55 protein-coding genes and 3 pseudogenes are annotated in these 48,472 nt (G+C 55.5%); 11 read left to right on the top strand and 47 right to left on the bottom strand.

Features of this window, described 5'->3' with window-relative positions; genetic code table 11:
• Positions 1 to 42 precede the first annotated feature (42 nt).
• Together BLT55_RS34295 and BLT55_RS34290 are read right to left on the bottom strand one after the other, a co-directional pair.
• Positions 43 to 2,112 carry an LPD7 domain-containing protein gene (locus BLT55_RS34295; protein ID WP_341845504.1) on the bottom strand — a complete coding sequence of 690 codons (2,070 nt, stop codon included), beginning with the start codon at positions 2,110 to 2,112 and terminating at the stop codon, positions 43 to 45.
• Between the two features lie 287 nt (positions 2,113 to 2,399).
• Positions 2,400 to 2,819 (bottom strand): hypothetical protein, encoded by a 420-nt coding sequence (locus BLT55_RS34290; RefSeq protein WP_054097448.1) that lies wholly within the window; start codon positions 2,817 to 2,819, stop codon positions 2,400 to 2,402.
• A 322-nt stretch (positions 2,820 to 3,141) separates the two neighbouring features.
• On the opposite strand from BLT55_RS34290, the gene BLT55_RS35075 reads away from it, so the two are divergent.
• Positions 3,142 to 3,414 (top strand): hypothetical protein, encoded by a 273-nt coding sequence (locus BLT55_RS35075; protein ID WP_375233740.1) that lies wholly within the window; start codon positions 3,142 to 3,144, stop codon positions 3,412 to 3,414.
• A 24-nt stretch (positions 3,415 to 3,438) separates the two neighbouring features.
• Entirely contained in the window at positions 3,439 to 3,714 is a 276-nt protein-coding gene (locus BLT55_RS35070; RefSeq protein ID WP_425262115.1) for a hypothetical protein, read from the top strand.
• A 91-nt stretch (positions 3,715 to 3,805) separates the two neighbouring features.
• Here the strand turns inward: BLT55_RS35070 and BLT55_RS29760 are convergent, their stop codons facing one another.
• On the bottom strand, positions 3,806 to 4,531 hold the full coding sequence (locus tag BLT55_RS29760) for a plasmid mobilization protein (protein WP_057433107.1): 726 nt from the start codon (positions 4,529 to 4,531) through the stop codon (positions 3,806 to 3,808).
• Between the two features lie 341 nt (positions 4,532 to 4,872).
• On the opposite strand from BLT55_RS29760, the gene BLT55_RS29755 reads away from it, so the two are divergent.
• Positions 4,873 to 5,292, top strand: coding sequence for a hypothetical protein (locus tag BLT55_RS29755; protein WP_046835441.1), 420 nt, complete (start codon positions 4,873 to 4,875; stop codon positions 5,290 to 5,292).
• 18 nt (positions 5,293 to 5,310) lie between these two features.
• On the opposite strand, the gene BLT55_RS29750 is transcribed toward BLT55_RS29755, so the two are convergent.
• The 27 genes and pseudogenes from BLT55_RS29750 to BLT55_RS29615 form a co-directional block, all read right to left on the bottom strand.
• Positions 5,311 to 5,883 carry a hypothetical protein gene (locus tag BLT55_RS29750; protein ID WP_054999777.1) on the bottom strand — a complete coding sequence of 191 codons (573 nt, stop codon included), beginning with the start codon at positions 5,881 to 5,883 and terminating at the stop codon, positions 5,311 to 5,313.
• Positions 5,880 to 6,599, bottom strand: coding sequence for a StbB family protein (gene stbB / locus BLT55_RS29745; RefSeq protein ID WP_046835439.1), 720 nt, complete (start codon positions 6,597 to 6,599; stop codon positions 5,880 to 5,882). The genes BLT55_RS29750 and stbB overlap by 4 nt, the downstream gene beginning before the upstream one ends.
• A 309-nt stretch (positions 6,600 to 6,908) precedes the next feature.
• The gene (locus BLT55_RS29740; RefSeq protein ID WP_054999776.1) at positions 6,909 to 7,502 is read right to left on the bottom strand and encodes a single-stranded DNA-binding protein; all 594 of its coding nucleotides are present in this window, start codon (positions 7,500 to 7,502) and stop codon (positions 6,909 to 6,911) included.
• A gap of 27 nt (positions 7,503 to 7,529) precedes the next feature.
• On the bottom strand, positions 7,530 to 7,814 hold the full coding sequence (locus tag BLT55_RS29735) for a hypothetical protein (protein ID WP_054999775.1): 285 nt from the start codon (positions 7,812 to 7,814) through the stop codon (positions 7,530 to 7,532).
• Between the two features lie 26 nt (positions 7,815 to 7,840).
• Positions 7,841 to 10,006 (bottom strand): type IA DNA topoisomerase, encoded by a 2,166-nt coding sequence (locus BLT55_RS29730; protein ID WP_054999774.1) that lies wholly within the window; start codon positions 10,004 to 10,006, stop codon positions 7,841 to 7,843.
• A gap of 27 nt (positions 10,007 to 10,033) precedes the next feature.
• Entirely contained in the window at positions 10,034 to 10,396 is a 363-nt protein-coding gene (locus tag BLT55_RS29725) for a TrbM/KikA/MpfK family conjugal transfer protein (protein ID WP_054999773.1), read from the bottom strand.
• 40 nt (positions 10,397 to 10,436) lie between these two features.
• Complete coding sequence (locus BLT55_RS29720) at positions 10,437 to 12,089, bottom strand: type IV secretory system conjugative DNA transfer family protein (protein ID WP_074801922.1); 1,653 nt, start codon at positions 12,087 to 12,089, stop codon at positions 10,437 to 10,439.
• Positions 12,089 to 12,322, bottom strand: a complete 234-nt coding sequence (locus tag BLT55_RS29715) for a hypothetical protein (protein ID WP_054998688.1) — start codon at positions 12,320 to 12,322, stop codon at positions 12,089 to 12,091. The genes BLT55_RS29720 and BLT55_RS29715 overlap by 1 nt, the downstream gene beginning before the upstream one ends.
• A 17-nt stretch (positions 12,323 to 12,339) precedes the next feature.
• A pseudogene (locus BLT55_RS29710) lies at positions 12,340 to 12,537 on the bottom strand (type IV secretory system conjugative DNA transfer family protein); the annotation flags it as partial.
• Positions 12,537 to 12,770, bottom strand: a complete 234-nt coding sequence (locus BLT55_RS29705) for a hypothetical protein (RefSeq protein ID WP_054998686.1) — start codon at positions 12,768 to 12,770, stop codon at positions 12,537 to 12,539. The gene BLT55_RS29705 and the pseudogene BLT55_RS29710, both read right to left, overlap by 1 nt.
• 115 nt (positions 12,771 to 12,885) lie before the next feature.
• Positions 12,886 to 15,303, bottom strand: a complete 2,418-nt coding sequence (locus BLT55_RS29700) for an ATP-binding protein (protein WP_074801919.1) — start codon at positions 15,301 to 15,303, stop codon at positions 12,886 to 12,888.
• A 339-nt stretch (positions 15,304 to 15,642) separates the two neighbouring features.
• Positions 15,643 to 16,266 carry a glycoside hydrolase family 25 protein gene (locus tag BLT55_RS29695; protein WP_004667068.1) on the bottom strand — a complete coding sequence of 208 codons (624 nt, stop codon included), beginning with the start codon at positions 16,264 to 16,266 and terminating at the stop codon, positions 15,643 to 15,645.
• Positions 16,267 to 16,541: 275 nt separating this feature from the next.
• On the bottom strand, positions 16,542 to 16,898 hold the full coding sequence (locus tag BLT55_RS29690) for a hypothetical protein (RefSeq protein ID WP_031598170.1): 357 nt from the start codon (positions 16,896 to 16,898) through the stop codon (positions 16,542 to 16,544).
• Positions 16,883 to 17,269 carry a hypothetical protein gene (locus BLT55_RS29685; RefSeq protein WP_019740295.1) on the bottom strand — a complete coding sequence of 129 codons (387 nt, stop codon included), beginning with the start codon at positions 17,267 to 17,269 and terminating at the stop codon, positions 16,883 to 16,885. The genes BLT55_RS29690 and BLT55_RS29685 overlap by 16 nt, the downstream gene beginning before the upstream one ends.
• Before the next feature lie 9 nt (positions 17,270 to 17,278).
• A complete protein-coding gene (virB11, locus tag BLT55_RS29680) occupies positions 17,279 to 18,337 on the bottom strand; it encodes a P-type DNA transfer ATPase VirB11 (RefSeq protein WP_054092990.1) in 1,059 nt (352 codons plus the stop codon).
• 9 nt (positions 18,338 to 18,346) lie between these two features.
• On the bottom strand, positions 18,347 to 19,708 hold the full coding sequence (locus tag BLT55_RS29675; RefSeq protein ID WP_054999753.1) for a TrbI/VirB10 family protein: 1,362 nt from the start codon (positions 19,706 to 19,708) through the stop codon (positions 18,347 to 18,349).
• Entirely contained in the window at positions 19,695 to 20,504 is an 810-nt protein-coding gene (locus BLT55_RS29670; RefSeq protein WP_054999754.1) for a TrbG/VirB9 family P-type conjugative transfer protein, read from the bottom strand. Before BLT55_RS29670 ends, BLT55_RS29675 begins: the two co-directional genes overlap by 14 nt.
• A complete protein-coding gene (locus BLT55_RS29665; protein ID WP_074801916.1) occupies positions 20,494 to 21,282 on the bottom strand; it encodes a VirB8 family type IV secretion system protein in 789 nt (262 codons plus the stop codon). Before BLT55_RS29665 ends, BLT55_RS29670 begins: the two co-directional genes overlap by 11 nt.
• Before the next feature lie 425 nt (positions 21,283 to 21,707).
• A complete protein-coding gene (locus tag BLT55_RS29655; RefSeq protein ID WP_055002154.1) occupies positions 21,708 to 22,640 on the bottom strand; it encodes a TrbL/VirB6 family protein in 933 nt (310 codons plus the stop codon).
• Positions 22,641 to 22,650: 10 nt separating this feature from the next.
• Entirely contained in the window at positions 22,651 to 23,004 is a 354-nt protein-coding gene (locus tag BLT55_RS29650) for a hypothetical protein (RefSeq protein WP_053486259.1), read from the bottom strand.
• Between the two features lie 32 nt (positions 23,005 to 23,036).
• Complete coding sequence (gene virB5, locus BLT55_RS29645; protein WP_074801910.1) at positions 23,037 to 23,723, bottom strand: P-type DNA transfer protein VirB5; 687 nt, start codon at positions 23,721 to 23,723, stop codon at positions 23,037 to 23,039.
• Positions 23,720 to 26,218, bottom strand: coding sequence for a VirB4 family type IV secretion system protein (locus BLT55_RS29640; RefSeq protein ID WP_223862802.1), 2,499 nt, complete (start codon positions 26,216 to 26,218; stop codon positions 23,720 to 23,722). Before BLT55_RS29640 ends, virB5 begins: the two co-directional genes overlap by 4 nt.
• Entirely contained in the window at positions 26,121 to 26,609 is a 489-nt protein-coding gene (locus tag BLT55_RS29635; RefSeq protein WP_004667055.1) for a VirB3 family type IV secretion system protein, read from the bottom strand. The genes BLT55_RS29640 and BLT55_RS29635 overlap by 98 nt, the downstream gene beginning before the upstream one ends.
• Before the next feature lie 12 nt (positions 26,610 to 26,621).
• On the bottom strand, positions 26,622 to 26,957 hold the full coding sequence (locus BLT55_RS29630; RefSeq protein WP_074801931.1) for a conjugal transfer protein: 336 nt from the start codon (positions 26,955 to 26,957) through the stop codon (positions 26,622 to 26,624).
• The gene (locus BLT55_RS29625) at positions 26,957 to 27,664 is read right to left on the bottom strand and encodes a lytic transglycosylase domain-containing protein (RefSeq protein ID WP_055000370.1); all 708 of its coding nucleotides are present in this window, start codon (positions 27,662 to 27,664) and stop codon (positions 26,957 to 26,959) included. Before BLT55_RS29625 ends, BLT55_RS29630 begins: the two co-directional genes overlap by 1 nt.
• Before the next feature lie 12 nt (positions 27,665 to 27,676).
• The gene (locus BLT55_RS29620; RefSeq protein ID WP_055000371.1) at positions 27,677 to 27,919 is read right to left on the bottom strand and encodes a hypothetical protein; all 243 of its coding nucleotides are present in this window, start codon (positions 27,917 to 27,919) and stop codon (positions 27,677 to 27,679) included.
• An 88-nt stretch (positions 27,920 to 28,007) separates the two neighbouring features.
• The gene (locus BLT55_RS29615) at positions 28,008 to 28,520 is read right to left on the bottom strand and encodes a transcription termination/antitermination NusG family protein (RefSeq protein ID WP_055000372.1); all 513 of its coding nucleotides are present in this window, start codon (positions 28,518 to 28,520) and stop codon (positions 28,008 to 28,010) included.
• 245 nt (positions 28,521 to 28,765) lie between these two features.
• Here BLT55_RS29615 and BLT55_RS29610 point away from each other — a divergent pair, with 245 nt between their 5' ends.
• Positions 28,766 to 29,122, top strand: coding sequence for a helix-turn-helix domain-containing protein (locus tag BLT55_RS29610; protein WP_005769798.1), 357 nt, complete (start codon positions 28,766 to 28,768; stop codon positions 29,120 to 29,122).
• A gap of 18 nt (positions 29,123 to 29,140) precedes the next feature.
• Here the strand turns inward: BLT55_RS29610 and BLT55_RS33665 are convergent, their stop codons facing one another.
• Complete coding sequence (locus tag BLT55_RS33665; RefSeq protein ID WP_167359991.1) at positions 29,141 to 29,317, bottom strand: hypothetical protein; 177 nt, start codon at positions 29,315 to 29,317, stop codon at positions 29,141 to 29,143.
• 210 nt (positions 29,318 to 29,527) lie between these two features.
• On the bottom strand, positions 29,528 to 30,859 hold the full coding sequence (locus BLT55_RS29605; RefSeq protein ID WP_031598409.1) for an MFS transporter: 1,332 nt from the start codon (positions 30,857 to 30,859) through the stop codon (positions 29,528 to 29,530).
• Positions 30,860 to 31,149: 290 nt separating this feature from the next.
• Here BLT55_RS29605 and BLT55_RS29600 point away from each other — a divergent pair, with 290 nt between their 5' ends.
• Positions 31,150 to 32,031, top strand: coding sequence for a LysR family transcriptional regulator (locus BLT55_RS29600; protein ID WP_055000373.1), 882 nt, complete (start codon positions 31,150 to 31,152; stop codon positions 32,029 to 32,031).
• 325 nt (positions 32,032 to 32,356) lie between these two features.
• Here BLT55_RS29600 and BLT55_RS29595 read toward each other — a convergent pair whose 3' ends face one another.
• Both BLT55_RS29595 and BLT55_RS29590 read right to left on the bottom strand, forming a co-directional pair.
• Positions 32,357 to 32,974, bottom strand: coding sequence for a hypothetical protein (locus BLT55_RS29595; RefSeq protein ID WP_055000374.1), 618 nt, complete (start codon positions 32,972 to 32,974; stop codon positions 32,357 to 32,359).
• On the bottom strand, positions 32,971 to 33,237 hold the full coding sequence (locus BLT55_RS29590) for a hypothetical protein (protein WP_019740157.1): 267 nt from the start codon (positions 33,235 to 33,237) through the stop codon (positions 32,971 to 32,973). Before BLT55_RS29590 ends, BLT55_RS29595 begins: the two co-directional genes overlap by 4 nt.
• A gap of 317 nt (positions 33,238 to 33,554) precedes the next feature.
• Here BLT55_RS29590 and BLT55_RS29585 point away from each other — a divergent pair, with 317 nt between their 5' ends.
• On the top strand, positions 33,555 to 34,124 hold the full coding sequence (locus BLT55_RS29585) for a hypothetical protein (RefSeq protein WP_055000375.1): 570 nt from the start codon (positions 33,555 to 33,557) through the stop codon (positions 34,122 to 34,124).
• Positions 34,125 to 34,340: 216 nt separating this feature from the next.
• On the opposite strand, the pseudogene BLT55_RS29580 reads toward BLT55_RS29585, so the two are convergent.
• The 3 genes and pseudogenes from BLT55_RS29580 to BLT55_RS29570 form a co-directional block, all read right to left on the bottom strand.
• Positions 34,341 to 34,635: pseudogene (locus tag BLT55_RS29580) on the bottom strand (DUF4113 domain-containing protein); the annotation flags it as partial.
• An 833-nt stretch (positions 34,636 to 35,468) separates the two neighbouring features.
• Entirely contained in the window at positions 35,469 to 36,611 is a 1,143-nt protein-coding gene (locus tag BLT55_RS29575) for an IQ calmodulin-binding motif-containing protein (RefSeq protein WP_104442846.1), read from the bottom strand.
• Positions 36,612 to 36,965: 354 nt separating this feature from the next.
• Positions 36,966 to 37,109: pseudogene (locus BLT55_RS29570) on the bottom strand (transposase); the annotation flags it as partial.
• 207 nt (positions 37,110 to 37,316) lie between these two features.
• Between BLT55_RS29570 and xopAH the strand changes: the two are divergent.
• From xopAH to BLT55_RS29545, 5 genes are all read left to right on the top strand, one after another.
• A complete protein-coding gene (gene xopAH, locus BLT55_RS29565; RefSeq protein WP_074801898.1) occupies positions 37,317 to 38,288 on the top strand; it encodes a XopAH/AvrB family type III secretion system effector in 972 nt (323 codons plus the stop codon).
• Positions 38,289 to 38,460: 172 nt separating this feature from the next.
• Complete coding sequence (locus BLT55_RS29560) at positions 38,461 to 39,687, top strand: IS91-like element ISPsy3 family transposase (RefSeq protein WP_074801928.1); 1,227 nt, start codon at positions 38,461 to 38,463, stop codon at positions 39,685 to 39,687.
• 274 nt (positions 39,688 to 39,961) lie between these two features.
• Complete coding sequence (locus tag BLT55_RS33170; RefSeq protein ID WP_057424767.1) at positions 39,962 to 40,243, top strand: hypothetical protein; 282 nt, start codon at positions 39,962 to 39,964, stop codon at positions 40,241 to 40,243.
• A complete protein-coding gene (locus BLT55_RS29550) occupies positions 40,224 to 41,453 on the top strand; it encodes an IS91 family transposase (RefSeq protein WP_074801624.1) in 1,230 nt (409 codons plus the stop codon). The genes BLT55_RS33170 and BLT55_RS29550 overlap by 20 nt, the downstream gene beginning before the upstream one ends.
• Before the next feature lie 273 nt (positions 41,454 to 41,726).
• Complete coding sequence (locus BLT55_RS29545; protein WP_057414130.1) at positions 41,727 to 42,008, top strand: hypothetical protein; 282 nt, start codon at positions 41,727 to 41,729, stop codon at positions 42,006 to 42,008.
• 300 nt (positions 42,009 to 42,308) lie between these two features.
• Here the strand turns inward: BLT55_RS29545 and BLT55_RS29540 are convergent, their stop codons facing one another.
• The 10 genes from BLT55_RS29540 to BLT55_RS29495 form a co-directional block, all read right to left on the bottom strand.
• Positions 42,309 to 42,836 (bottom strand): hypothetical protein, encoded by a 528-nt coding sequence (locus BLT55_RS29540; protein WP_074801895.1) that lies wholly within the window; start codon positions 42,834 to 42,836, stop codon positions 42,309 to 42,311.
• A gap of 115 nt (positions 42,837 to 42,951) precedes the next feature.
• The gene (locus BLT55_RS29535) at positions 42,952 to 43,245 is read right to left on the bottom strand and encodes a type II toxin-antitoxin system RelE/ParE family toxin (protein ID WP_005730619.1); all 294 of its coding nucleotides are present in this window, start codon (positions 43,243 to 43,245) and stop codon (positions 42,952 to 42,954) included.
• A complete protein-coding gene (gene relB / locus BLT55_RS34280; RefSeq protein WP_003348562.1) occupies positions 43,245 to 43,430 on the bottom strand; it encodes a type II toxin-antitoxin system RelB family antitoxin in 186 nt (61 codons plus the stop codon). Before relB ends, BLT55_RS29535 begins: the two co-directional genes overlap by 1 nt.
• Positions 43,431 to 43,516: 86 nt before the next feature.
• Positions 43,517 to 43,810: an HU family DNA-binding protein gene (locus BLT55_RS29525; RefSeq protein ID WP_055000310.1), complete on the bottom strand. Its 294-nt coding sequence runs from the start codon at positions 43,808 to 43,810 to the stop codon at positions 43,517 to 43,519.
• Between the two features lie 195 nt (positions 43,811 to 44,005).
• Complete coding sequence (locus BLT55_RS29520) at positions 44,006 to 45,307, bottom strand: replication initiation protein (RefSeq protein ID WP_074801892.1); 1,302 nt, start codon at positions 45,305 to 45,307, stop codon at positions 44,006 to 44,008.
• A gap of 397 nt (positions 45,308 to 45,704) precedes the next feature.
• On the bottom strand, positions 45,705 to 45,932 hold the full coding sequence (locus BLT55_RS29515; RefSeq protein ID WP_055000813.1) for a hypothetical protein: 228 nt from the start codon (positions 45,930 to 45,932) through the stop codon (positions 45,705 to 45,707).
• 16 nt (positions 45,933 to 45,948) lie between these two features.
• The gene (locus BLT55_RS29510) at positions 45,949 to 46,851 is read right to left on the bottom strand and encodes a hypothetical protein (RefSeq protein ID WP_055000812.1); all 903 of its coding nucleotides are present in this window, start codon (positions 46,849 to 46,851) and stop codon (positions 45,949 to 45,951) included.
• A 353-nt stretch (positions 46,852 to 47,204) separates the two neighbouring features.
• The gene (locus tag BLT55_RS29500) at positions 47,205 to 47,633 is read right to left on the bottom strand and encodes a GntR family transcriptional regulator (RefSeq protein WP_074801886.1); all 429 of its coding nucleotides are present in this window, start codon (positions 47,631 to 47,633) and stop codon (positions 47,205 to 47,207) included.
• Between the two features lie 363 nt (positions 47,634 to 47,996).
• The gene (locus BLT55_RS33660; protein ID WP_015060871.1) at positions 47,997 to 48,134 is read right to left on the bottom strand and encodes a hypothetical protein; all 138 of its coding nucleotides are present in this window, start codon (positions 48,132 to 48,134) and stop codon (positions 47,997 to 47,999) included.
• Between the two features lie 76 nt (positions 48,135 to 48,210).
• A partial coding sequence (locus tag BLT55_RS29495; protein WP_074801883.1) for a hypothetical protein occupies positions 48,211 to 48,472 on the bottom strand: 262 nt, incomplete at its 5' end.

Below are 48,472 nucleotides of genomic sequence, written 5' to 3'. Positions count from 1 at the left end.
TGGGAACCACCTCCAGACCAGGAGGTGGTTTATCCAAACGGCTCAGTCCATGCTCATGCCGTCTTCTTCATCCGGGGATGACAGCTCCGGTGTGCCTGCTGCGGCGGCCTGCCCCTTGAGCGTGGTCTCAGCCACTTCCCGCTCAGGCGCGGTCGGCTGCGCAGACCATTCGCGGCGGTTGACCGTTTTGTCCGTCACAGTGCCATCCTCTTCGATGACCTGCACCACGACAGGCCGTGTGCCCAAGTCTTCTAAACGCACCTGGTCGCCTTGCTTCAGATTTGAATCGTTCATGGCGTCTTCCAGCCCTACGCCCCACACCGTGCGAGGTTTACCCCCATCGGGCTTGAGCGTCACAAAGTAGCTCAACTGATTGGTGTCCTTGTGCTGATACGGCGCTTCCCCGTGCTCGATCAGCGCGCCCTCGATGACCTTGCTGCTGGAAGGGGTGGCCTGCCCGGATGCTGCTTGAGGTGCCGAGTACAAACGCGCTTCCACCTGCTGGACTATTTTTACGGCCATCTCCGTGATTTGGTCCAGGTCCTGGACCGCCTGAGGCCAGTTCTCCACTTGCCTGTAAGCGGTTTCAAGGCCGCTTTTGAACGCTTCACGATAGCTGTCGTTTTCCATGTAGGCCGTCAGCATGGCAGCGGCTTCTGGGGTCTTGTCATCCGTCGCAATAATCCAGATGGCGTGGTCCTCACCTCGCAAGCCCATGACCGTATCTGACGCTCTGACATCCGCTTCGGACATCGGGAAATCCCGACGCCATTGCGCTTCACGCCTGACCAGCTCGCTGGGGCTCTGCTGGTCAGGGTCGTTGGCCTGCGCAGGCTTCGCGGCTTCTGGACTCGCCGACGCAGTGCTGGTGGCCACTGTCGGGCTAACGGGCTCGGGCGCAGCGTCTGAAGGCGTTGGCACGTTGGCCTGCGCTTCAGACGTTGACGTTGCTGCGGAATCCGCAGCCGGTTGCGCACGCTGCGCCTGCCACTGTGCAAACGCCTGGTCGCCCTTGGGCTCGCCACGTTCTGGAATGCCCAGGGTGATCGCCACCAGCTCGACGAACGCTATGCGCTCCGGCTCGGGCACAGTGTCGAGCTGGGTGGCCAGCGCCTGGCTAACCTGCTCAGCGGTTTTGCCCTCTCCATAAAGCGCTTCGAGCGGCACCGTAACGCCCAGGCGATCCGCCTGGTCCCTGACGTCCCTTGTGGCGTCGTCCACGTGCCGGGGCAGGTCAGTGGCAGGGCCTATGCTCTGGCCACCGCGCTCGATGTCCAGCTCTGCACGGCGATCCGCCAGGCTTTGGTTCATGGCCTTGTCGGTGAAATGCACGTCCAGGCCATTCTTGGCCACGGCCTCGATCACCAGCTTTTTGAAGTCGGCGGTGCCGGTGATGGTGAGTGTGCTGCCAAACCTTTCCCGGGCCAGCTGAAGGGCCACGGACACACCGGACTCGGTAATCCCCGTGCGACGCATGGAGATTGTTTTGCCCGTGTCCACAAACAGGGTCTTGTCGGTCTGTTTGTCCAGGTAATGCACGTTCTGACTGAACTTGGCCTTGCGCGTGTACAGATCCTTGGCGCTGAGGTCACGCGCGCGCTGACTGGCGGCGGCGGGATCAACCTGTTTGGCAAAGCGATCCATGACCCGCTTCACACGGTCACGCACGCCTTCAGGGCCAGGCCCTCTGGCACCGCTGATGCTGAAGCCTGGGTCTTCCTTTTCGTCTTCTAAAAGATTGCGTATGGCTGCACTGCCCATGAGATTTACCTCGATGTTGGGTTTAGGGTTATGGAACTGTTCACGTGCTTTGAGCCGTTCGAAGGTCAGCACGGAAACCAGCTGCGCCTTGTCCTGGCGGGTTAAGCGTTGATCGGAGAACACGGCGCGCCTGAGCGCGTAATACTGCTGATCGATCCGGCGTATGGCCCGGCGATGAGCCGGGGCAATCTGGTTGTGCTGCGCTTCCCGCGTGAAATACGCGGCCACCGTCGAGGCCTGCCTGTTAACGGTCAGGGCCTTGATCGAGGCGCGCTTGAACACCAGCGCCTTGTCTGCGGGCCGCTTGAGCGGATCGAACAGCATCCGGGCGCGCTGCTCGATGTCAGCCACCGTGGCGACCCGGTGGGGGTTCTTGGCGTAGGGCGGGACGACAGAGCCAGGCCGCCATTGGCGGGGAGGGCGAGGCTTGCCTGGAGCCCTGGGCCTACGCCCGGCAGTGGATCGTCCAGGCGTTGCTGTCGCAGTCGCTGCCTTGGGCATCGACGTGACGGAAGGTGCTCTGTAGAACACCAGCGCGTTGTCAGAAGGCTTCTTGAGCGGATCAAAAAGGCGTCGGCCTCGCTCCTCGATGTCAGCGATGGTGGCGACACGGTGAGGGTTCTTGGCATACGGCGGGATTATTCGTCCAGCTCGTACTCGGGCGTTTCGGGGCTTTCCAGCTCCGGCCCGGCGTCGGCCTGTAGCGCCTGCTGGCGTTGCTGTTCCCGTTGCTTCCTGAGAAACGGCGGCAGGCCCGCTTCCTCCTCTTCCTCGCTCAGCTGTGGACCCGTTCCGTCTTCCTCGTCCTCCTCCTGGTACAGGTGGTCGCAATCCAGAATCTCCTCCTGGTTGCGACTGTCCCAGGTGAACGTGTGCATCACTGGGCAGTAACAGCGCACCGTCACGGCTTCGGGCCGATCCGGCTTGCCGGTGATCTGCCACATCGCTGACGGACAGGTCTTGCAGGCCATCGGCAGGTGCGGCAGTGCGTCGCCCCGCAGTTTCAGCAGGACTTCGCTGGTGATCTCTCTGTCGTTGCCCGGTGTGTACTGAGTCATGGGATTCTCCATAAGTTTGATAGAACCTGGCTTCGCGTTCGGCCAGTAGCCGAACACGATCTTCAGGGGAGGCTTCGGAATAGGCTTTGCGAAACTTGGGGGTGGCCTTGTTGACGTACTTGATTTCCCTCGCGCGCTGCGGCCAGGCGAGCAAGCGCTCCTGAATCACACTGGCTTCAAGCGGTGGTTTCTTCAGTTCACGCCTGACAATGAAGTCATCCTGAAAGATGGTGTCTTTCAGATTCGTGCCCTTTGCGTCACCCGGCAACTTGACCGAAATGTATTCAGTGTCCTTACCTTCATTACGGATGCGTGTTTCACCGTGTTCAGCCACCAGGGCATAAAAATCGGCGCGCGAAGTCACGCCACGTTCAATAACCTGCTTGACCAGCTCCTGTTTGAACTGACGGTTCTTGCCGTAAAAGTCATCGCCTTTATAGCGAGACAGGACACTGGCCGCGTCGGCGATGTCCGCACGGACATTCTCACGCGGCGAAGACAGGCCATACTTCTGGTTTATGTGTTCCTGAAAAGCTTCAAAGTACTTTTCATGATTCTTGTACACATCAACCGGATTGGCCTCATTGCCGCTTAGCAGGTTGATGCGCGGGATAATGATGTGGATGTGTGGCTTGCGGTCAATGACCTCACCGGTTTTCCTGTCAGTCACCGTTTTCATTTTGGGCAAATGCGCTTCGGCATACAGATTGAACTCTTCTGGCTTATACGCATGCATGAAAAAGTTTTTGAAGTCGGTCGTGATAGATTTAAGCAACTCAGGCGAAACGGTGTCTTCTTTGAAACTGAGTGTAAAAGTAAGATAACGGTCCTGACCGTAATCTGGGATACTTTCGTAGATGGCCCTGGTCAGACTGAGCTGCCCCTCAATGATTAAGCGATGGTCCAGTTCATCACGGGTGAACTCCCGACCTGACTTATTGCCTTTCTCTAAGTACTCCTGCGCCCCGGTGTTATAGCCACTGACTCTAATCAGCATATTCTATACCTGCTAATAAAATCGTTTCGATGACCACAAGCGATTCATACCATTTGTCTCTCACACTGTCGGCAATAAGGCCCCTATCACTGGCTGATTTAGCGATATAAGCCAACTGAGAAATGTTGTTACCGGCTTTGTTGACGATGAATACTATTCTTTTCCTAAACCCGGTAAACTCTCTGAACACCGGTTTTTGATTTAAAATCAGCTCTCTAAAAAAGGCTGATGCAGAACAGCCCGCCCGTTTGATCATGTCATTAAACTGGGCCATTTCGTCTTGGGTGAGTCGAAACCGGATGATATGAACTTTTTTGCCAGATACGTTAGGTGAGCCACGGTTGCCGTTATGGACTGGCCTCGCCGGTTTTGGCGGGTCAGTCTCGGGCAATACCGTGAGCAATAGTTGTTGAATAGCGTTCAGCTTATTAAGCCAGTGGAGATACTGCTTTTGATAAAGCGTGCCGTTGTAAGGTGCCGAGTTTGCGGAGTAGGCAACTCGGTTTAGAGCATGTCCGGACTTTTCGAATACCTGCTGCATCCGCTTCTTGTCGATTGCGGACTGCTCGAAGGTAGGCGAACGGCTCATCACCAGGTCATGAAAGAAGCGGGCTGGCTTGAGGCCGGATTGCGCGATGGGCTCGGCAAACCGGGCGAACTGTTCATCCGTGAAACGGCATGACACGGGGCATGATTTGGTCACTTTTTTGGCCACAAAATCACCTCCTGAGGGCACCTGGATGACGACAACCAACAACGACAAAGACAACGCTTTCCCGCTCTGCGGGGTTCCAAAGGGGTATCCCCTTTGGCACGTCGATTGGCTACGAAAAAGGCGAAGCTCTTTTTTGTAGACAATCGGTAACGTGCCTGTTTAGCGAATTCGAGATAGGGGGTCAGCAGGGTGAATCTGCGGGTTACATCAGATTTACATCTGAAATGCTCTGGATTACATCAGGATTGCTTTGAATTGCGTTTTTTTACATCAGTGGTACGCTTCTTTACGACAGATTTACATCACTTTTACATCACTTTTCAGATGACAAGGGGCAAATCATGGTTCAAGAAACCCACGACAGGCTTGAAGCCCTGACAGAACTGGCCCAGGACAACGGAGTCAGGTCGTACACTGCGCAAATCCGCGACCTGTATGACGTAATCGAAAACGCCCTGGATTCAGGAGTAAGCAGAACGATGATTCACCAGAAACTCGTGGATACCGGACTGACGATCAGCCTTCGTCACTTCGATCAGGCGTTGTACAGAATCCGTAAAAGCCAGAAACGAGCTGGACAGGTTAAACACCCCCTGCCTGAGAAAAGCGACAGCGTAGCCGTCAGTAAAAACGCCTTACTGAATGGCGAGAAAATCACGCCACAAGCCAACTTCAGGCAAAGCATGAAGCAGATCAGGGAGGAGGTGGAAAACACGGATTGGGCCAAAGTTATAAATGATGCGAATAGGGCCAGGAAGTAAAGACCCTAATAGCTTTCTTCACTGTACAAAACGTTTTTTCAAGGCGGGTGGTAGCGTATCAATGAGAGCCCGCTGATTCTTGTATTCGTTATAAAACCACTTATTGGTTTCGTTAACATCTTGAGAGGTTATCGCAATCCAACCCATTGCACACATCATCACAATGGTCACGAACACAAACCCCGCGAGAACTATGTAGTTGAAACGTGTCGCCTGGGTATCTCGAATGTTTCCGGATAGATGCGTGATTCGCTTTTCTAGATCATCGATCTTTATCGCTGCGCGATGCAAAGCAGGTTCGAATACTCGCTCTAGGCTCTGGTGAATAGCTGTGGACATTTCCAGCGCCACGTCCACACCCGCTTTCGCGGCAGTGGCCTGAATAACTTCCTTTGTACTGTCTTGCAAAAGCAATGCAGTTTCTTCAGCATCTTCTACCGCGTCTGCCACGATATCCAGCGAATCCCTCATGGATATTTCAAGCAGCTTCGGAATTCTTTTGACGTCATCGTGCAAGCGGCCTACATCGCTCAGAAGCTCAATAATCAGAGCGTCACGCGCCGTAGAAGGAAGATTTTCATGCTCGCTCATTTAATCACCTCAATATCAAAAAGTTCTGCGAAAACACTATCAAGCTTGCGGTTAACGCCTTTGCACAGCAGTTTCAAGCCATACATATCAGACCAGCGATTACGATCTTGCACACTGGCGTTTTTGTCTTTGAGAAGCGTTTTATAATCCGTTTCATCTTCCATCAAGCTTTTCATTGAAAGACGATTGATCGACAAGGCGTCAAACAATTCAGACTCAAATATTGCACACTGGTAATTAATCCTGAATGCGCTGGCACGTTCGTGGTATGCAGTAATAATAGGAAACTCTGCTTGCACGTCACGTTTGACGCGATTGAATACCACGCGAATTTTATCGGAGGGAACACCCATCGAAGCCAGACTGCCAATCATGCTGACTGTTTCCTTTTGCTCCTTGGTGCCGGAGGTTACTGGCACAATGTAATAATCGATTTCTTCATGGGCTTCCTCAAACCCTTCGAGATTGGACATGAAGTCCTCAACATTGGAAGCACCTACGTCGATGATGGCGTTGTCTTCAAGCATGAGTCGTTTGAACAGCTCACGAAACTTGTTACCGCGCAGCTTTTCCACGTCCAGGCCTAGATTTTCTGCGGTCTCGTTGATCGACTCGATAGCGTAGATCGGGGCACCGTCCATGCGTGGCGATAGCAGGTTGGCGGCAATGGTGGTTTTGCCGACAGTGCCGGTGTAATTGATGATGACGACTTTCATAATGAATGATCCTGAGTGATTTAAGGTTGATCGAAGTCGCGGTGCCAATAACTGGGCACCGTCTTGAAATGTGGTTGGCTGGGCCGTTTGAACACCAAGGGCGCTGCCCTTGTCATCCCGCAACGGCCGCGTTGACCTCGGGAGCGCGGGGTGGTGAAGCTACCCCACACTCCCAAGGTGAGCCTTTTCTGAACGGGGTTGCGTCAAGTGTTCGCTGCGCCCGTGCTTCCGTTCGCCGCGACGATAAGGCGCGTCACGACGAGCCGGGAGCGCGGCACCTGACGTGGGCAAGATCGATGTGTGGGTGGGTCAGACCAGCATCCAGCTGAACCGGTAGGGGTCCATGAACGGGATATCGTCATCAAAACTGTCGAAATCCGCAGCGGGCTGCGGTGCTTGCTGTTGCGGCGCAGGGCGCGAGTCGGGTTGCTGCGGCTGGTTGTGGTTTTGCTGAGGTGCGGATTGCTGCGGCGCTGACTGTTGTGGCCGCGACTGCTGCGGACGAGGGGCAGACTGGTTGTAGTTGCCGCCACCCTGGCCCTGTTGAGCGTCGCCCTGTGGACGGCCACCAATCAGTTGCATGGTGCCCTGCATGTCCACGACGATTTCCGTGGTGTAGCGCTTGACCCCGTCCTTTTCCCATTCGCGGGTTTGCAGCTTGCCCTCGATGTAGACCTGCGAACCCTTGCGCAGATATTCGCCGGCAATTTCGGCCACCTTGCCAAACAGCGACACGCGGTGCCATTCGGTCTTTTCGACCTTCTGCCCGCTCTGCTTGTCAGTCCACTGCTCGCTGGTGGCCAGGCTCAGGTTGGTTACCGCCGTTCCGTTGGGCAGGTAACGACAGTCAGGGTCTTGTCCGCAGGTGCCTACCAGGATTGCTTTATTGATTCCACGCGCGATGATTGCGCTCCTTCTTCAATGAGTTCGTTAAGGGGTGTCTTCGTTCGGGTCAAACACGAATATCGTGCCCAGAAGCGCTCGGCCACGGGCTGTGGACTGCTCGGCAGGGGCCAAAATCAATGCTGTTGAGCCGTCTGCCGACAACTCGAACTCCGCAAAACAGTTGTCGCAATCCACCGGACGCCAGGGCATGTCCCACTCTCTGACGTTGACGATATCGACGGTCGCAGGGGTTTCGCAGTTGGGGCAGTGCGCCGTCATCGTGTCACCGGCTGGCCACTGCGCCGCCTTGGGCTGTTGTTCCTCTGGCATAGCTAAAGCCTCCTTTGTAGAGGGGGTCATGCGCGCTTTGGTTTGCGGCTGAACACGAACTCCAGCTTCGCTTCGTTGTTGAGCTTCAGGGCTGCTTCAAAGGACTTGCCGGTTTTCTTGCTGTGAAACCCCTTCAGTACGCCGGTCTTGCCATTCGTCAGCAGCGCCTCGATCTGGCCGGGGGACAGCATCTTCCCGCTGACTTCCGGGTAAAACTTGAAGTCGCAGGCGCGACACCCAATCACTCGTGGGGTGACGGCCAGGTCACTGCCGCACATGGGGCACTGAGCGTTCAGGCTGTCCAGTACCGGCTTACCGTCACCCTGTACATTGCCCAGATCGACGTTGTGCACCTGGTGGGCAATGAAGTCCTCAAGTTCGTCTAGGAACGCCTCCACGGTCAGTTCACCGGCCTCAATCATCTGTTGCTGTTCATGCCAGAGCGCGGTCATGTCCGGCGTGGTCGCAATCGCTGGCAACGCGGCGATGAACTCCAGCCCCAACTGGGTGGGGATCAGTTTTTTCTTTTCTACCGCATAGAAACCACGCTCCTGCAACTTGGCCAGCACCGCGCCACGGGTCGCCGGGGTGCCGATGCCGCCGTTCTCGCCTTTCTTGCCCTGGTCGCGGTCGATCAGCAGCTGCTTGATGCGCGGGTCTTTCACATACTTGGCGACCCGCCGTAGGTCCTTTAGCAGCTCGGCTTCGGTGTAGAGCGGCAGGGGCTTGGTTTTTTCCTTGGCCACCGTGATGCCGTCGCATACCCCGGCGTCACCGACCTTCAGATCCGCCAGCGCATCGAAGGGGCTCGCGACCTCGGCGGCGTCCGACCCGTCTTCGTCTTGCTCGTTTTCTTCAGTGACCTGCGCCGTCCAGCCTGGCTGCGTCACTTTGGTGGAGCGCGCTACGAAGGTGTGGCCGTTCACGCCAAAACTCACTTCGGCACTGAGGTAGCGTTTTTCGGGCAAGAACAGCGCGACGTAGCGTTTGACGATGGCCAGGTACACAACGCGTTCATCGGCGCTCAGCTGGGTGATGTCGATCTTCACCGCCGTTGGGATGATCGCGGTGTGGGCAGACACCTTGCTGTCGTCGAAAGCCCGGCTTTTGCGTTCCGAATTCACCTCGGTGAACATCCCGGCGAGGTCCGGCAGAGCTTCGCTCAGCAGGCTTAAGGTCTGCGGAGCCTCGGCAAATTGTTCGTCGGACAGGTAACTGCAATCAGAACGGTTGTAGGTGGTGGCCTTGTACTTTTCGCGCAGCGCCTGGGTCAGGGCCAGGGTTTTCTCGGCATCGATGCTGTGGGTCTTGCTCATGTACACCTGCAGGTCGAGCAACGCGAACGGCAGGGGTGCTGGGGTTTGCTTTTCCTCCACTCGGGCATCGGTCACGTCTGCGGGCTTCATTCGGCACGCGTCAGCCACCTGAATAGCGTATGCCACGTCGATGATCCGGTTCTTGTCATCGAGCGGGGCATCAGCGGCAACGACGAGGCGGGCCTGCGCACGACTGCTACCAAAGGCCAGGCTTGCCGCAACCGTGTAGTAAAACGCGCTGGCATGACTCTTGTTGGCCAGGTAGCGGTTCACGATCAGTCCCAAGATCGGGGTTTGTACGCGGCCTACTGACAACACGCTTTTAACGCCCTTGGCCCTACCGGCCAGGGTGCAGGCGCGGGTCATGTTGAACCCGTAGATCTGGTCGCCGATACTTCGAGCCAGGGCCTTTTGGTACAGGCCGTAAAACTCGCTGTTGTCGCGCAGGCCGTCCAGTGCCTTACGAGCGGCATTGGCGTTCATGTCGTTGATCAGGATGCGTTTGACCGGCGCGGTGTTGCCGAAATGCACCAGGACCTCGTCGACCAGCAACTGGCCTTCGTCGTCCGGGTCACCGGCGTGGACGATTTCCGAGGCGCGACCGATCAGCTGCTGGACCACTTTGAGCTGGTCGCGAGTACGGGCAATGGGTTGGTACTTGGCCGGGCGCAACCTCAGGGGCAAATCGGCCTGAACCCAGTTTTTATAGGCAGGGTTGTGAACTTCGGGTGGGGCCAGTTCGAGTAGGTGGCCGATGCACCAGGTGACGATATTGTTGCTGCCACATTCGAAATAGCCGTCCTTGCGTATGACGGTGCCCAAAGCCTCGGCAATAACCTTGCCCAGGTCAGGCTTTTCCGCAATAAATACTCGCATGGTGTTCTCCTTCTTGTGACGTGGGGCTTAGCCCTGGACCTTGCCGAACTTGTCGTTGATTTTTTGGGTGTATCCGCGATCAGCACCGGGGCAGCTGTTGAGGTAGTCCTGGCGCGCCGTGGCGGTCTGGCTCCATCTGATGTTCCCGTGCTTCTTGACCAGAATGCTGAAGTAGTCCTGTTCGGCGCTGCGGCATTCGCTGCCACCGCTGTTGCCGGTGAACCTGCCGTAGAGGCACAGCACGGACTTGCACGGGTCACCGGCGAAGGCTGAGCCACTGCCCAACAGGCACACCGCAAACAGTGCGCAGACCCGCGTTTTGCCGCGACCAGGCACGGCGTTGCCAGCGACATGACCCTGGCGGTCAGCCGTTTTGCTGAAGGTATTCATGTTTTGCTCCTGCTGACGCCGGATGGCGCCGGTGGGGGGACTACATCGGTTCGGAGGTGTCGTCAGCCTGCACAGGCTCTGGATCAGGCTCGACCTCAACTGGCTGTGCCTTGTCCGCTTCGGCCTGAGCCACTTCGGACGCTTTGTCTTTGGGATTCCAGCGCTGCCGTTGTTCGGCCTGCATGGGCTTGGTGTCGGCCACAGCCACCTTGGCTTCGACGGTGCGCACCGGCACGGTGAGCGCATCGATTTTGGTGGCGTCTCCGACCGGCAAAGGCGGAGGCGTCATATTCTTTCGCGCTTTAAACACTTCCTCTTCGAAGTAAATGATCTTGCGCGCCAGGATTTTCATGGGCTCTGTCTGCCGGTTGCCTTGGACAAAAATCAATTGCTTGTCAAAAGGTAACTCGTTCACCTCTTGGGGGAGCATCAAGGGCCGGGGCTGCTCGCTATAACTATCGGTTTGACCCCGAGCACCAATCTCGTGCTTCTGCCTGTTCAATGACTGGTTATGGACACGCACAGTCGTGTTGCCCAAGCGCCTGCTGTATTCCTCGGCCAGCTTGATGTCACCGGGGGCGAACACAATTTCGTTGTGGATTGCCTTCATGATGCCGTTGGCCGCTTCCTCGCCATAAATAGCGCGGATCTGATCCTTGCCCTGGAAGATGAGGAAAAACCTCAGTCCAGCACCTCGGGTCAGTGCAGGCGCGGTTTCCATGATTTCCATGCGGCCCATGATGGCGAATTCGTCCATCATCAGGGCCAGTTGGTATTTGTACCGAAGCGTCCCGTCCGCACAGTGCCCCCCTTGCTCGGGAATGACCTTGGAATTGAGCCGTATGGCCTGAGTGAAGAACAGGTTCATCAGCGGGCCGTACTTCTTCAGGTTTCCTTCCGTCACGCTAAAGTAAACGGTGGTCTTCTCCTCACGCATTTTGGCAAAGTCGATGTCATCCCCTGACACGGCCCAGGCCACCGTCTTTTCGGCATACACCGACAACACGTCACGCACGATATCCACGGTGGTGGACCAACCGCTGCTCTTGTTTTTCGAGGCCTCGAACACACCGTTCAATTCGCGCAGGGTTTCAACGGTCAATGCATTAGGGCCGGTGCTGCGCAGCTCGATGATCTGCTGAGCCCATGCCCCCATCCCGGTACCCAATGAGCCAATTTCGTAGGCCTGGGGCAACGTACAAGGCATGGCCGGGGTTTCCATCAGGTACAGCAGGATGGATGAGAAGACGTTACCGGCCTTGTTGTACCACTCCTGGTTTTTCGGGTTGTCGGAGACAAACAGCACGCGGGCCAGGGTACGAATATCGCCTAGCCGGTACAGCGGGTCGCGGCTAATGGCACTGACCGGGTTCCAGCGGTGCGTTTCCAGGCGCTCCGGCGAAAAGCGGTAGACCTTGTGGCCAGCTGAGGCGCGAAAGCCCGAAGTAACATCCCAGTTTTCGAATTTCGGATCGTTGACCACCATTGAATCGGGGTAGCTCAACAGGTTGGGGATCACCGCACTGACGCCTTTCATCGAGCCTGGGGGCGCAGCCAACATCACAAACTGTTGGCCGTAACTGGCCAAAAATACGTCTTTGGTGGGGTGCTTACCCATGAGGAATGCAGGATGCTCCTCGATCCGCTCTTGTGGATTGTCCGGGCTGATGGGTTGTGGTTTGGCTTTGGCCATCAGCGGCTCCTCGCTTGACGCTGAAGCGCCTGTTCGTTGTTGCTTTGCTGCTGAAGATCAGCCTGGCGTTTTTGCAGCTCGATGGACTGCTGCTGGTTGGCCTGTATCTGCTTGAGCGAGGCGCTGATGACTTCGAGCTGGTTCGCCTGTCGATCAAGCTGTGACTGAGTCGCGCAGCCGGTCAGGGACAGCATGAATACAGCGGACAGGGTCAGTGCGGTACGAACGTTCATAGTTTGGAATCCTTGATGGGATCGTGGACGACAACCGAATCGGGATAACGGAGCAAACTGGGAATCACAACCCCTACGGGCTTGCCGGAACCTGGCGGAGCAGCCAGCAGAAACGAATCCTCCGTGGGGTGCTTGCCGAGCAAGAACGCGGGATGCTCTTCAATACGTTCTTGGGGATTGTCCGGGCTGATGGGTTGCGATTTAGCTCTGGCCATCAGCGGCTCCCGGCTTGACGCTGAAGCGCCTGTTCGTTGTTGCTTTGCTGCTGAAGATCAGCCTGGAGTTTTTGCAGATCGATGGACTGCTGCTGGTTGGCCTGAATCTGCTTGAGCGAGGCGTTGATGACTTCGAGCAGATGGGTCTGTTCATCAACCTGTGACTGGGTGGCACAGCCGGTCAGGGACAGCATGAATACAGCGGACAAGGTCAGTGCGGTACGTACATTCATGATCATATTTCCTTTGAGTAGGCACAGCCAAACGCCAGGCGGCTGGTAGATGACTGTGTGGCGTTGCATGGGGATGGTCTGAAAATGCGGGTGTATCAGGGGGCGATGTGGCTATTTATTTGCGCAGTCCCCGCAATAATCCGAGTAGCAATTGATCGGCATGTCGCCACTTCAAGTAGTCCTCGACACGCCAGAAACCGGCAGCGGCAGCATTGCGTTCAAGCACCCACCAGGTTTCGCCAGGCTCGACCATGCCGTGGTATTCCTTAGCTAACTTACAGCGTGGATCATCTGCCTGGTCCGCAGCCAGCTGCTCCAGATTGGCCTGGTCTTCGCTGCGCATCTCCTGCGCGTCGCCGCCGGTTGTCAGCAAATACTCCAGAGCTGCGGCTGGAATATCTTCAGGCTCTGCGAACTGGCATTCCCATTCACTGCGTATCTCCTGTTCATCGCTTCCAGTGGCCAGCAAATGACCGAGGTAGTCCAGGGCACCGGCTGGAATGTCCGCTAACGGCATGTCCAGAATCCGGGCGACTTCGGGCTTCGCTTTCTCTGTGGCCTCATCAAGCGCCTGACTGATCCGCTCATATTCAGCCTCATCGGCTTCCCGTTTAGCGCGCAACCGCTCGCTGTTCGCCACCTGATCGGCCTTGGCCTGCTCGATGACCCTGTTCCAGTCGGGCGGCGGTGGGCAGACGCCCTTATCAATTAACCCGGCATTGATCCTGCTGAGCAAGGCCATGTCCTGCTCCGGCACCGGCGTGCTAACGATCGGATCCGCCGAATCGTCATCGATGGCGTCCGACAAGCCGCGCTTCATACGGCCAGTGCCCACACGCCTCACCAGGTGAAGCTCTCCCCAAGCGCTGCCGGTCGCTTTCTTGCCTTCCATTTCCATGCTCGTGGTGTATTTCATCAACCACTTGTGCATGAACCGCTGACGCTCGGGTGCCATGCGCAGGGAAATGTCATGGAAACGCTGATAGAACGCTTCGTCATGCCCGCACGCCAGGCTGTCGCCCTGGTGCGCCACCTCGTGCTCGACCAGCCCGAAGATATAGGCCGCCGTTTTCATGGGCTCAGATTTAAGGCGTTGGACGATAGTGCGGTTGATGGCCAGGTATGTTTTACCATCCGTCCACGCTTCACTGGTGTTCGATTCACCAAGCAACACCGCCAGGAGGTCTTTGCTATGCCGAACGGTGCCATCTCTCCAGCGTTCAGCCCCAACACAGGCACCGGCGTAGTGTTGCAGGCACCAGCGCAACGCGATCCAGGCCCGGCGCGTTTCTTTGTCCAGCGCTTTTTTCTCATCGACAATCGATGTTCGCTCGACATAAGCCTTCTTGACCGTCGCAAACGCGGCGCACTGGGGCACCGTCAGGTCTCGGTACCAGTGACTGACGGCAGGTCTGGCATTGGCAATCACCCGTTCCAGCACATCTTCAAAATCTTCAACGCTATGGCAACCGAAGCGGTCGAGCGTTTGCGGATGCAGTACCTGGATGATGCGCTGCCCGGCAATGCCTTCGCCCTTGGGTATGTCACTGCCCTTTAAAACAACGGTGTAGGTGCCTTTGTGTTCACGAAACGCCTTGCCAATAAAATCCATCAGGGTGATATGCCGTTTACCTGGCAGCACCGTAATGACTTCTTCATGGCAGAATATTTTGGCCACATCAGCTGCACCGCCGAGCAACGACAGTGCTGATCGCGCTCGACGTGCTTCTGTCTTGCGTCGTCCACCCAACTCTCCCGAGACCTTATCGGCCAACGGGCCGAACACCTTGGCGATGGCTTTCCAGACCGGGCAGGTCTTGCGCAGTATCTCGCTACGGGAGACGTTGAGGGCAATCGCCCGCTTGGTCACGATCAGGCCTCCAGCTCCCCAGAGGTGCGAGGAATCGTGACGGACCAGCACGCCTTGGTTGTAGATCGAAACCGCGCCTTCTTCCTTGGCCCGGTAATAGGCGTATTCATCCTCGAAGTCCCATTTTTCCGTTGCAGGATCGCGCGTAATGACACGGCCATTGAGTTCAACGCTGATGCGGGTGTAGCGCACCAGGTCACGAATCTCCTGAACGGCAGACATCAACTCCAAATCGTTGAGCGGTTCGTACCAGATGCCCTCGATGGAGCAACCCGGTGCGCCGTGTTCAAGATCGTCCAGCTCGTAGTTGTAGCCCATCGAGCGGGTATCAACGGTCATCTGCCAATCGTTGGAAGCCCAACGTGTTTTGGCGTGCGCCATGATCTGACCCCGGCCCAAGCGAAACCGGCCATAGGTGGCATCGCCTTCCTGGTGCGGTGTCCCAAAGCGTCCGAAGTAGCGCAGTACGTCTTCACGGCTGGCAAAGCCGCGACCGTCATCAGCGCAGTGAAAACCCTCTTTGGTCATGGTCAGGCGCAATGCGGTGGCATCGGCGTCTACAGAGTTCATCACCAGCTCGATGATGGCCTTGCCGATGGATCCGGCCTGACTATGGATGATGTGTTGAATGATTTCAGGGTCCAGCTCAAAAGGTAGCAGCACGGTACACCTCATATAGGTAAGGTAAGGTCAGGCACAGCTCGACGCCAGGCGGCTTCAGCCGTCTGCGTAGCGGTGCATTGGGATGGTTTGAAAGTGCGGGGGTATCAGGAGGTGATACGCGCGTAATGACTACTTGTAACGGGTCGCAATCAGCGCGCTTTTTGGCTCAGATTATCTACGACTGAAGGATCCCTCTGGCTCGTATTAAGGAGCCGCTGATTTATTCTGAAACCCAGCTATTGCACCCGGATAAATCAAGGCATCCAGAGCGTTGCCGGGACGAAAAATCGAATGAATCAGCGACTCCTTAGCGCTTAGTTCAATTGCAAAATCATTGGATCAAATACGGACCCAATCAAGATCTACATCAGCCTCAATGCCATCGATGCGACCTTTGTTACTGTGCTGCCAAATCGACCAGCTTTTACCTGCTACTTTCCATGTAGATGGAACTTCAGGTTCGCTAACATCCCAATTAGCGATCCACAGAGGGTATTCACTAAAAGCATATTTACCTCCTGAAATATTATTCATCCAGAAATTGTTATTGCAATATATAAATGGTTTTTTCCCCTGTAGAATTTTTTCGCTTTCCAATAAAGTCAGCAGCTTATTAAGGTTATCAGCCATTTCGTCCGGGGTAGCTTTTTCGTTGCCCGCTAGTTCCAAATCGATGGCAAAAATCTCAGTACACGCATCGAAGCCGACAGCAGTAAGTGTACTAACGATGTTATCTCGCTGTGCTTCCGGCGTGCTACTGAGCGCTCGAAAGTAATGATATGCCCCCGTTTTTATTCCGACAGCTCTAGCGTCAGTACGATACGTGGTATATTTTGCATCCTGTACGGTAGCGCCTTCTGTTGCTTTGATAAAGGCATACTCAATGCCAGCCTCAGAAACTTTTTTAAAATCGACATTACCTTGAAAATGCGACAGGTCAATACCTTTGCTATTTGTACTCACGAATCTCTCCTGTTTTTCGTATCGGGAAACTTTATAACTAGTATCAGCAGTTCTTTAAAGACACTGCCAACGTTATAAGTGGCCCCTTTCTACTCTTGGTTCCACTCATCTACTGCGCATCGGGATTTTCGGCACGACAAAGGTTGCCCAAGCATCCTTCTGATATTTCCATTGAGAATCTCCTGCAAGGTGCTTCCGGGCATAGCCGACTGCGTGGCGGTACATGGAAAGGTTTGAAAATGCGGACGTATCAGGGGGCGATGCGAGTGCAAGGCCTACTTGCTGGTGTTCTTGTACTCGCCCTGGTACTCGAACTGGCGCAGCTCGCGGTCGTTGGCAAAGCGGGCATCACCGTGCAGCGAGGTCTTGGGCTTCAGGCGCACGAAAACGGCCATCAACGTAACGCCGACCGGCAGGAAGGTGAGGGCTGCCGTCACACACCATGACCAGGGCACGTACAGCATCCGCCGGTCGTTCCAGGGCAGCTTGCGGGCCTCCCACAGCGTGTCCCAGGACAAGCCCGCGAAGTGCCCTTGGGTCAGCTGCAGAAACATCGCACCCCCTGCGTACAGGCCTGCCACGAAGAACACCAGCATCAATGCGATGACCAGTAATGTCAGTCTCCACCACATAAACTTCTCCTGTCACCCTGCCGGGCGAGCGTGTGCTCGGCCTCCTGAACATGAGCACGTGCCGCCTCGAATGCTGCAAACGTCCTCGGATAAGGCTGCATCGCTTCGATCATCGTGAACACTTGCCCCAATGCATCACGGTTGTGCCGCTCGCGTTCTACAAGGGCTTTCTCCAGGCCGCGTGCAGGGTTGCGCGTAATGCTGTTGTGCAGCGTGACGTAATCCATCTGGATGGCTTCGGCCACTGCGTAGAACTGTGAGTAATTGAGCAGCAGAACGTATGGCTGCGTGGGTGGCTTGGGCCTTTCTGCTACGCGCTTACCGCTACCGCGTGTTGCAAACTTCCGAGTAAAAATCCGTTTCAACCACATGACCCACTCCTATTTAGCTCGTTGACGCTGACCATTGAGCAAGGCCAGCTTGTATTCGGGTTCGTAATGCACTTCCAGGATGTCCTGCTTTTCCATGTACACCACCACGTCGAACGAGGTCCGTACCAGACGCTCGATGTAAGCGTAGTCCAAGCCCTTGCCGACTTCCGACTGCTTCACCAGACCGCACACACGGGCATAGCCCGCTTCACTGTCGTTGGCGTGCGCGGTAGTCACCGTGCCCTTGGTGCCGGTGTTCAGAATCTCGATGAAGTGCCACACCTCGTTACCGGTCAGCTCGGCCAGAAACAGGTGGTCAGGCTTCATCCGCAGCGCGCTGGCCACCAGGGCTTTGGGGCCCACCACATGCCCGTAGTGCAGATGCACATGGTTGGGATGAAACGGCAGGGTGTCTTCCAGCATTTCCTGGATCGTGACCATGCGCCGGTGAGCCGGAAACAGGTCGATCAGCGTCTTGCCGTAGGTGGTTTTTCCCGAGCCAGGCCCGCCGAACACGATGATGTTCTGGAGATGGGCAACGGCAGTTTCCATGAACGGGTCCCAGTCCCCGGCAGCGTGAGCGTCCTTCATGTCGCACTGCCAGGGCTTGAGGGTCAGCACCGGTGAAGCGATGGCCTGGGCCCGGTCATAGCGGCCGCTGTTGACGTAATCCTTGTGGGTGAAGCGCAGCAAGGAGGGTTTGCGAAACGTCATCGACAGGGTGCCTTCCTCGCACGCCGGTGCCATGACGATCTGCCCCCGCTCCCCGCCAGGCAATTTAACGGTGTGAATCGGTGAATGCGGGGCCAGCACGCGGTAGTTCAGCGCACAGAGCGCATTGGCCAGCCGCCAGCACAGGCTGTAGGTGAGCCAGGGCGCGTCCTCGCGCACCCAGCCGTCTGGACCGTCTACCCAGATTTCAAAGGGCCGGTTAATGGCCACGTCCTGGGTGCCGGGGCGATTCAGGCGCTCGGTGACGCCTGCCTGGGCGAGAAAGTCCAGGACCAGCGTGTCTTCGGTCAGCCCTTGTTCCTCTGGGTCTTGCGAGTGATCTGGTTCTTGCGTCATGAATACTCCTTAGCGGTTCTCGAAAACCGATGAAAAGTCGATGTCGCGGGCCACGATGACGGTGATGACCGTGCCCGGCAGCAGATGCCCGGTGTCCGGGATGTTGATGGTGCTGTCCAACGCCTTGTTGGCCATGCTCTCCACGTTCTGCTCGCTGTTGTTCACCGTGTAGCCCCCGGACCCCGAGCTTTTCTGCGTCGTGTTGGACGCGGCCTGAAGCGCGTCCTGGATGAACGACAACATCACTGCACCGCCAAAGCGCTGCATGTAGTGGCGATTGATCCAGGCTTCGGTCCCGCTGGCTCCCATGGGGCCTGCACCCAAGCTGTCAATCTTGGCCCGTACACCCGATTGGGTTTCGATTTCGGTCCAGGTGGTAAACACGCTGGTTTCGCCTGGCCCAACCTCAACCGTCTGTTCACCGGTGAGCTTGTCACCCGCCGCCGCAATCACCGTGGAGCCATCGGCGGAATACAACGGATCGGTCAGACGACAATCCACCAGCCCTGGGTGGGTGCTGATGATTTCGGTGTACAGCGCGCAGCGCGTGTAGGTGTTGTGGCTGACCAGGTACTTGCGGTTCGGTGCCAGGTACGCCTTGGCCGGGGCAAAGGTGGTGCCGCCCAGATCACTCAGACTGCTGCGTTTTCTGGAGGGCGATTCACCCCCCAAACCGCTGCCCGATCCACCCTGAACGTCAGCCAGTAATGAAGGCGGCAGTGAGGGCTGATCGTTGGTCGGCTGTTGCGGCTGAGTATCCGCAGCGCCGGTGCCCATCGCATCTTCCGAGGTGACGAACATTGCAGCCCCCAGTTTGCGTTGCCGGGGGGTCTCCACGACCGGTGCGTTCTGGCCGGGCGGTGGCGGCACACTGGCGGCATGTCCCTGATAGGTCGATCCGCGATTGGCGTCCCTTTTATCCTTTTCCTCCTTCGCCAGTCGGTCCCTTTCAGCGCGGGCTCTCCTGTCCTCTTCGGCTTTGTCAGCGGCCAGCTTGGCTTCCCGAGCCTTCTTCATGCTGTCGTCGCTGCCCAGATTCACGTCCAGGGTCGCGTCCTTCTTGACGTGGGTTTCATCGACCTCGGAGCCGGTGGTTTTCATCTGGGAAATGGTGAAGTACCAGAGCCCTACGCCAGCCAGCAGCCCCACCAACCCCAGCGCGGCCAGGCTCAGGTAAAGGGTTTTCCTGTTTTGGGTATCGCCTGTGCGTTTGGTCCGCACGTCAAAGGCCCCACGGGCCTGGGTGCTGGCGGGCTCCGAGGCCGGGGCGTGTTCCGGCGCTGCTGCTGTAGACGCTGCGGGTTCGGGTGGCCCTATGCTGTCCGGCCCTGGGGTGCTCTCCGGAGTTTGGTCGTTGTCATTGTTCTGCATGCTTGAGCTCCCGAATCTCGCCGGTGGTGGTCCCGTTGAAGTTGTAACCCGTGTTCACCTGGGCGGTAGGCCGGGCCTCTACAACCAGGCCGTTCAAGCGGAAGCGGAACAACTGGCCAACGCCATGCACTACAACTACGTTCTTTTCGTTGTGCATGTCGGCCACCGTTTCGGTGCCGTCTGGTAGAACCTGGTACAGCGTCGGACGCGGGCCATTGCCGGTGAAGCGGAAGCAGGTCAGCATGCCGTTGTCCCAGCCCTCATAGGGCGCTATGGACCGACTCTCTGCACTGGAGCGCTTTTGATAGGGACCGTTTTGCACCGGGCCGTCGCAGGGGTTGCCGGGGTCACGGCGTACAGCGCTGGACTTTTTGGGCGGCTCGGGGTAGGTGAAGCGCAGCGCATAGGTCATGTCCGCAGCCCGAGTCACCAGTTTCAGTTCCAGCAGGTAGGTGTGCCGGTTGGTATTGATCACCAGGTTCGTATTGGGCTCCTGATCGGTGATGGGTTTAATGGCCACCAGGTTACCGGCCTTGTTCGGGCCGATGGACCAGGCCTTGGGATCGCCGGACACCATCAGGCCTGACGCCTCATTGATCGTCTCGTTGGCCGGAAGCTGTACCAGCGAGGTACGACCCACCGAGGTCTGGATGCGGTACACGTTGTCCGGGCTGTAAACAGCGGTCTGCACGCGCCGGTCGAGTGATGAGCCGGTGCCCATGCTCTCGGCCAAGACCGGCAGGCCGGACGCAAGGAGGAACAGTGCCGTGAGGCTTGAAGCCGTTCTATTTCCCATTGGACACCCCCACTTCCTGGGTCATCGTGTAGGCCCTGACCCCGAAGCCACGGGGGTTAAGCCATTGGTCACCGGCTTTTTTGGCAGGGTTCTTGTAGTCGTAGGTCACCGTCGCCACCCAGGTCACCGGAGCCAACTGGGGATCGGGCGTGCCGTTGCGGTCCAGCACGGTTTTGGTGATCCGCACCTGGGCGGTGCCTTCCCGGTCTTTGCGTTCCAGGAAGTTGATATTGTTGATATCCGTGCGGATTTGCCGGTTGGTCCCCAGCACTTCCAGATAGCCTTTGGAGGACAATTGGAAGTTGCGGTACTCGGTAAACGTCTCGCCGTAGGACATCAGCTCCACCATGCCGAACTCTGCGTCGTGGCTTGAGAAGTTGTAGCTCTCGCGAAACCGTACATAAGTCGAGAGCCAGAACTCGTCATCGATCTGCTCCGGTGGCTTGCCCTTGTCGTCGGCCCACACCACGTCCGTGTAGCCGGAGTTGTTGTCTACCCGTACCAGGCCAAGTTGCACAGTCTTGAGCGGGGTCAGGCCCATCACGGCGGCGATGGACATAAAGGTCAGCACACCGAAGAAGCCCGCCAGGCGACGGGCGTTTTTGGTCTTGGCCTTCTCGTCGGCGGCGATGTTCTTCTCGAAATACCGCGCTGCATGGATGAAGGCCTGTTCAGCCAGGCTGATTTCTTGTGCGGTGGCCGCGTCGATGCTGGTACGGGCGGCCAGTTGCCGCTCCTGCTCGATCACGTCCTGTTTGGATTTTCGAAGCTTTCTCATAAGTCACCTAAACCTGGACAAACACGCGCTGCGCGGATCAGTTCGCGGAGCATTTGGAATCGTTGGGCGGGGCCTCGGCGGGCTTTGCCGGGGAGGCGCTTGCGGCAGTTGCCGGGCGCTTTTGACTGGTGGTCTTGAGCGGCTGGGCCTGGGGCGTGGGGCTTGCAGCTGGCTGTACCCGGCCAGGCACGGGGCGCGGAGCCGTTATCACGGCGGCTGGTACAGGAGCAGGCTTGTGGGTAAAGGGCATGTCTTCCCACTGCCCTTCCGGTTCGGACAGTTTGGGTGCAGAGCCACACCCGGACAGCAAGGCAGCCGAAAGCAGCCCGCTCAAAGCAAGTTTGACATTCATAGTGGAGTACCTGAGAGAAGCGAGGGTGTTGCGAGTAGGGAGAGGATGTAGCCAGTAACGATATATCGGTGTGCTATTTGATGTTGTTGCGTCCCCTCCGCAGTCTTGAAATGCCGGCGGCGGCACCGCTGGTCATGCTTCTTGCTGCTCCAAACCCTGAAATTTTGCTGATCATTCCGCCTCCGGAGGGACCGCCGCCCATGATGGAAGCTGCTTGCTGAGGCAGTTCGATGACCAGCGCTGTGAACGTGCAAAAGACAATCAGGATGGTGAGATTCCCCTCCAGGGTGGTCGTCAACGTTCCGTCTTTAATCATCATGGTGTTGATAAAGCCGATTTCGATGGCCAGCACAACCGATATCAGAACTTGAGCCAACATAAAGCCCGCGATGGCTGATACCCACCCCCAGAAATACTGCCTGGTCTGGTCAAACAGCAGAAAGGCAATGAACAGAGGCCCTACGGCCACAATAGCCGTTGTCGAGACTTTCAGTACAAACAGCGTAGCCACGGCAGCCAGTAAGAACGGGATACCGCCCAGCACGTAAAACACCACCCCCTGAATGCCTAACCAAATATTAGCAAAACTGGTGTCGAATATATTGAACTTCATAGCCCCTATCAGGGCTTTTAAGTTGGAGCCGTAAACAACGATCAAGCTGTCGATCTGGTTGGTTTGCGTGCCCTCCTGGCCGGACAAGAGCCCCCCCATCCAGTTGGGCAAGCCGGTGACGAAGGGCACAATCGTTTGTACGTACCATTGCACACTGAACGCACACGCGGTGATGGCAGCCATTTTCATAATTTCTTTGGCCACATCCTCGAAGGCAACGTTCATCCCCCGGTACAGCCAGTGCATGTTTCGCAGCGTGAAGTGGATCAACCACATCGTCCCGAAGAGCGCTCCTAGCCCCAGCATCACCTTGGCCATCCCGGTGACCAAGGCGCTTTGCAGGGCGGCATCAACGAAATTGAACAACGTCTGGGCTATGTTTTTGATGTCCATGCCGCCTCCGTTATTTTGCTCGGGTGTAGGTGGTGCTGTCGAAATAGATGACATCACCGTCCAAACGCATGGTTACAAGACCGCCACGCATACTCAGTACCGTATCCGACTCCGCCTTGGCTTCGAGCAGCTTCATGCTTTTTTCTCTTTTACCACCCCCCCAAATGTCATCCGTGGTTTCAAGGTTTACGTGAAACATTTCTCCGTCTTTTGAGATATCCATGACAAAGGTTGGTTTACCCATCCTTTCCATGTCTTCTCCAGTCCATCGCCCCACAAATCCATCCCCTTTGCTATCGAAGCAACCCGACAGCGCCAGTGCAAACAGGACCAAGCAAGAAAAAGCCGTCATTCTTTTAAACATGGGTCATCTTCCCTTCTGAATTTATTGGTTAATCACTCGTAACTGGGCCGCACGCTCGTTTTACCGTTCATGTAATCACTGAACGCTTGGGCCCGTTTTTCGTTTTCCATCTTCTCTTGCTGCTGCTGAAGCATCTGCATGTTGGCCAGCCGCATCTGCTGGTTCTGTTGCTCGATCAGCTCCTGCTGGTAACGCAGCTGTAAATCCTCCTTCTGCTGTGGGGTCGTCACCTCGTTTAGCCGTGCCCGTAGGAACTCGGCGTTCTTGACCCGTTCGGTGCTGGCGTTGTAATTGCGCTCCAGCGCATCGGCAACCGACATCATCTGGTCGAATTTCTGCTGCACGCTGGCATTATCCGAGGTTAAGCCGTAGCGGTCACGCAAACTGGCGATGTCCCGTGCCGTGCCGTAGACATCGGCCCAGTCCCCCATGGGCATCACCTTGTTCAAGGCCGGGTCGTTCAGGAACCCACCCAGCATGTCATTGCCGGTGATGATGCTCTTGTAGTGGTTGTACTGCTGCGCGGTCTCGCGGATGGCGTCCTTGGCCGTGGTCAGTGCATCCATGGCCTGCTTGGCCTGGGCCAACGCATTCGCCCTCAGCGTGAGCAGATTAGACGGGTCCAGGACCGGAACGCCTGGTACTGCTGCGTAGGCCGCAGGCAGGGCTGCGGTCAACATGAGCGCACTCAGCGCGTAAGCAATCGCGTGTTTTTTCATGACGCATCCTCCATTTCGTTGTGTTCCTGAAGGGCCTTCCAGGCTTTTTGGAAGGCTGGTAGCCAGCGCTGTGCATCCCGCGTGTTCATGGACTGGCGCAGGTTGTCGGCGTAGTCGAACGCGGGCAGCCATACAGCGGGGTCGTCGGTGTTCAACCATTGGCGCACGGCCTCGGCCACCAGAAACGCATCGATCCACACCTTGGGATCGGTCGTGCCCAGGTGTTGCCGGATGCGCTCGGCCACCGGCAAGTTCTGTTCCGTAGCAGACAGCAGCGGCAACCAGTATTTGAGCGGTTCACCCAACTCCATCTTCAGCTTCACCGTCTGGTGACCTTGCTGCACCACCATTTCCCGGCTCAGCGGCCCCATTGTTCGCACAGCTTCAAACAGCTTGCCCCTGACGCCAAACTTGGCGTAGCTCTCGGCCTGGGCGTTTTTGTTGGGCAGCCAGATGGGCGTAATCACCTGCTGAATGACCGCCGGAGCATACTTCGTCGCCAGCGCTTGCTCGGGGTACTGGGTGTCCATGATCAGGATTTCCCCGCGCATGCGTCCGCTTTGCAGCACCTCCTGGATGGCGTCTGCCGTACTCTTGAAGGACAGCGGTGCCCAGTACTCGGCCACCACGTTGAGCAGCAGGTTGCCGGGGCGGGCCTGGTGCATTTCGCGCTTCATGTAGAACAGCGTGTTCAGAAACGCCTCCATGACCTCGGGGTGTTTCTCGGCATAATTGTTTTTGAGCAGCTGCGTGCAATCGAAGGCGAGACGCCGGTAGGTCTGCGCATCGAACTGGTTGACCGGCGAATCCAGTACCCAGGCGTATTGCCCTACACGGCCCTCACCGGCCAGGCGACACCATTTCAATAGCCGGGTCCGCAAGCAGTTTTCGCCTTGTTCGGGGATGTTTCGCAGCAGCAATGACATGCTGCGATTGCGCACGTTGGTGTGCGCCATGACCGCCTCGATAGAGTCCTTGATCCTTGTCTGGTCAGCGTCGTTGCTCTTGTCAGGGCCACCGGCGCAGCACAGCACCAGGTCAAACAGCATTTGCCGCAACCCCGGACTGTCGTGAAACTGGAACGGGTTGACGCCGGTGAATTGCCCCAGCTGCACGGTGTAATACTCGGCCCCCAATGCACACAGCAGGTGCCTCAGCGACTCGTTGTAGTCGATACCGAAAATCAGCGGATCAAAGCGGCTGAGAAAGGTCAGCAGGATGGCCTCAGCGGTGGTTTTACCGACCCCCGTCTGCCCCGTGAAGACCGCATGCCCTGGCAGCATTTCACCGAGGTTGTTCTGGCCGGGCGGGCTGTCGTGCACGTTGAGGACATACAACGCCTTGTTGGCCGTCAGCACGGGCATGACGCCTGTCCCGTCACCAATGGGGTTGCCCTTGACCTTGCCCGTGGGGGTGGAGTGCAGGGAAAAGCTGCACGCCAGGTTCTCGGTCGATTTCATCATGGGGTACATGGCCTCGGTCACACCGGGGAACTGCGTGTACCAGGTGTCGATGTTGCTCATGGTCGAACGCACAAAGGTCGCGTCACGCACCGTAAACACCGACGCCATTTTCGTGCCGTTCTCGATGGCCTGGTCCGGGGTCTTGCCGAAGACGATCAGGGAGGCGTGATAGCGACCAAACGCCTTGTCGCCCAGGGTGATGGCCTCGATGGCATTTTCAAGCTCCTCGGTCTGCCTGGAATCGCGCTCGACCGAACCCAGATCCGCCACGTGCTTTTTGAATTTGTCCTTGGCCTTGTTACGGTCTTCGAACAGAAACGTTTGCACCAGGGTGAACTCGAATTGCTGCTCGATGGCCTCGTCCCACATGCCAGGGTAAGTCCCGCCACTGGGGTAGTCGCGCAGATCAAAGGTCGTCGCAAAGCGCTGGCCACCCCGATTGGGCCGGTTCTCGACAAAATCGTAGTTTTCGAAGTTGGTGACGCTATCAATGATCGCGTCACCCAGGCGGGTATCACTGACCAGCACGTCTTTTTCATGGCCGTTGATCAGCAGGCTGTAGTAGCGCCCGATCTGCGAGAACAGCGCGCCGTGTTCGTTTTCCTCCAGCCCCATGATGACCGGGTCATATTCGGCCAACAACGTTGAGGACAGCGACAGCAGGTCGCTCATGCGCTCGATCCCTTCATCCACCTCGCGGTATTTGAGGATCAGGGCAATGCTGTACCCGACCTGATAGAAGGTGCCGTTGCGAAATGGTGCGGTGTAAGCGTCCACGAAGTCCTGAAGCGCGGGCAGCGGCAAGGTGTACGGCGTGTCCAGCTCGATGCCCGTCTTGGTGATGTAGGTTTGCAGCATCAGGTGCTTGCCTTCCTTCTTGCCCAGGGCCAGAAAGTAGCGGTTGAGGTTGTGGAACAGGTGGACCAGTTCGTCATCACTGCGGGTCTCGCTGGAAACCCCCTTCAACTGAATCAGACTCACCAGGCGATTGCCGGGCAGGGTCACCATGTGTTCGTGGACCGGATAGCGCATCAATGGCGCTTTCTTTTCCGGGGGCATAACGCTTTTGTGAAAATCGTGCGCCATAGAATTCATTCCATTGCGGGTTAAAGGGGGTCAGCAACAACGGTTTGCCGTACTTGAGGCTCAGCCAGAGACGCCGCCGCGCAAAGCGGATACGTCGCAGGTACTGCGGATCGATCAGGCCCACGACCCTCAAGGCGATGAGGGCAATCAGGAACGGGGAGGCAGCGACCAGGCCCCACACCCAGGACAGCAGGAAGGTCGCGGCTACACCGAAGACCAGGCCGCCCATCAGCAAGCCCACCATCGGCATGATGGGGATGTTCCAGAACATCGCGGGCCGACTCATCGCGTTGTAGCTTTCGAAGGTCAGTTTCTTGAGTACTTCGTTACCGGCCATAAGCGCTCCTGGTCAACCCGGCACGCCGGTGCCGAACACCTGCCAGGCCGCCGTGCCAAGAACCACCGAAGCCCCGACGACCAGAATCACACCGACCTGCTGCAGGTAGTCCATGAAGGTGTGCGAGCGGTCGCCCGTGGAGCGAGCAATCAGCCATTGGGCACCTGACCAGATCAGGCAAACCAGGCCCAGGGTGCCCGCCAGGGTATAGATGCCCAGACGGATATTGCTTCCCCACTGGTTCAGCGTTGTCAGCCAGTCAGCGGAGGCGATACTGGGCAGGCAGGCCAGAGCCACCAGCAGAATGCCCAGCTCGCCTTTGTTGGGCACAAGGGTACGTTTGATCATCATTGATCCTCTTGAGGGAGAGTTGAGGGTTCATCAGGGGGTGAAGCGGGAACAGCGGGTGCAGCGGATGGAGCAGAAACAGCCGGTGTTGCCGGTGGCAGATAGCGCGGGTACTGGCGCAGCACGTCCCAGCTTTCATAGGTCGGTTCAACCGTGGAAGCCGGGGCCTGAGCGCGCTGGAGCTTGTTCGGTTCAGGTGATCCGCCTTCCAGTGCAGGGACCGTCACGGTGGTCGTGCCTGCGTTGGCCAACACCCGTTGCACATGGCTGCTACCGCCAAAAGCGGCCTCGGCCTTGAAGCCGCGTTTGGGGTTGCCGCTGTAGTAGCAGGAAATGGCCTTGTGCAGCGCTACCTGCCGGTTGGGCTCCTTGGCGCTGGTCACTGCATAGCACTGTTCAAGAACAGCGGCGGCCATGCGCAGGTTGGTGCAGGGTTCGAATACAGTTTCAGGGCGGCTGACATCGAAATGCTGCCGGTTGATTTGGCCCAGGCCGATGCTGAAGTTAGCGCCCTCCTCCACCAGCTGCTTCACCACCAATACAGCTTCATCCAGGCTTTGCGGTTGACGCGGCAACACTTTGCCGACCACGCCAATGGCATAGGGATTGAAGGAGGATTCTGTCTTGACGATGGGGGTAAGCGTGGCTGGGTGAATCGAGGGAGCGCATTGCATGGCCAGGGCCAGAAAGGCACTGGTGGTGAGCATTGCAGGTTCCTTCTAGTCAGTAGCCGTAAGAGGCGTGCCAGGTGCCGCTTTTTGGGAATCTTCAATCAACTGCTCAACGGCCATTTCAAGAAAATTATCGATCAGATACCGAGCGAGCTCCGAGGGTGAAATCTGCCTGGAGCTTTGGGTTTCATAGCTCACCCGTATCGCAGCTTTATTCAGCGCCTCCACCCTGATCGGTCGGATATATACGCTTGATGTCTTGGTGGTTGCTTCATCTTCGGATGACGCCATGGGAACTCCTAAGGGCTGTGAGAACGCAAAAAAACACCGCCTGGCTAGACCAGGCGGTGAAATGGGAAATCGTGGGAAGTGGTAATGCCTAAGCGGCACGTACCCTCGAATAGCAAAGGGTTCCGGAGCGTCTGACAAGGCGTTCCAGCGCTGCGTCCTGGGCCAGAAGCGCAAAGAAAGCGGCTTTGCGCGAAGCCTCAGATTTCATGTCGATGATCAGACGAAGCGTTTTTTCAAGCTCGGTCGGCACATTGCGAAACTCGATGCAATCGAGCGGACGGTTAGAACGAACCATGGCAACAGCCTTTAATTCCTCTACCGTGCTGTCCTGCATAACACAGGTTTGACCGCCGAACTGAACGAACCCATGGGCGCCGTTCAACGCTGTGATGGTGGTGGTGTGCGTCACTTGGGGATCGAAGCGCAGCAGCAGATAGCCAGGAAACAAACGCACCACCTTCTCTGTCGATGAAGGGCGATCAGGACGTTTGCGGTAGGTAATGCTTTCGGGGGAATACACCTCCACATCCAATCGCTCGATCGACGTGATAAGTGACTGGTAAACGGAAGAATTGTGCATCAAAACACGCCAATTTTTCATAATCGGATCCTTTTGATCAGGCGCTCTTTCGAATTCCCAAACCGCTGAGCGCAGGGGCGAGTGGTGTGCTGATGAAAACCAGCTCCATCTGTATCTGGGCCATGGGATGGCCAGCAGGTGATGGATTTGTAGAGGACAAAATAAATCACATCGAGCAAAAAGTAAACACAAAACGATACTTTATCTATATTTGGCTACTTAAAAATCGATAAATGTATGAAATAATTAGCTTTTTTGGAGTGGAAATGGACTCATTAGGAGCGTTTATTGGCGTTCGAGTGCGAGCTTTCAGGAAAGCGCACGGGTTCAATCAGGATCAGCTAGCAGAACTCGTTGGTTGCGAGAAAATGACAATCAGCCGATACGAGAGGGGGGTAGGCACTCCTAACCTTGATCATCTCGTGAAATTATGTGTGGCATTAAAAATTTCCCCGGCAGAACTTTTACCAGCTGATGGCATATCTTCTTCCAGGGAGCATCTTCCAAAGCTCCGTGATGAGGCCGTAAAAAAAATACTGACAATAGATTCGACAGATGGTTTGAAAGACGTAATCCGTCTAGCAGACTGGATTTTAAACTCTCAGGACATTAACAAAATTTAATGATTTATAACCTATGAGCTAACAAAGCCCGTATTTGTTTTTTATTTCTTTCATGCGCTCAATATAAAGCTCATAAAATTTTGATGATTCATAATCAGGCGTAATTAATTTAGTAGAAGACACAGTCAAATATTTTTCAACATACTCGGCAATAAAAACGAGTTCTTTTATATCTGATTCGGTCTCTTTGTCCATACTCTCTTCCCTCACGCTAAAACACACCTATCTTGATGTGACGAAATATAAGCAGTTTTTCATTCTCAATCTGTTCTTGATACGCATAGCAATGAACTAAGCGCTAGCTGCAACGTTCCTGGAAAATTAAGCTTAGCGTCAAGAATTTCAATAACAGCTTAACTCCTCGAATCCATAACATCATTTTAGCACCTCTAAGGAATCGCTGATTTATTCAATTTTCGTCCCAGAAACGCTCTGCGCCCGTGGCATGTTATGGGCGAAGCTAGTCTTACGTAGTACAAAGAGGCCCATACAAGTTATCAACGCTGCGGCGGCGAGATAGTAAGACACCACCATATTGTCGCCTGTTTTGCTCAGTAAGGCCGTGACGATCAGAGGCGTGAAGCCGCCGAACACTGAAACCCCAAGCGCGTAGGAGAAGCCCACCCCTGTTGCCCGAAAAGTTGTGGGATACAATTTGCTCAAGACTGTGGATGCGCACGCTGCGTGGCAAGCGAGGAGCAGAGCAATGACAATCTGTGCAGCAACCAATGCAGGCAAACTAGGGTATTGAGTGAGCATGTAGAACAAGGGGTAGGCACAGATGACAGTCAAGCCTGCGCCGAAGAGCATGGGCCTGAAAGGTCCCACGCGGTCAGCCAATCGACCAACCAGCGGACAGGTGCAGATCATGACCAGGCTGTAACATATCTGACCAATGAAACTGTCTACTGGGGTCAGATGGAGTTGACGAACAGTATAGGTAGTGAAGTAATTGGAAATATAAGTCGCTACGGTCCAGAACACCATCACCGACAGACCCAGAAGCAACGAGCGCCTATAGGTAATGAACTGTCTAAGCAACGGCAGGTTTCGTTCCTCGACGGAGGTTTTGCTGAACAGCAATGTTTCAGGCACTGAGCGCCTTATGTACCAGCCCACCGGCCCTATCAACAGGCCGAACGCAAAGGCGATTCGCCAAGCTCCATCAAGTATCTGCTGCTCGTTGAAAAACGAGTAAAGGGCCAAGCCCATGCAACCTGCCGTCAGCACGCCTGCACCTTGCGCTGCCTGCTGCAGCGATGCGTAGAAAAATCGTCGCTGCGGCGGAGCATTTTCGACCAACATGCACACAACGCCACCAATCTCACCTCCTGCTGAAAACCCTTGGAGCAAGCGTCCCAGCAGGATGATTATCGGAGCTAGTACGCCTAGCGTTGCATACGCCGGACAAATGGCCGGAATAATTGTGCCAGCAGCCATCATTAAGAGCGTTAGGGACAGCGCCTTTTTACGACCGACACTGTCGGCATAACGCCCCAGTACCAATGCGCCGATCGGGCGAGCGAGAAATCCGGCCGCAAAGGTGCCCATAGTCAACAGCATCGCGTTGAGTTCAGACACTGCGGGAAAGAACACTTTTGAGATGGGGATTGCAAAAATTCCGAAGGCGATGAAGTCATATATCTCCAACACGTTGCCCACCGTCGCCGCCGCTGCCGCGCGCCGTAGCGAGGCTGGTGCAGACTGCTGTTCCATCATACTGGCTACTGAGTTCATGAACGGTCCATGTTAAATATGCTATTCGTAATTTTATAAATTTTATTCGCCACGAAAGCACGTTTCTGGCTTTATGCTCCGTGTGAGCATTAGTATAAACAAACGTATTTTACTGAGATAACACTATCGACATTACCAACCTATACTTTCTAGGTATACCATACCTTACTAATCTGACGAGCTATCCGATAATACAAATCAGCCGTAATTGGCAATAAAGCCGGGGGAATTTCGCAAAATTACTTGCATTCCACTAATTTTCAACCTTAACCCTTTACAAGGTGGTCCGTGTGGAGCTTCGTCATTTGCGCTACTTTGTTACGGTTGCCGAACACCTCAGCGTGTCAAAGGCTGCGCGGCACTTGCACATAGTGCAGCCAGCGCTAAGTCGGCAGATCCGCGAGCTGGAGCAAGATTTGGGTGTCGATCTGTTCCGACGAAGCTCCAAGGGAGTAGAATTGACACCGGCCGGCGAACAATTCATTCGTGATGCACGGGCCATCATGAGCGACTTGCAAAACGCGCGTGAGCGTGTTGCCCGGATTGCTAATGGCCAGTATGGCGCGCTACGCATAGGTATCGCGCCCAATTACAGTTGGCACCCATCGATACTACGACCGTTGCGCGAGTTCAAGCGATTGCAACCCGATATAACCCTCATGCTGGAGCCAGCTCTTGCGGCGCGTCAACAATTGAAGATAGCCGATGGCAAACTGGATGGTGGTTTTCTGGCCTGGCGCGATCCAGAGAACCCGGTTTTATCCGGGCTAGCGATGTTCGATTGTCGGCTTGTACTAGCGGTGCCTCGTGACAGCGAGTTGCATCTGAACCCGCCGATGCATCTCGCCGACCTGCAAAACCAGCAGTGCGTGTGGTTCTCCAGGGATAAGGCACCGAGCTACTACGATTTTTTGATTAACAGCTGCCATGTCGCCGGGCTATCACCGCAACTGGTTCACCTAGGAGCGGATATCAATACCGTGTTGGGCCTGGTGGGAGCAGGCATGGGCTATTCAATCGTGCCTGATTCTTCGCAATACAACTGCCCCAGCGAAGTGGCGCTCGTGCCGCATCCTGAACTCACCGGACTCTACACCATTGAGTTCGTCTGGCGCAGTGATTCTGAAGACCCCGCGCTATGGCGCTTGGTCGATCACTTCAAAAGCGGTTAAGCCACTTCATCAAGGCTTCTGCTACGCACGGAGGGGCCATGTGGCCTGCGAACTCTCGCAGCAAGTGCAGATACTTAGGGAGGCGCTGATTTATTCGATTTTTCGTCCCTGCAACGCTCTGGAGGCCTTGATTTATCTGGGGGCAACAGCTGGGTTTTAGAATAAATCAGCGTCTCCTTAGGGTCTGAAAGCTGGCATATGGGCAGGTTACGGACTGTGTTATAGTCTCGCTCGGACATAATATTTCCCTCTCAGGATGCGTTGTGTTCCACGCTGGGGATGGTTCCAGCCATGCCCCGGCACCTTTATTGCCATACGCTTGCTACTATTTTTTCTGTGCCAACGTGAGTTGCAGACGCTCGGATAAAATTGAGAATGCTCTACGGGCCGCGTTACGTACCGGCGTTGATGGACTGTCTAAACGTTGTCCTAACAGCTCAAGCGCAGAGTTGACGAAGTAGATAGGGGTTTTGACTACCCGCCCTGGGTACACTTGCTCCAGCGCATCAATAAATTTCTGTGCAGCCTCTTGGGCGTGTTTGTTTGTAGGCCAAGCAGACGGCAACGCCACAGCATTTGGCATTGCAGCAAGGTCGCGAGAAATAGTTTCTAAGTCTTCTTCTGATCCACGAAAAGGCAGGATGGTTAACTGCGCTTGCTCGGAAATGGCCCTGTCCAGTTCGGGCCGATTCCCGCCTCCATCGATGATTAACCATCCGTTCTTGGTGTTGCTGCTTGCAGTAATAATTTTGGCCAGTTCTGCCCCATCCCTTCCGTCCATTACGCCATAAGGACGACCTTCTGGCTTGAGAAGTCGATGTGGATCAGTTAACACATAGGCAGCTGGCTGACCCCGTAGAATTGCTCCTAGGCTCATCAGATGCGCTGTAGTGGTTTTGGTGGTACCGCCTTTCTGCCCACCTATAAAGATCAAATTACTCATACCTGCGCCCCTTTTTCTAGCACCTCCAACATGATTTCCTGAACAGACACGTTGCGCCCTTCTTGCTTGCTTCGCTCAGCAGCTTTACCAACGTAGAGGCTGTACAGAGAACGCGCAGGCCGTAATGTCATCTGCATCGTGCCACCCTCCCCGGCCACTTTTTTTACCGCCTTTTCTGGAGCTGGAGGCGGTGCGACTAACGACGCCGAGGCAGCAGCAGTCAGTGTTGCAGCGAGGTCTATCACACCTTTTGAAGTTTTCATCTCATAGCCTCATAAATTCATAGCTTTTTAGCCTCAAGCAACTATAAACCAATAACTTTACAGCTTCAAGCAGTTATAAACTTGTGAGGTTGTGAGGTTGTGAGGTTGTGAGGTTGTGAGGTTGTGAGGTTGTGAGGTTGTGAGGTTGTGAGGTTGTGAGGTTGTGAGGTTGTGAGGTTGTGAGGTTGTGAGGTTGTGAGGTTGTGAGGTTGTGAGGTTGTGAGGTTGTGAGGTTGTGAGGTTGTGACATCACCTCGCGCTATGTCAAGGTTTACGCGTAAAATCGAGCTCTTAACCCGTGTGCTTGAGGACTGAGCTTGGCTAAATTTCACGTCGACTCTATCCAAGAGTGGCAGCCGTTCGAGCACGACGGTGTTAAGTACGATCTCGGTCACCTGTCATCGCACCTGGTAATCTTCAAGGCAGACAAAAAAGACTACGAATTCGTTGTGACTTACGGCCTCCACTGCTTCACGAAAGACGACACCGGCACCAACATTCCGTACTGGTACGAAGACGGTCGGCATGGGCAAATGGTCTGCCTGGAACGCTACGAAGCCTCTAAGCAGCTCATGGGCATTATAGAGAAGCTGGACGCCGCTACGATCTACCACACGGAAGGGGAGCGGTTTTTCACCATGCGCGTGTTGAACAGCGCTACCGGTCTGCTGGAACCGTACAAAGTGTGTCTAGCGTTCTATCGTGAACACCGCTTGCTGCGGATTCACGTCACCAGCGCGTATTTCGCACGCACTGGCGAAGGCTCAGCGGATACCCCGATCAGCAAAAAGGGGTTCAGTATCTTCAAGGTCGCGATGGATACACAAAAAAAACCCAAAGGCCAATACCCCAAGGAAGTACGGAATCGGCCGAAGCCGCAAAAGTGAAGGGCCAGAAACGGCGAATCCCGCTCTAGGCGGGATTCTCAGCCGTCGATTGCATGCGTTCGACGGGGCAGGACGCTGTTACCTGGCACTGGGCCATCTGACTTTCATCAGAAGCGGGGCGCGATCAGAAGATCCCTGTAACCACCCTGTAGTTCACGCCTAGGCGCAGTCAAATAATGCGTCATAGTTGACACGTATGTCAACTATGACCACGGATCACTTGGCCTTTACAACCCACAGCTGATCAAGCCGCGTCGTGTAACTCTGGCTCATTTGCTCACGACGCATGCCCAAGTCCGGCGTCATAGGCACTGAACCAGTGCGCAAAGTCCCACGACCCACTTGCCATTGATCATATCCAATGCCGACATCAGTCGATCCGAACTCACCGGCTGATTGGTCATGAAAAGATCATCGGTAAATTCACTGGTTGGCAGATATCCATCAGTAGCACTTCGGCTTTGCTGTACCTGAAGCCTGGTCGAAAAATCCGTGAAACCGCCTCCGTCGCGTAATGGGGGTTGTAAGCCGGAATCCCAGAAATTTCCGTCATGGGCGGGAAGCCAGTACTGGTGCGGATTGACGCCAAACAGTTGTTTTCCGGCAGCGACACCGCCAAGCCGAAAACGGCTTGATTGAGCGGCCAAATATGTACGGAAAACCGTATCGGATAGCAAAAGCAGCCGGGAACCACTCTCATGATGTTTTCCGACGGAATTTTCGGGGATTCCGGCGTACACCCCCTAATGTTGTGGCCTTGGAACTGGCGCAAGGCCATGCCCGGCTCAACCAAGTAGACGCTTTTCCAGAGTCGCGATTGTGGTAAATTAGCTAATTAGCACAATCGCGAACTGACCTATTCCTGTGCTTAGCGCCGAAAGGACACAAAGGTGTAGCGGTGCAAAATGATACGGTTCAAATGGGTAGCTCTTTTCAGCATAGCTCTTTAGGATTGCTTTATGGAGAAATGAGCCACCCCTGATAGACTCTGTCCCTTTGGGTATACCAAAATGGGCCATATGACTACGACTCTCAATGTTGCGCGGGTGTACCTGCGTGTCAGTACCGAAGACGGGGTCCGGGGAGCAATGGAACCGAAAACCAACGTAAGGCATGGTTAGAGTTCGCTTTTCCCGTCAGATGGTGTGGATTAGCGAACTTTGATTTGCAGAACGAGTTTATCGCACTGCTTTTCGGGGCGTTATTGCCTTCGGTGGTGCTCGCTGAAGCGGTTTCATAAAACGGCGGTTTTATCGTATCGGCTAGGCTGCACGCGGGTTCACAGACACCTGCAAACCCCGCCGCTTGTAGGTGGCAGTTACGCATGCTTCGATTGGGCCTTCGCTATTGTTTACCCCCGACGGTGGAGTTGGCGGCAATGACGTTGGCGACAGGTCTCACACCCTCTTTAGGATCGCCACCTCGGGCGATTTGCATCAAGCCTTGCTCGTTCCGAATGCCTAGAAACACCGAGCCGCCTCCATCCAGATTGAGGGTGGAGACTTGGGCGTTTTTGGTAGCGCCTGTACGCGTGCCCGATGGATCAGCACCGACACAGGTAATGGTCTGCCAGTCCTCCATCTTCACACCCTTTGATCGCTGGCCATTCGCCGTCAAGGTGTGAAATACCGCATCGGTCGGAGCGTTCGACTCGTGGTGGAGCACGCTTAAGGCGGCTCGCTCGTTGGCGTCGCTGGCATGGGTAAGTGCGCCGGCAAGCTTGTTTAAGGGATTGTCTTTCCCCTCGAGTCGGTACTGGAACCGATCGGCATTGCCGAGCTTTGTCTGCTGTCCGCTCAACGCGAGCATTGGACCACTCGTGACGGCGACCTGGCCATTTGCAAATCGGAGTTGGCCATTGTCGTGCTCCCAGGCTGGCGCGACCGGTACATGGTCAGTTCGCGTCGCGGTGGGGCCCACGGGTCTACCTAAATCGCTCTTCCCCGCACTCACGCCATCGGGATTCCCGTCGATCCTCAGTTTTTCTTTATGCACGAAGTAGCCACCGTTGATGACAGCCGATGACGGGGGAGCATGTTGGAAAAGCTCTTTCGGCAACTGAGCATCTTCGCCGTTCTCCGTCCCGATCAACATGCCGGACTTTGCGCCGCCGAGGACAGCTAGCCTGGTGTAGGTTGCGCCGTCCTGCAATTTGTTCAAAATATCGGCGAGCGCTGTGCCCTCGGGAGGCGTGCCCTTAAACCCACCGTGGATCTTCGTCTGAATCATTCCGGGGACGGGCTGCTTCACGCTCACCGTGTTCGCTCGTACTTGGTAGCCTCTGAAGGCACTTTGTATGATGGTGGCGGCGTCATCTCTAGGATCCTCAGTGGCGGGCTTTTGCGAAGCACTGCGCGGCTTAGGTCCGGAGATCGCGGGATTATCTGATGCAGTTGTCGACAATGATGTGTTGATAACCGGCGCGTTGAAGTCGACGTGTTCAGAACAAGTAATGTACAGAGTTGACGGTCCAATGATCTTGGTCATTTGAAAGTACCTATCGAATTGACTGGTGGGTAACTATTGATGCATAGAGATTTTGATTTTCCGTAACTTCTCACTGATTTTCCTACAATTCAGTAGCGTGGCGGCGGGCTGAATGACTGCTGAAAACCGCCGACCTCCGGCAACTGGCTAGGAACAGGGCAGCCTGCGGCTGCAAATCGCCCGTTCTTATGATCGCGTAGCAGCAGAAACATTGATTTGAGCTTTGTCATGAGGCCCGTTATTGATCATCATGAAGCCTGCTTACCCACCGCTGCTGCTTCAGATGAGTCCAGCCTACACACCTCGACCGCTCAAAAACCTCTTCACCGCCAATCAATGCTGGGCACACCTCCTCAAGCTGTTGCGGATCAGATGCACGATGCAGGTTTGCAGCGTCGTGGCAGGAAAAACCGCTCCCAAAGCCTCCGGTATTCCTTTGAGGCCATCCGTGACGGCGATCAGAACATCCTCAACGCCACGAGTCTTGAGGTCGTTGTACCCGGAATCGTCGATGTATCGGAATTGGCGCACTGTATAGGAATTTTGAAACTCCTATACATTGAGGTTTGTAGGCTGGACTCATCTGAAGCAGCAACGGTGGGTACGTAGGTTTCATGATGATCAATAACGGGCATCATGACAGAGCGGAACCGAATAAGAGGTTACTACCACTAAGGCTCGTCACCTAAAAAACGGGGTTTAATTATGGGATGCATTACTTCAAAACCACTGGTTAGCTCTCCCCGGTGGCATAATTCAGCTACTAATTCCGAAAATTTAGAAACTGGTCAAAGAAGCCATAAAGCCTCTCGTTATGGTGCTATTTCTGGATCACCGGAAAGGAGTGAATTGACTTGGCATCAGCAGTCGTTGGTTGGCGTAGCCCGATGGCCTGACAAAGAATATAATAGAGATCATGTCCCCCTGCAAATGGAATACGGTAGGTCTTTTTGGAATGAGTCGCGAAAAATAGGAAGTGCATTAGCTAATGGTGAAATTCAGAATTTTGAAGACTTATGGGAGAAAGCACGCGATTGGCGATGTTCAATGGCTAATCATGATGAGAATATATTTAAGAAACCTCGCAATAGTTATAATGAGTTTCCTTTTACAACCCCATTAATAAATCAATACAATTATATTAAAGAAAGATATAGTTCCCGTACTGATGGGAGCTTGCAAAAACTCGATGATGAAGGCTTATTGCCACCAGCAAAAGAATTTTTGATAACGGATAAGATTTTTGGAGAGCCAATAAGCCTGACAAAAATAGTTTGCAGTTCAGATAGTTCTGCGCACCGAGACCAAAGACGATATTCGGATTTATGGTCGCGAGGCTTAGACTATGGAGAGCCACACTACATCCAACATACTTCATCGGAAGAAGTCCCTAAAATTCTTCATCATGTAAACGATTTGTTTAATGAGGTCCTACAATCAAACTTATCTACCAAGAAAGCACTTAAATTTTTAGGCGAAATTCACTGGTGGTTGGCACATGCTATGCCTGATGAAAGGGGGAGCGCAGCCAAGAGTGAGCTTTGTGTACGTGCTATAGCCCAAGCCAAGGGCTTAGATTTACCTCCTATGAAAAGTGGAATAGTTCCAGACTTGGAAGCAATGACTATGTCGCGTGAGCAATTTATCAAGCAGTATCCGTCAATGTTTGATGATTAATGCAGAGAAGCCCGCAGAATTCGTAACAAATCGTACTAGGTTCATGCATAGGCATTTCAAAATGCCTATGCATGAACAGGGCAGCCTGCGGCTGCAAATCGCCCGTTCTTATGATCGCGTAGCAGCAGAAACATCGATTTGAGCTTTGTCATGAGGCCCATTATTGATCATCATGAAGCCTGCTTACCCACCGCTGCTTCAGATGAGTCCAGCCTACACACCTCGACCGCTCAAAAACCTCTTCACCGCCAATCAATGCTGGGCACACCTCCTCGAGGAGGGCGGCTTGCGCGACATCGAAGTCGAGTCCGTCACCAAAATGCTGGCCTGCGGCACCTCGATCCTGGGCGTCAAACACTATACCTGCGGCAACCACAGCTGCCCGCACGTCAAATACCTGTGCAACACCTGCAGTTGCCGCGCCTGTCCATCCTGCGGCAAAAAAGCTACCGATCAGTGGATCGCCAATCAACAGCACCGCTTACCCGAGTGTACCTGGCAACACCTGGTGTTCACATTGCCTGACACCCTGTGGCCGCTGTTCTTTCATAACCGTCACTGGCTCGATGCCTTGTGTCGCCTGGCCGTCGACAACCTGCTCTATGCGGGCCGACGCCGGGGCGTGGAGGTGGGTGTTTTCTGCGCCATCCACACCTACGGCCGGCGACTTAACTGGCACCCACACATCCATGTCTCGGTCACCTTGGGTGGGATCGATGACGCAGGTGTCTGGAAAGATCTGTCGTTTCATCCATCAGCCTTGCGTCGGCGCTGGATGTGGAATGTACGCCAGTACCTGCTCAGTCAGTGGGAGCACACCACCGTCCCACCTGAAAACGCTCATCTGCAGAGCGAAAATGACTGGCGTCACCTTGTGCTCAACGCCGGTGGTCAGCACTGGCACATCCACTTGTCGAAGAAGACGAAAAACGGCAAAAAGACCGTCAATTACCTGGGCCGCTACCTGAAAAAACCGCCCATCTCGGGCAGCCGATTGGCCCATTACACCTGCGGGGCCACGTTGAGCTTCACCTACCTGGATCACCGCACCAAGACCTATCAGCAGGAAACGCTGAGCCAGACCGACATGCTGCGCCGGGTGGTGCAGCACATCCCGGAGAAGCACTTTCGGATGATCCGGTATTTTGGATTTCTGGCCAACCGCGTCTGTGGCCGACAGCTACCCCGGGTGTATGAGGCGCTACGCATGGAAAGGCGTGGCAAAGCGCAAAAACTGTATTTTGCGCAGATGAGCAAAGCGTTCTTGCATCGGGATCCGTTCAGCTGCGTGCTGTGCGGAGCGCGGATGGTGTACACCGCAGCCATCGCCGGCCTGACCGTGCAGGGCTTGATCAACAACGCTCAAAGCATCGCGCAATTGAAGTACGTGCCGGCCTGATACGGGAGAGGTGCGTCCAAAATCTGGAAAAGGTACAGAAAAGTCGCTTTCAATCCCTTTTTCGGCGTGGGTGATGGGTGAAAAAAACTTTTTGCCGACATCGATGCCACATTGACATCCCCCCGAGGGGACCTTTTTCGGCGGATTACCCTGTATAGGAATTATTGAAATTCCTATACATGAACTGGGCAGCCTGCGGCTGCAAATTGTGGGATTTTGAAATCGGTTATCATAGCCGAAATCGAGTCGATCCCTCCTCAGCACAGGCTTACACATGGCGTCAGAGACCAAAAAACGTAAACGGGCGAGCCGGGCAAAAGCCAAGGCAAAGCAGACCCGTCTCCAACGCGCCGGGCATACCACCTTCGTTCCCGATACCGACTTTTTCTTCGATATCGATCCTTTGGGTGATGTCGATCTTTGTAGTTGCTGCCAGACAACGTATCTGAACGACATGTTTCCCGACGCTTCTTGCGTAAGCGTTTCGATGAGAGAAGGGCCAGGCGGATTCGCCATCACCGCCGTCATTCACCACGATGAGGAGCCGCCCTGCTGACGTGGCCTCTGCACCGCCTGCTTACAAACCTCGACCGCTCAAAAACCTCTTCACGGCCAACGGCTGCTGGGCAGATTTGCTGGAGGCCGGCGGTCTGCGCCAAATCGAAGTGGAGTCGATCAGCAAAATGCTCGCCTGCGGCACCTCGATACTGGGCGTCAAACACTACACCTGCGGCAACGACAGCTGCCCGCACGTCAAATACCTGTGCAACACCTGCCATTGCCGGGCCTGTCCTTCCTGCGGCAAAAAGGCCACCGACCAGTGGATCGCCGTGCAAAACAACCGTCTGCCCGACTGCCCCTGGCAGCATCTGGTGTTCACGCTGCCCGACACGCTGTGGTCCCTGTTCTTCTACAACCGCTGGCTGCTTGATGCGCTGTTTCGTCTGGCGGCCGATAACCTGATCTACACCGCCAAGCGGCGCGGTTTGCGCGTCGGGATTTTCGGGGCGCTGCACACCTATGGACGGCGGCTCAACTGGCATCCCCACGTCCACCTGTCGGTGACCGCGGGCGGCCTGGATGAGCAGGGCGTCTGGAAAAATCTGTCGTTCCACAAAGAGGCCCTGCGGCGGCGCTGGATGTGGCTGGTGCGCGATTACCTGCTGGGACAGCCGCTTTCGCAACTGACGATGCCGCCGCCGCTGGCCCACATCCACTGTGAAAGCGACTGGCACCGTCTGATACTGACCGCTGGCGGCCAGCACTGGCACATCCACTTGTCGAAGAAGACGGAAAACGGCCGAAAGACCGTCAATTACCTGGGCCGCTACCTGAAAAAACCGCCGATCTCGGGCAGTCGTCTGGCGCATTACACCAACGGGGCCACGTTGAGCTTCACCTACCTGGATCACCGCACACAGACCTATCAGCAGGAAACGCTGAGCCAGGCCGACATGCTGCGCCGGGTGGTGCAGCACATCCCGGAAAAGCATTTCCGGATGATCCGGTATTTTGGTTTTCTGGCCAATCGGGTGTGTGGGAAATACCTGCCGAAGGTGTATGAAGCATTGAAGATGGCGACGCCAGGACCGACACCGAAGCTGTATTTTGTGCAGATGGCCAAAGCCTTTCTAAACGTCGATCCGTTCCGTTGCGTGCTGTGTGGCGCGCGGATGGTATACACGGCGGCAATCAGCGGGCTGACGGTACAGGGACTGGTCCTCAACGCTCAGGCGATCGCGCAGATGAGGTACGTGAAGCCCTGACAGGGGGAAGGTGCGTCCGCACCTAGGCTTCGCGGTGAAATAACCTGCATTAACGCTGATTTATAGGGATTTTCACTGCATAAGTAACGCATCAGCGTCTTCCTACACATCGCTATGAAGGCATGACGCCTCCTTCCAAGCGTCAGCTTGATGCATAGGCATTTTGAAATTCCTATGCATGAACAGGGCAGCCTACGGCTGCAAATTGTGGGATTTTGAAATCGGTTATCATAGCCGAAATCGAGTCGATCCCTCCTCAGCACAGGCTTACACATGGCGTCAGAGACCAAAAAACGTAAACGGGCGAGCCGGGCAAAAGCCAAGGCAAAGCAGACCCGTCTCCAACGCGCCGGGCATACTACCTTCGTTCCCGATACCGACTTTTCCTTCGGTATCGACCCTTTCGGTGATGTCGATCTTTGTAGTTGCTGCCAGACAGCGTATCTGAACGACAGGTTTCCCGACGCTTCTTGCGTAAGCGTTTCGATGAGAGAAGGGCCAGGCGGATTCGCCATCACCGCCGTCATTCACCACGATGAGGAGCCATCCTGCTGACGTGGCCTCTGCACCGCCTGCTTACACACCTCGACCGCTCAAAAACCTCTTCACGGGGAGCCCGCAGAATTCGGAAAAAGTCGTACGTTAAGCACTGCCGACAGGAGGCATGCCCTCGTGCAACCTGGACTGTGTCCGATTGAAGTACATCTCAACCGGGTGTCAGGCTGCTCACTGGCACCGCGTCAGACTAGGGCCGTTTTCTGCATTTTCTAACGCCGAGGCGTTTATCTCTATGGTCTCAACCTGACAGGTCGAATGCTTAACGTACGATTTTGTCCGTTTTCTCTATCGATCCCTTTAATGAAGGCCCGTGCATTTCTGAATCTGTGACAACTGGCGGACCGAAGGCGGTATGACGCGCGCTAGCCATTTTTCATCCAATGGCGGAATGGCACCTAATTGTTCTGCTATGTACACACATTGCAGCAAGGTTTGCTCCAGTAGCAGATAGGGCGCACCGGTTTCGTCTTCCGACATTTCCAAGAAAGACGGTGACGTCGTCGCCTTTGTGGCCTTCTTGGCATGCTCTACGGCAAATTTCATATCCAAACGCTCTAGCCTCGACTCACTAGAGACCGTCACAACGGGTTTACCCCATTGCTTGTTAAGCTCGGCTTTGCTCCACCAGGTGGTACCTAACGGTGCCACCAGTTTCGCTTCCTCTAAACTCCATAGCGCGTCTAACATCTGCTCCAGACTGAGCATAACCATGCGCTCACCATTGACCTCCAATTCGAAGGCCAGCCGCTCTGGCGTATTGTCATCCTCATCGAATCGAACTCTGGTCGGCCAAGCTATCAATTTCAAGTCATCAGAAAGCTGCAATGTCCTCTCCTGTGATCATGGAAAAAAAGGGTCCGAAGAGCAATGGAATAGCCAACCAACTTAAGCAGCATCGAAGCATGAATACCAGCACTTCCCTGGAACGCTGGAGTGAGCACTACGCTAGTCCAGTTTGGGGATATTCTTGCCGTGCGTGGACGACGTTCACCACTTCTATGCGCGTTGAGGTGACGCGATAAAACACCAGGTAGTTAGGATGGGCCACGATCTCGCGCATTCCTGGAACGCGGTCACTTATCGCATACAGATAAGGATGTTCTGAAAGGGGCAGAACAATGCTACGCAAGCGCTGCCACAACCTTTCGGCAGCAGCTATATCACGTAAACCTATGTATTCGATTATTGCCGCCAAATCGTTGTCCGCTGATTCTAGCCAGAAAATGGGTAGCATCAGGACGCTCGCCGATGGCGCAATCGTGCCAACCGCTCTGCCATCCTTCGCTCGACTTCATCATGCGGGATAGCAGGGCGAGAGTCGGCCAGACTTGCCTCCACCTTCGCGCGTAGCCAGGCGGTGTAATTGGCCTCTAGCTCTTCAGTTTCAAACTCCGAAACGATAGGCGAACGATCAATCATAAGGATTTTCTCCATTTATCTCTGAGTGAGTTTACACCCGAGCGACTGACGAAGGAATTTTCGGCGGTTCCGGCGTGCAACCCCTTCTATGAGACGCCGCCCTTGTTGATCGCGTCGTTCAGCACTTTAGCCGAGACGAACTTGACGACTTTCTTGGCAGCGATTTCGATAGAGGCACCAGTCGAAGGGTTGCGGCCAGTGCGTGCTGGACGCTCTGCCACTTTCAGTTTTCCGATGCCCGGTAGAGTGATTTCTGCACCGCTTTCCAGTTGGTCGGCAACGATCTGTCCCAATTGCTCAAGAGCGTTACGCGCGGTGTTTTTTGGCACGTCGATAGCTTCAGCAATACCGGCAACCAATTGGTCTTTCGTCAGAGCCATGGTGGTGTTCCTTCCCTATCAAATTCATTTGGATAGCAGAGTAAGGGGTCAGCTTGGGGCAGGCAAGAGTCACGCTCTCCAATAGCAGCCCCCATCTACCACGAAATGTAGAGACACGAACCAGGCATGAGTTAGGTCCGAATACTCACTGACGTAGTACTGAATTCATACGCGCACTCCCCATCATGAACCATCCTAATGTTCTGTTTTTAAGGGCTCTCCGGCTTGCGGCCCCTGCGGGACCGCAGATATCTGATGTACACCATATTGCACACTCGAGGCGCGGCCATCAGCAGGCTGACCAACGGGGGCCTGAACGGGTGGGGTAGTGGGTGAACGATCTTGCCGAGGTGGTACGGACACAGCCTTACGGCTGGCCCTGAGAACGCTCACAGTGGCCGGTTGGGCGACTTCAGTGAGGATGTGCGTGTAGCTGGCCACCGTTCTCACCGAAACTCCGGCGAGCGTTGCAATCGCAGAACGCACCAGTGCCTTGCCCTGGTCTTGAAGCTGCCTGCACGCGGCACGTATCTTCGATTCTGTGGCTTTGTGCCGCAGCTCATTGGTGCGCTTCGCAGCGAGGCTCTGCCGCTCGGTGAGCGACAAGCTGCTATCGAGCTGCATTGCGCCTCGATGGCAGCGACGATCACCGGTGTACCGATCCCACGTCCAGCGGCCTACGGATTTGACCGTGGCGCGTATCGACGACAGCGGCAGGTTTTCCGAAAAACCCTGCTTTAGAAAGCTGTTGTGGTTGTACGCATACGCATCGAGAGAGCGCATAAACGACTCAAACGAACCCAGCTCGCGCTCGCGATTGACGATGCTGTACGCAAAATAGCGCAGCTGCTCGAACAGGATGCAGTGGCGCGAATGGCTGACCTGGTCCAGCTTGGGGCCTGTGGCCCAAGGCTTGACGGTCAACTCCACAGCGCTCGCCAGTTCGCCCAGTTCATACACGTGGCTGTGAAATTCGGTCGTCTCCCACCAGGGGTGGCCGGGTGTTTTGGCCACGGGGCCACCGTGATAGTCCACGTCTGCGTCGAGGCGAGCGGCAAACGCGGCATAGATCGCTTTCATGTACTGAATCGGCTTGGCCCGTGCGTTCTCGGTGGTGCACACGGACGGCACGGCATAGAACAACTGGGAATGGCCGCTTTTGCGGTTGCGCACCATCAGGTTCGGCGCAGGCAACCCGGCATCGTCCCAGGCCAAGGCGTTGGCATGGTCGAGGTCGAACACCAGCCACGACACCATGCCGGGGCGATTGACCTGCATATAGGGATAACGCAGCGCGTATTCACGAGGACGGACGCGAGTCGCGGTTTTGTCGTCACTGCACCGCGCCATGTACGGCGCTTCCAGCAATAACCGGTTGAGCGCAGTGCCGTCTTCGAAGAAACGGGCAGGCGGCATGTGGGTGCTGCTGGCCAGCGGATCGGTGTTGGCCGTGGATGAGGTCGCGAGGGCAAGACTGATCGCGTTGTCGTGGCTCATGCTTCACCGCCTTGGCCAACTGGTTGGCCGACGGCGTGAAAGGGTGTGACGCAAGGGGTCAAGTGGGGGGGCAGGGTGCTGTCATCGAGGTCGCACAGCAGCTGAAAAATCTTTTCCATAAGTCCACCGTTCAGCGGTGAACTGAAGGCTTCACTTTTGACGGCTTGCACAAAGCCGCAGTGAACGCCATAATCAGCTCACGTTATGTGTGTTGAACAGGTTTCCGCCTTCTCAAACGGCCTGTTCAGGATTTCCAAAAAGCCCCGCCGGCAAGCGGGGCTTTTTGGTTTCTGCGATTCGTGAATCTACATCGTCGCTTTCCTGCAAATAAAACTGTGCCGGATAGTAGCATGGGACCTCCGCTTTTCGCCCTACAAAATCCGCTGCTTTCAACAAGCTAGGACGCTTTCCTGACCACCACCGGTCCTGCCGGGCTCGATTTGTTCAACAGCCGTGTGTAAAGCCCGCGCCGGAACCGCTGAAAATCAGCCGCGTCAAGCCAGACGGCACCGGCCTCCCATGCGTCCCGAGGCACACCGTCGAGCCGATCCTGGCTGATCAGCTGATACGCTTCATCGTTGCGCCCATCGTCGTTGCAGATGAATTTAGAAAGGTGGTTTGTCATGGTGGTCTTTCCTCAGTTAGCGTTTCAGTGCAGGTACATGGCCATCCCGCGCAAAGGGTACTTTTGAGCCCATAAACTGAAGGTCCGCTTCGGTGCTCAAAACCTTCACTGCATGGATGTAGCTGTCGTTCGCAGCGAAAACGTCCCCGCCTGGGAAGTCGGCCAAGCCGTTGACGATAGCGGTGTGACCTTCCAGCCTGAACGCGCTTGGAACATAAGCGCCGGCATTCTCGGAAACGTACAGGATGGGAAGTCGGCCATGGTCCGTTGCACGTGCCGCGAAGTACGAATGAACGATACCGGCGCGCTGTTCGCTGACGGGATCGTCACGTGAGAAGAGGACAACCCAAGGACGCCAGCGGCTTTCGAGTGCGCAGTCAGCCAACTCCACGGGAAGGTTATGTTCACGTAGGTCTAGGGCTCGAAACCCCATCAGTGTCTCGTGTAGCTCCAATTCGGTTGCAGCCTTGAATAACGCCGTGTCCTGAATCGCTGCTGCGGTGCTTTCTATCAGGATCAAGCCAGGCCGTACCATTGCGCTCATTCGCTCCAGGAGCAGAATCAGTGCAGGCCGCAGTGCGTGTTGCTGCTGCCCGATGAACAGCAGTGGACCGACATCAGCAAAATCCAGGTCCAGGCGAAAAAGGGTATCCAGTACGGACTGGTGAGCGTCGCTCCGCCCTGTGAGTGTCCAGAACGGATTGCGCCGGTTCATGCCCAGCCGATCTGAGAGGGCATCAAGAGTGGCAAGGGAGGTGAAGCCTCGCGAAACTGCCATAGCCTGCTGGCACACAGCGAGCGAGTGCTCTGTGCCAAAGACCTGCTGTGATTTCCTCTGGAGGCGCTTGGCGTCGCGCTTGAGCGAGGTGAGATTACGAACAGCTTGCAGGCTTAAAAGGCGACTCAGTGAAGTGCTCATGGGGCTCCTTTGCGCCATATGCGGTGACGCCTTCTGGTTCGATGGCTGTGAAAGGATGAGGCGTAGCTCAACCGGACAAAGCGCTGGATAACGCGTTTACAGCCCACTCAGGACAAGATCGAGAGCTGGGCTTGGCGGGGTCATTCAGCCATGAACGCACAGCACGAACAGAGCAAGGTTTTTGTGTGTGTTGGCAGATCAATGCCGCGCTATCTGCCAGGGTTAATCCATGGGCGTCTAATAGCTTTTGATATCTGGTGCGAGTATCAGTCGGTGTTGTCATATGCAGCCTTTTGGGTCTCGAAGAGGCGGACAGGCACGTTTGTCACAGTGCGTTTCTCCCAACGGGAGCATTAGCAAGGGGTCGGGCGCAGTCGGCCCAGGACGCGCAGGATTTCGTTTTCAAAGGCGACTTTTGCTTCGAGGTCGCCCAGCTGCGTATGCCGTTCTGCCACGCACCTCAGCAAGCCAGGCAGGTGACCGTGCCGGGGCAACTCCTGGCCGTTCGTGACCCGATAGCCTTTGTGATACGCCGTCGCGATGTAGCCCTGCGTCTCCAGCGAACGCAGGGCTTCACGCACCGGCATCCGGCTGACCTGGAAGGCATCGGCAATGGCTTGCTGCGTGAGCCGTTCACCCGGTTCAAGTCGTCCGTCCATGATGGCTGCGCGCAGCGCTTCTTCAATGGTCTCGCGGGGCAGCGCTATGGGCTGTGCCAGGCTGTGGGCCAGGTGTTCAAGCACCTGCTGAGCGTGCAGTTTTTGCGTTCTGTGGTTAATCATGTCCTTCACCTCTTAAACGAATGCGAGCTGGTCCCTGCGCTGTAGCGCTGGGCTCAGCGCTGCACATGATTGAGGGGATTGTGATGCGTATCAGGGGGTGTACGCCGGAATCCCAGAAAATTCCGTCGGAAAACATCACCAGAGTGGTTCCTGGCTGCTTGTGTTACCCGATACGGTTTTCCGTACATATTTGGCCGCTCAATCAAGCCGTTTTCGGCTTGGCGGCGTCGCTGCCGGAAAACAACTGTTTGGCGTCAATCCGCACCAGTACTGGCTTCCCGCCCATGACGGAAATTTCTGGGATTCCGGCTTACAACCCCTATCAGGAACCGCTTGAGAGCCCCGAAAAGCGGGGCGGGTCGATCAGTCGATGATCAGGCTGGCTTTCTTGCCGGTGGCCGCATAGTCCTGCCAATGCGCGATAGCCTGTGCCTGCTTATGACGTGGGTAGCGAGTGCGAACATCGCCCTGTGCCGTGTGAAGAATGACTAGATATTCCATCGACATGCCCCTTGGACTTTGCGTCTTGATGGGGCAATTGTGAAGTATATTTCCCAAAAGATAAAGAAATATATTTCTATTTTAGGATTGCCGGGAGCGCCATCACGGCATCGTCGTAGTACCTGGGCCGGTCTCCATCCGCAATGATCTGATGCACTCGGCGTTTGCTCATGGCCCAGCGTACGGCCAGCAACTCAGGCTCCCAGCCTCTACGTTTTATTTCAGCCTTGAAGGCTTCTGGTGCCATCGGCACAAGCTCTTTGACTTCCAATTGGATTATCCGGATGAGAAATATGCTTCCATAGTAGTGGCTCACTGAAGGTGCGTCGAATGGTTTC

It is taken from the genome of Pseudomonas cannabina (genome assembly GCF_900100365.1).
Lineage (GTDB): Bacteria > Pseudomonadota > Gammaproteobacteria > Pseudomonadales > Pseudomonadaceae > Aquipseudomonas > Aquipseudomonas cannabina.
This window is presented reverse-complemented; position numbering and strand designations above follow the sequence as displayed.

Excerpts from the sequence above, each read along its gene's own strand:
- BLT55_RS29675 (WP_054999753.1), bottom strand. The coding sequence starts at position 19,708 with ATGCAGAACAATGACAACGACCAAACTCCGGAGAGCACCCCAGGGCCG.
- BLT55_RS34290 (WP_054097448.1), bottom strand. The coding sequence starts at position 2,819 with ATGACTCAGTACACACCGGGCAACGACAGAGAGATCACCAGCGAAGTC.
- BLT55_RS29615 (WP_055000372.1), bottom strand. The coding sequence starts at position 28,520 with ATGAAAAATTGGCGTGTTTTGATGCACAATTCTTCCGTTTACCAGTCA.
- BLT55_RS29595 (WP_055000374.1), bottom strand. The coding sequence starts at position 32,974 with ATGAGTAATTTGATCTTTATAGGTGGGCAGAAAGGCGGTACCACCAAA.
- xopAH (WP_074801898.1), top strand. The coding sequence starts at position 37,317 with ATGGGATGCATTACTTCAAAACCACTGGTTAGCTCTCCCCGGTGGCAT.
- BLT55_RS29525 (WP_055000310.1), bottom strand. The coding sequence starts at position 43,810 with ATGGCTCTGACGAAAGACCAATTGGTTGCCGGTATTGCTGAAGCTATC.
- relB (WP_003348562.1), bottom strand. The coding sequence starts at position 43,430 with ATGATTGATCGTTCGCCTATCGTTTCGGAGTTTGAAACTGAAGAGCTA.
- BLT55_RS29620 (WP_055000371.1), bottom strand. The coding sequence starts at position 27,919 with ATGGCGTCATCCGAAGATGAAGCAACCACCAAGACATCAAGCGTATAT.
- BLT55_RS29560 (WP_074801928.1), top strand. The coding sequence starts at position 38,461 with ATGAAGCCTGCTTACCCACCGCTGCTTCAGATGAGTCCAGCCTACACA.
- BLT55_RS33170 (WP_057424767.1), top strand. The coding sequence starts at position 39,962 with ATGGCGTCAGAGACCAAAAAACGTAAACGGGCGAGCCGGGCAAAAGCC.
- BLT55_RS29520 (WP_074801892.1), bottom strand. The coding sequence starts at position 45,307 with ATGAGCCACGACAACGCGATCAGTCTTGCCCTCGCGACCTCATCCACG.
- BLT55_RS29630 (WP_074801931.1), bottom strand. The coding sequence starts at position 26,957 with ATGATCAAACGTACCCTTGTGCCCAACAAAGGCGAGCTGGGCATTCTG.
- BLT55_RS29665 (WP_074801916.1), bottom strand. The coding sequence starts at position 21,282 with ATGAGAAAGCTTCGAAAATCCAAACAGGACGTGATCGAGCAGGAGCGG.
- BLT55_RS29690 (WP_031598170.1), bottom strand. The coding sequence starts at position 16,898 with ATGTGGTGGAGACTGACATTACTGGTCATCGCATTGATGCTGGTGTTC.
- BLT55_RS29725 (WP_054999773.1), bottom strand. The coding sequence starts at position 10,396 with ATGAATACCTTCAGCAAAACGGCTGACCGCCAGGGTCATGTCGCTGGC.
- BLT55_RS29655 (WP_055002154.1), bottom strand. The coding sequence starts at position 22,640 with ATGGACATCAAAAACATAGCCCAGACGTTGTTCAATTTCGTTGATGCC.
- BLT55_RS29605 (WP_031598409.1), bottom strand. The coding sequence starts at position 30,859 with ATGAACTCAGTAGCCAGTATGATGGAACAGCAGTCTGCACCAGCCTCG.
- BLT55_RS29500 (WP_074801886.1), bottom strand. The coding sequence starts at position 47,633 with ATGATTAACCACAGAACGCAAAAACTGCACGCTCAGCAGGTGCTTGAA.
- BLT55_RS29720 (WP_074801922.1), bottom strand. The coding sequence starts at position 12,089 with ATGGCCAAAGCCAAACCACAACCCATCAGCCCGGACAATCCACAAGAG.
- BLT55_RS29750 (WP_054999777.1), bottom strand. The coding sequence starts at position 5,883 with ATGAGCGAGCATGAAAATCTTCCTTCTACGGCGCGTGACGCTCTGATT.
- BLT55_RS29550 (WP_074801624.1), top strand. The coding sequence starts at position 40,224 with ATGAGGAGCCGCCCTGCTGACGTGGCCTCTGCACCGCCTGCTTACAAA.
- BLT55_RS29705 (WP_054998686.1), bottom strand. The coding sequence starts at position 12,770 with ATGAATGTACGTACCGCACTGACCTTGTCCGCTGTATTCATGCTGTCC.
- BLT55_RS33660 (WP_015060871.1), bottom strand. The coding sequence starts at position 48,134 with ATGGAATATCTAGTCATTCTTCACACGGCACAGGGCGATGTTCGCACT.
- BLT55_RS29715 (WP_054998688.1), bottom strand. The coding sequence starts at position 12,322 with ATGAACGTTCGTACCGCACTGACCCTGTCCGCTGTATTCATGCTGTCC.
- BLT55_RS29610 (WP_005769798.1), top strand. The coding sequence starts at position 28,766 with ATGGACTCATTAGGAGCGTTTATTGGCGTTCGAGTGCGAGCTTTCAGG.
- stbB (WP_046835439.1), bottom strand. The coding sequence starts at position 6,599 with ATGAAAGTCGTCATCATCAATTACACCGGCACTGTCGGCAAAACCACC.
- BLT55_RS29670 (WP_054999754.1), bottom strand. The coding sequence starts at position 20,504 with ATGGGAAATAGAACGGCTTCAAGCCTCACGGCACTGTTCCTCCTTGCG.
- BLT55_RS29510 (WP_055000812.1), bottom strand. The coding sequence starts at position 46,851 with ATGAGCACTTCACTGAGTCGCCTTTTAAGCCTGCAAGCTGTTCGTAAT.
- BLT55_RS29730 (WP_054999774.1), bottom strand. The coding sequence starts at position 10,006 with ATGCGAGTATTTATTGCGGAAAAGCCTGACCTGGGCAAGGTTATTGCC.
- BLT55_RS29625 (WP_055000370.1), bottom strand. The coding sequence starts at position 27,664 with ATGCTCACCACCAGTGCCTTTCTGGCCCTGGCCATGCAATGCGCTCCC.
- BLT55_RS29545 (WP_057414130.1), top strand. The coding sequence starts at position 41,727 with ATGGCGTCAGAGACCAAAAAACGTAAACGGGCGAGCCGGGCAAAAGCC.
- BLT55_RS33665 (WP_167359991.1), bottom strand. The coding sequence starts at position 29,317 with ATGGACAAAGAGACCGAATCAGATATAAAAGAACTCGTTTTTATTGCC.
- virB11 (WP_054092990.1), bottom strand. The coding sequence starts at position 18,337 with ATGACGCAAGAACCAGATCACTCGCAAGACCCAGAGGAACAAGGGCTG.
- BLT55_RS29535 (WP_005730619.1), bottom strand. The coding sequence starts at position 43,245 with ATGCTACCCATTTTCTGGCTAGAATCAGCGGACAACGATTTGGCGGCA.
- BLT55_RS29590 (WP_019740157.1), bottom strand. The coding sequence starts at position 33,237 with ATGAAAACTTCAAAAGGTGTGATAGACCTCGCTGCAACACTGACTGCT.
- BLT55_RS29635 (WP_004667055.1), bottom strand. The coding sequence starts at position 26,609 with ATGGCCGGTAACGAAGTACTCAAGAAACTGACCTTCGAAAGCTACAAC.
- BLT55_RS29735 (WP_054999775.1), bottom strand. The coding sequence starts at position 7,814 with ATGCCAGAGGAACAACAGCCCAAGGCGGCGCAGTGGCCAGCCGGTGAC.
- BLT55_RS29515 (WP_055000813.1), bottom strand. The coding sequence starts at position 45,932 with ATGACAAACCACCTTTCTAAATTCATCTGCAACGACGATGGGCGCAAC.
- BLT55_RS29650 (WP_053486259.1), bottom strand. The coding sequence starts at position 23,004 with ATGTTTAAAAGAATGACGGCTTTTTCTTGCTTGGTCCTGTTTGCACTG.
- BLT55_RS29575 (WP_104442846.1), bottom strand. The coding sequence starts at position 36,611 with ATGACCAAGATCATTGGACCGTCAACTCTGTACATTACTTGTTCTGAA.
- BLT55_RS29755 (WP_046835441.1), top strand. The coding sequence starts at position 4,873 with ATGGTTCAAGAAACCCACGACAGGCTTGAAGCCCTGACAGAACTGGCC.
- BLT55_RS29685 (WP_019740295.1), bottom strand. The coding sequence starts at position 17,269 with ATGTGGTTGAAACGGATTTTTACTCGGAAGTTTGCAACACGCGGTAGC.
- virB5 (WP_074801910.1), bottom strand. The coding sequence starts at position 23,723 with ATGAAAAAACACGCGATTGCTTACGCGCTGAGTGCGCTCATGTTGACC.
- BLT55_RS29640 (WP_223862802.1), bottom strand. The coding sequence starts at position 26,218 with ATGCGCTATCCGGTCCACGAACACATGGTGACCCTGCCCGGCAATCGC.